Source organism: Streptomyces sp. NPDC051677 (genome assembly GCF_044453465.1).
In the GTDB taxonomy this organism is placed as follows: Bacteria; Actinomycetota; Actinomycetes; order Streptomycetales; family Streptomycetaceae; genus Streptomyces.
In genome coordinates, this window is the sequence record NZ_JBITCT010000001.1 from 572,758 (window position 1) to 630,428 (window position 57,671).

A 57,671-nucleotide genomic window follows, 5' to 3' on the forward strand; every position below is an offset into this window, starting at 1 on the left:
CGGACACGCTCTCCGGGGTCAGTTTGCGCAGACTGACCGTCGAGACGAGATAGCCCTCGGCGCGTGCCGCCTCCTCGAGCGCGAACAGCGTGCTGGCCGGCCCGTAGAGGGTGGTGTCGGAGGCGACCACGCCCAGCGTCCGGGTGCGCCGGGTCGCCAGGGCCCGTGCGGAGGAGTTGCGGCGATAGCCCATCTCCTCGATCGCACGCAGCACCCGGGCCCGCGTCTCGTCCCGCACGTTGGGGTGGTCCCCCAGCACGCGGGACACGGTCTGGTGGGACACACCGGCCTGGCGTGCCACGTCCGCCATGGTGGGCGGCCGAAGCTGAGTGTGTGTCACGGCCGCACCTCCTTGGCGCCGGTCTGCCGGTAAGTCCTGTGCTGGGGCTGCTGGTCGGTCCCGCGCCGCCGACGTCACGCCGGGGTTCCGGTGAGTCCAACGGCACGGGGAATGAAGGCGAGTTGGGACACTAGGGGCACACCGCTCGTAACTCCCGTGTTCGCGTCGGACGCTGACTGGTGAATGCGGAGGTCATTGTGAGCGCTAACAATTCACGGCGGTCAAGAGGGTTGCACCGGAAGGTCGTCACGGTTCCATAACGTACATGACAACAATCATGCATCTACCCTGGTCAGAGGCCTGTAGGCCCGATCCGGGCATCCACGCCGAGCAGCGCCCCGACGACGGCCCACACGACGGCGCCGCTCGCGACCTCGGTCCACCTCCCAGGCGATGTGCGCGACCCCAGGACATCAACCCGTTCCTGGACATCCCCCCCACCGTCCTGGACATCCCCCCCCCCACCGTCCTGGACATCGCCCACGCCGTCCTGGACGAACGTCCAACGGGGCCGGCATTCCCCCGACGGCTCACCTGCCGGAGTCCGACGCAAGCGAACGGGAGCGGGCGCGGGGCGACCCGGCCGGCGGGAGCCGACGCGAGGCGAACCGCCCGGCGGGAGCGGACGCGAAGCGGCCCGCCGGGCAGGAGCCGACGCGAAGCGGCCCGCCGGGCAGGAGCCGACGCGAGGCGGCCCGCCCGGCAGGAGCCGACGCGAGGCGGCCCGCCCGGCAGGAGCCGACGCGAGGCGGCCCGCCCGGCAGGAGCCGACGCGAGGCGAACCGCCCGGCAGGAGCCGACGCGAAGCGAACCGCCCGGCAGGAGCCGACGCGAAGCGGCCCGGGCGGGGGGAGCGGGTGTGGGGCGAGGTGGTCGGTGGGAGCGGGCGGGGCGGTGCAGTGGGGTGCTAGGAGCACCACCACAGGAAGCGGGTGCAGGTCTCGGTCGGGGACGGCTGCGGGGTCGTGGTCGGGGCGGCGGTCGGGGTGGGGTCCGAGCCGGAGCCCGGGTCCGACGGGGACGTCGGCCTGGAGGAGGCCGGGAGGGTGGCCGACTGGGCTTCCTTGCCCGGGGATTGCGTGGCCTTGCCGTCCTTCGCGGACTCCGACGCCGACGGGGAGGCGGAGGAGCTCGGGGACGAGGAGGCCGTGGCCGAGCCCGGGGCCGTCCTGTCGTCCAGCGGCTGCGCGGACGCGCTCGGCTCCGCCGCTTCCCGCGCCTCCCCGTCGACCTCGGACGACTCGCCCCCGGCCGCCTCGGGGTTGTGGGGCGAGGAGAACCCCGGTGCGTCCACGCCGAGTTCGGCCAGACTCAGGCCGCCCGCCGCCAGGACGAAGCCGGCGGTGATCAGCACCACGCGCTTACGGCGCCGGCGGTGGGCCGAGGCCTTGCGGTCGCGACGGCTCGCGTCCGATGCGGCGGCCTCGCCTTCGGGGCCCCGCCGGCCACCCCGGCCCTGCCCGCGGCGGCGCGCGGCGCGCCCCTGGGGCTCGCCGCCGTCGGCTTCGCGATCGTCATGATCGTCGCGATCGTCCGGGCCGCCGGGCGCCTCGTGCGCCTCGTGCGCCGACGCGTCCACCGCGTACGGCTCGGGCTCCGGCTCCTGCGGGTACGGTTCCGGCGCATACGGCTCCGGTTCGTACGCGGTGGGCGGATACGCGCGTAGCTGCTGAACAGGTGCGCCGCACCCCGGGCAGGCGAGGGCGCCGTTGAGGTGCCTTCGGCACGGGTGGCAGTAGTCCATGACGCGGGAAGACTAAGTTCCCGGACGGTCACGTTCCCAGGCTCGGCTGTGAAAGTTGTGTGGGAAACCGGCCATACCGGCGCGGCGACTTGAGTGACCTGTCACACACCGTCGACCCTTCGACTTTCGCAAGGGCCTCGAAAGTGTCGAAACCGTTACTCGTTCGACCCATTGACACCCCCCTCACGCGAAACTTACTGTCTGCCCAGCATTTCGAACATGTGACGAAATCTCGAACAGCCGAAGGGTAACTTCCGTGCGCATCACCGGAATCAGCACTCACGTGGTAGGGACGCCCTGGCGCAACCTGACCTACGTCCTGGTGCACACCGACGAGGGCATCACGGGTGTCGGCGAGACCCGCATGCTGGGCCACACCGACGCGCTGATCGGCTACCTGAAGGAGGCCGAGGCCAACCACATTCTCGGCTCCGACCCGTTCGCTGTCGAGGACCTCACCCGCCGGATGAAGTACGGCGACTACGGGCGCGCCGGCGAGATCGTGATGTCCGGCATCGCCGTCGTCGAGATGGCCTGCTGGGACATCAAGGGCAAGGCCCTCGGGGTGCCGGTCTGGCAGCTGCTCGGCGGCAAGGTCACCGACAAGGTCAAGGCGTACGCCAACGGCTGGTACACCACCGAGCGGACGCCGGAGGCGTACCACAAGGCCGCCCAGGGGGTCATGGAGCGCGGTTACAAGGCGCTGAAGATCGACCCCTTCGGCACCGGCCACTTCGAGCTTGACCACCAGCAGACCCTGTACGCCGTCTCCCTCATCGAGGCCGTGCGCGACGCCATCGGGCCGGACGCCGAGCTGATGCTGGAGATGCACGGCCGCTTCTCCCCCGCGACCGCCGTCCGGCTCGCGAACGAGCTCGCGCCCTTCAAGCCCGCCTGGCTGGAGGAGCCCTGCCCGCCGGAGAACCTGAAGGCGCTGGAGAAGGTCGCCGCCAAGGTCGACATCCCCGTCGCCACCGGTGAGCGCATCCACGACCGGATCGAGTTCCGCGAGCTCTTCGAGAGCCAGGCCGTGGACATCATCCAGCCGGACGTCGGCCACATCGGCGGCATCTGGGAGACGCGCAAGCTCGCGGCGACCGCCGAGACGCACTACATGCTCGTCGCCCCGCACAACGTCGGCGGCCCGGTCCTGACCGCGGCCTCCCTCCAGGTCGGGTTCACCTCCCCGAACTTCAAGATCCTTGAGCACTTCAACGACTTCGCGGACGCGGAGATCAAGAAGGTCGTCAAGGGCGCGCCCGAGGTGATCGACGGTTACTTCCACCTCTCCGACAAGCCCGGCCTCGGCGTCGAGCTGGACGTGGACGCCGCCGCCGAGTTCCCGCAGCAGCAGGCCCGCTTCGACCTGTGGGCCGAGGGCTGGGAGCAGCGCAAGCCCAAGGCCGGCAAGTGAGCACCGCCGTCGTCGTCGAGGCGCCGGGCGAGCACCGGCTCGTCCCGCACGAGCCCCGGCAGCCGGAGCCCGGCGAGGCGCTGGTGCGGGTGCACGCCACCGGCATCTGCGGCAGCGACCGCGAGGTGTACCAGGGCAACCGGCCCGAGGGATACGTCCGCTACCCGCTGACCCCCGGCCACGAGTGGTCCGGGACGGTCGAGGCGGTCGGCGCCGGGGTCCCGTCGTCGCTCGTCGGCCGCAAGGTGGTGGGCGAGGGCTTCCGCAACTGCCAGGTCTGCGACCGCTGCCACGCGGGCGAGACGACGCTGTGCACGGACGGGTACGAGGAGACGGGCTTCACCCAGCCCGGGGCGATGGCCGCCACCCTCACCCTGCCGGCCCGCCTGCTGCACGTGCTCCCCGAGGACGCCGACCTCACGGCCGCCGCCCTCCTGGAGCCCGCCGCCTGCATCGCGGCCGCCGCGATCAAGGCCCGTGCGCTGCCCGGCGAGAAGGTGGCCGTGGTCGGCACCGGCACCCTGGGCATGTTCGCCGTCCAGTTCCTGAAGGCGGGCTCGCCGGCCGAGCTGCTGGTGGTGGGCACCCGGAACGACCGGGAGACGCTTTCCCGGCAGTTCGGGGCGACCGACTTCCGCACCCGGGACCAGGAGCTCCCCGACGACTTCGACGTCGTCATCGAGACCGCGGGTTCGGCCTCCGCCGCCCGCACGGCCGCCTCGCTGCTGCGGCGCGGCGGACGTCTGGTCCTCACGGGGATCCCGGCGCCGGGCGCCGACGGGCTCGACCCGACGGACCTGGTGGTACGCCAGCTGGAGGTGCACACCGTCTTCGGGGCGCCGCCGGACGCCTGGTCGCACACCGTGCGGGTGTTCGGGGCCGGTCTGCTGGATCCGCTGCCGCTGGTCACCCACGAGCTGCCGCTCGCCGCGTTCTCCGAGGCCATCGAGCTGGTGGGATCCGGCGATCCGAAGGTGGGCAAGGTGCTGCTCCGGCCTTAGGCCACCCCTAGCCGTACGCCGGTACGGGGGCGACCTGACGGCCCCCGTACCGGCGTACATCCCAACCCCGCACCCCGCACGCCTTGAGCCGCGAACCTCGTCCGAAATATCGAACACGAAGGACAGCTTGTGACGACCGACGCCTCCGCCACGGCCCCCCGTCGACCCGGTGAGCAGGCGCTCACCACGCTCGGCCTGGGCGCGCCCGCGCCCGACCCCGCCGACGCCTCCGCCCACACCTTCCCGGGCGGCGGCCGCTGGCGCACCGAGGTCCCCTCGTGCGAGGGTCCCGAAGCGCTGGCCGTCATCCTCAAGGAAGCCTCCCGCCTCGACGTGCCGATCCACCGGATCAGCCAGGGCAGCGGCGTGTGGATGCTCTCCGACGCCGAGATCACCGAGATGGTCGAGGCCACCGGCGAGCGTGACATCGAGCTCTGCCTGTTCACGGGCCCGCGTGGCACCTGGGACATCGGCGGCTCCATCCGCACCGACTCGCGCGGCGGGGGCCTCAGAGCCCGCGGGCACGACGCCGTCGCCGGGTGCGTCGAAGACGCCGTCCGGGCCACGGAGCTGGGCGTCAAGTGCCTTCTCGTCGCCGACGAGGGCGTGCTGTGGACGCTGCACCGCGCCCGCCAGGCCGGCATCATCCCGGCCGACACCACGCTGAAGGTGTCGGCGCTCATCGGCCCCGTCAACCCGGCCTCGTACGCGGTGTACGAGCGGCTCGGCGGCGACTCGATCAACGTGCCCAGCGACCTGACGCTGGATCACCTCACCGAGATCCGCCGGGTGTCCGGCGCCCCCATGGACATGTACATCGAGGCCCCCGACGATCTCGGCGGTTACATCCGGATGTACGAGGTCGCCGAGCTGATCCGGCGCGGCGCACCGCTCTACCTGAAGTTCGGCCTGTCCAAGGCCCCGGGGATCTACCCGTACGGCCACCACATGCGGGATCTGACGCTCTCCACCGCCCGGGAACGGGTGCGGCGCGGACGGCTCGCCCTCGACCTGCTCGCCCGGCACGGAGCTGACGCAGACATGGCGCCTCTCGGCTCGCGTCTGCCCGGCGAACTGAACAGGTTCGACGCCCGGTCATAACGTTCCGGAAACCTCGCTTCACAGAAGCCACCACAGGCACCCAGAATCCCACACATCTTCTTCTTCTCGGTCTTCCCGGCGTCAGCGCCGGGAGCGCCCTCGGCACCGCGAGACCGATCCCCTGCACACACATCAAGGATGATGATCATGCGTAACCGCAGAGCCGCCCTCGCCGCCATAGCCGGAGCCGCCTCCCTCGCCCTGACCCTGTCCGCCTGCGGCCAGTCCGGTGAGGGCGGCAGCGACGAGAAGCCGGCCGACAGCAAGGGCGGGACGATCGGCATCTCGATGCCGACCAAGTCCTCCGAGCGCTGGATCACCGACGGCGCCAACGTCGAGAAGGACCTGAAGGCCAAGGGCTACAAGACCAAGCTGGTCTTCGGCGAGGACGACCCCGACCAGCAGGTCTCCCAGATCGAGAACCTGATCACCCAGGGCGTCAAGGCGCTGATCGTCGCCGCCATCGACAACAAGTCCCTGAACAACGTCCTCCAGCAGGCCGCCGACGCCAAGATCCCGGTCATCTCCTACGACCGTCTGATCCTCGGCACGAAGAACGTCGACTACTACGCGTCCTTCGACAACGAGAAGGTCGGCAAGCTCCAGGGCCAGTACATCGTCGACAAGCTGGGTCTGGCGAGCGGCAAGGGTCCGTTCAACATCGAGCTCTTCGCCGGCTCCAACGACGACAACAACACCAAGTACTTCTTCAACGGCGCGATGAGCGTGCTCCAGCCGTACATCGACAGCAAGAAGCTCGTGGTCAAGTCCGGCCAGACCAAGCTCACCCAGGTCACCACCCTGCGCTGGGACGGCGCCACCGCCCAGAAGCGCATGGAGGACAACCTCACCTCGGCGTACACCAAGGGCCGGGTCGACGCGGTGCTCTCGCCCTACGACGGCATCTCCATCGGCATCATCGCCGCCCTGAAGTCGGACGGCTACGGCACCGCGGCCAAGCCGCTGCCGGTCATCACCGGCCAGGACGCCGAGCTCGCCTCGGTGAAGTCGATCATCGCGGGCCAGCAGTCGATGACCGTCTACAAGGACCTGCGCAAGCTCGCCCAGGTCGCCACGGACATGGTCGACGCCTCCCTCAACGGCAAGAAGCCCGAGATCAACGACACCAAGTCGTACGACAACGGCACCAAGGTCGTCCCCGCCTACCTGCTGCAGCCGGTCGGCGTCGACAAGACCAACTACGAGAAGGAACTCATCCAGGGCGGCTACTACACGGCGGACCAGCTCAAGTAAGTCGACCCTTAAGGATTGGAAGGCACGACCATGGCGGGACCCGTCCTGGAAATGCGCTCGATCGTCAAGACCTTTCCCGGCGTCAAAGCGCTGTCGGACGTCACACTGACCGTTCGTCAGGGCGAGGTCCACGCCATCTGCGGTGAGAACGGCGCCGGGAAGTCCACCTTGATGAAGGTGCTCTCCGGCGTCCATCCGCACGGAACCTACGACGGCGACATCCTCTTCGAGGGGGAGGTCGTCCAGTTCAAGGACATCCGGGCGAGCGAGCAGCACGGCATCGTTATCATCCACCAGGAACTGGCGCTGTCGCCGTACCTCTCCCTGGCGGAGAACATCTTCCTCGGCAACGAGCACGCCAAGGGCGGGTTCATCGACTGGCGGGAGACCCTGCGGCACGCCACGGAGCTGCTGCGCCGGGTCGGTCTCAGCGACCACCCGGAGACCCGCGTCGCCGACATCGGCGTGGGCAAGCAGCAGCTCGTGGAGATCGCCAAGGCCCTCTCGAAGAAGGTCAAGCTCCTCATCCTGGATGAGCCCACCGCGGCCCTGAACGACGAGGACAGCGGCAAACTCCTGGATCTCATCCTGGAGTTGAAGAAGCAGGGCATCACCTCGATCATCATCTCCCACAAGCTCAACGAGATCCGCAAGGTCGCGGACTCGGTGACGATCATCCGCGACGGGCACACCATCGAGACGCTCGACGTGAAGGCGGCGGAGACGACCGAGGACCGGATCATCAGCGGCATGGTCGGCCGCGACCTCGACCACCGCTTCCCCGAGCGCACCCCGCACGAGGCGGAGAAGGACGCGGCCCCGGCCCTGGAGATCCGCGACTGGACCGTGCACCACCCGATCGACCAGCAGCGCAAGGTGGTCGACGACGTGTCGATCCAGGTGCGCCGCGGGGAGATCGTCGGCATCGCCGGCCTCATGGGCGCCGGCCGCACCGAGCTCGCCATGAGCGTCTTCGGACGCACCTACGGCCGGCACGCGGGCGGAACGGTCCTCAAGGACGGCAAGGAGATCCGCACGAAGACGGTCGCCGAGGCGATCGACCACGGGATCGCGTACGTCACCGAGGACCGCAAGCACTACGGCCTGAACCTCATCGACACGATCAACCGCAACATCTCGCTGACCGCCCTGAAAAAGGTCGCCAAGCGGGGCGTGGTCGACGAGCAGGAGGAGCGGCAGGTCGCCGAGGGCTACCGCAAGTCCATGAACATCAAGGCGCCGACCGTCTTCGAGCCGGTGGGCAAGCTGTCCGGCGGCAACCAGCAGAAGGTCGTCCTCAGCAAGTGGATCTTCGCCGGTCCCGACGTGCTGATCCTGGACGAGCCGACGCGCGGTATCGACGTCGGCGCCAAGTTCGAGATCTACACGGTGATCGACCAGCTGGCCGCCCAGGGCAAGGCGGTCGTCTTCATCTCCTCCGAGCTGCCCGAACTGCTCGGCATGTGCGACCGCATCTACACCATGGCCGCCGGGCGGCTCACGGGCGAGTTCCCGCGGGCCGAGGCCACGCAGGAAGTGCTGATGCGCCAGATGACGAAGGACAAAGAGGTAACGCGATGAGCACGGACGTGACCAAGAGCCCGGCGGCCGCGCCGCCGGAGAAGAGCGGAGGCTCAGCCTCCGGCGGCGGGCTGCTGCAGCTGGTGCTGAACGGCCTGCGCAGCAACATGCGCCAGTACGGCATGCTGATCGCGCTCGGCCTGCTCGTGATCCTCTTCCAGGTGTGGACCGGCGGCGACCTGCTGCTGCCGCGCAACGTCTCCAACCTGGTCCTGCAGAACAGCTACATCCTGATCCTCGCGATCGGCATGATGCTGGTGATCATCGCGGGTCACATCGACCTGTCGGTCGGTTCGGTGACGGCGTTCACCGGCGCCTTCGCGGCCGTACTGACCGTGCAACACGGTGTGGCGTGGCCGCTCGCGCTGGTGCTGTGCCTGGCGATCGGCGCGGCCGCCGGCGCGGCACAGGGCTTCCTGATCGCCTATCTCGGCATACCCTCCTTCATCGTCACCCTCGCGGGCATGCTGATCTTCCGTGGTCTGACGGAGATGTTCCTGAAGGGCCAGACGCTCGGCCCGTTCCCGGACGGTCTGCAGAAGATGGGCAACGGCTTCCTCCCGGAGGTCGGCCCGGACACCAACTACCACAACCTCACGCTGCTGCTGGGCTTCGTCCTGCTGGCGTTCGTGGTCCTCCAGGAGGTCCGCGACCGCAAGCGTCAGCAGGAGTTCTCCCTGGACGTGGCGCCCACGAACCTCTTCCTGCTGAAGCTCGTCGCCATCTCCGCCGCAGTTCTCGCCGTCACGATGCTGCTCGCCAGCTACAAGGGCGCGCCGATCATCCTGATCATCCTCGGCGCGCTGGTCGTCGGCTACGGCTACGTCATGCGCAACGCCGTCTTCGGCCGGCACATCTACGCGATCGGCGGCAACCTCCCGGCGGCGAAGCTGTCGGGCGTCAAGGACAAGAAGGTCACCTTCCTCGTCTTCCTGAACATGGGCGTGCTCGCGGCCCTGGCGGGTCTGGTGGTCGCCGCGCGTCTGAACGCGGCCTCGCCGAAGGCGGGCCTCAGCTTCGAACTCGAGGCGATCGCCTCGTCGTTCATCGGCGGCGCGTCCATGAGCGGCGGTGTGGGCACCGTCCTCGGCGCGATCATCGGTGGTCTCGTCCTCGGTGTGCTGAACAACGGCATGAACCTGCTCAGCGTCGGCACCGACTGGCAGCAGGTCATCAAGGGCCTGGCCCTGCTCGCGGCCGTCGGGTTCGACGTCTGGAACAAGCGCAAGTCCGGCTCGTAGGTTTCGTAGATCCGGATCGGGCCCCGCCGGAAGGCGGGGCCCTTCGCATGAGCATGAGGGAGGCGGAAACCCCGTGAAGACGCTCTTCGGCAAGCTCGCCGACGGCACGGAGATCCACAGCTGGACGCTGGAGAACGGCGGGACACGACTGAAGGTCCTCTCCTACGGCGGGATCGTGCAGTCCCTGGAGGTCCCGGACGCGGGCGGCCGGTACGCGAACATCTCGCTCGGCTTCGACACCGTCGAGGAGTACGTCGCGAACTCCCCGTACTTCGGCGCGCTGATCGGCCGCTACGGCAACCGCATCGGCGAGGGCCGGTTCACCCTCGACGGCGAGGCCCACCAGATCGACGTCAACGACGGCGCCAACAGCCTGCACGGCGGCGCCGACGGCTACGACCGGCACGTGTGGGACGTCGAGCCGTTCACCGAGGGCTCCGACGTCGGCCTGCACCTGCACCGCACCAGCGTCGACGGCGAGATGGGCTACCCGGGCACGCTCACGGCGAAGGTGACGTACACCCTCACCGAGCGCGGCGAGTGGCGCATCGACTACGAGGCCACCACGGACAGGGCCACCGTCGTCAACCTCACCAGCCACGTCTACTGGAACCTGGCCGGCGAGGGCAGCGGCGCCATCGAGGACCACGAGCTCACGATCGCCGCCTCCCGCTACACGCCCACCGACGCGGGCCTGATCCCCACGGGCGAACTCGCCGAGGTCGCGGGCACCCCCTTCGACTTCCGCGAGGCGAAGACGATCGGCCGCGACCTGCGGGCCGGCCACGTCCAGCAGCTCCGCGCCAAGGGCTACGACCACAACTGGGTCCTGGACAAGGGCGTCACCGCCGAGCCGGAGCACGTGGCCACCCTGCGCGACCCGCGCTCCGGCCGCACCCTGAAGATCGCCACCGACCAGCCGGGACTGCAGTTCTACTCGGGCAACTTCCTCGACGGCACCCTCACCGGCGCCGGCGGCGCCACCTACCGCCAGGGCGACGCCCTCTGCCTGGAGACCCAGCACTTCCCGGACTCGCCCAACCAGCCGTCGTTCCCCTCCACGGTGCTGCGGCCCGGGCAGACATACCGGACGACGACGATCCACACGTTTGAAACCTGATCCGCCTTCACAGGTGACCCACAACTTCTTACCGATTTCCCAACGGTTGAACGGTGTCACCCCAGTCTCCGTATCTACGGGTGGCCCGCGCTCCCCCGCGCGGGCCACCCAATGACGACGGGCCCGGTCGTCCCCGCCGGGCCCGCCCCATACGGAGGTTCCATGGCCGACAACGTCTCCTCGTTGTTCCGCAACACCGCGGCGCACAGCCCGTCGATGGCGGCGCTGACTCGCGAGGGCGGCGAGGGTGTCGGTCCGGTGGACTTCTGCATCCCGTGCAATCCGTACTTCCCGACGCCGGCCATGTTCGACGAGATGGCCGCCCGGCTGCGCGACATCATCACGTACTACCCCAGCAGCGCCGACACGATCACCGCCGAGCTGTGCAGTCTGCTCCAGCTTCCGCCGCAGGCCGTGGCGATGGGCAACGGCTCGACCGAGCTCATCACCTGGATCGACCACCTGCTGGTCCGTGAGTCCCTCGCCGTCCCCGTCCCCACCTTCGGCCGCTGGACCGACCAGCCCATGGAGACCGGCAAGCGGGTCGACATGTTCCCGCTCCAGGAGTCCAGCGGCTTCGCCCTGGACCTGGCCCAGTACGCCGAGTTCATCCGCGCCCGCGGCACCCGTGTCGCCGTGATCTGCAACCCGAACAACCCCGACGGCGGCTTCCTGCACAAGCACGCGATCGTGCAGTTCATGGACGCGATGGCCGACCTGGACCTGATCGTCATCGACGAGTCGTTCCTGGAGTTCGCGGACGCGGAGGCCGAGCCGAGCGTCGTCCAGGAGGCCATGCTCCGGCCGAACGTGATCGTGCTGCGCAGCCTCGGCAAGAACTTCGGTCTGCACGGCATCCGCTTCGGCTACCTGGTCGCCAACCCGGCGCTCGCGGGCAAGGTCCGCTCGATGCTCCCGAAGTGGAACCTCAACTCCTTCGCGGAACACGTGGTGTTCATCCTCAAGAACCACGGCGCCGAGTACGCGCAGAGCCTGATGCAGGTCCGCCGCGACCGCCTCGACATGGCGAGCCAGCTCAGCGCGCTGCCGGGCCTGACGGTCTACCCCTCCCAGGGGAACTTCCTCTTCGTGCGGCTTCCCGTCGGCGCCGAGGGCACCGTGGTCCGCGACCGGCTGCTCGCCGAGCATCGCATCCTGGTCCGCGAGTGCGGAAACAAGATCGGCTCCTCCAGCCGCTTCCTGAGGCTCGTGGTGCGCCCCCAGGTGGACGTGCGTCGCCTGGTGTCCGGCCTGGAACAGGTGCTCTACGGGACCAGGAGGGGAGCCCCCGTGCCCGAGCTGAGCGCCGGCGCCGGCTACAGCTCGGGCACGGCGGCAGTGGACCGGCTGGTCACCAACGGAGCGGGCATGCAGGGCCTTGCCGCTCAGGCCATGGGCATGCCGGCGCCGGGGCTGGTCGCGGCCGCGGCCGCGGCTGCCCCGGCGATGACCGCCCCGGCGGCGGCGCAGCCGTCTCCGTCCGACGGGGCGGGAATGCCGATGCCGGCGGCCGCCCAGGTCTTCCCCCAGTCGGTACCGGCCCCGGCCCCGGTTCCCGCCCCGGCCCCCGCCCCCGTTCCGCAGCCGGCCCCGCCGATGGCCCCGGCTGCGGCGATGACGCCTGCCGCGATGGCCCCCGCAATGTCGCCTGCGGCCATGGCACCCGCGATGGCGCCCGCGGCCATGGCACCGGCCATGGCGCCCGCCGCCATGACGCCTGCGGCCATGGCGCCCGCGATGGCGCCGGCGGCCATGGCACCCGCGATGGCACCCGCCGCCCCGCCGATGGGGCCCACCCCCACCGGCGTTCCGGCCCGCGGCGGCCTCACCGCCGCCCAGGTCCGCGGCACCAACGGCCTCTCCCCCGCGGCGGCCACCGGCTGGCCCAACGCCCAGAGCTGGCCGAACGCGGCGGGCATGGGACAGGCCGGCTGAGCGGCGGGCCGGGGTCGGGTCAGTAGGCGACGGGCCAGCCGGTGTTCCAGTTCAACAGGTTGACGCCCAGCTTGGGCGTGCCGTTGTCGTTCCCGTCGTAGTAGTGGTAGACGATCAGGTCGCCGTCGGTGTCGTGCATGATCGACTGGCCGCCGGGGCCGATGTAGCGCCCATGCGACTCCAGCACCGGGGTGCCGCCGTTGTTGGTCATCGCGACGCCGTTCTTGTCGTAGTACGGCCCGGTGACGCTCGTGGCGCGGCCGACCTTGACCTTGTAGGTGGAGCTGGTGCCGGCGCAGCAGGTGTCGTACGAGGCGAAGAGGTAGTAGTACCCGTTCCGCTTGACGATGTACGGCGCCTCGACGGCCTTGGTCCCGGTGGGGCGGGCGGCGATCGAGCGCCGGGCGGTGTCGGAGGCGAGCTGTTTGCCGGTCGCCGGGTCGATGCGGATCATCTTGATGCCCGTCCACCAACTCCCGAAGGACAGCCACCACTTGCCGTCGTCGTCGACGAAGAGGTTCGGGTCGATGGCGTTGTAGTCGCTGGAGGCGGTGGAGGTGTAGACGGCGCCGTAGTCGGTCCAGGAGCCGGGCAGGCCCGTCGACGAACCGGCCAGTCCGATCGCGGACTTGTTGGAGCCGAAGGTCGAAACGGCGTAGTACATCAGGTACTTGCCGCCCTGGTACGAGATGTCGGGCGCCCAGGCCTCCGTCGCGCCGTACGACGACCACCAGCCCGGCTTCGTGGCGAAGGCGTCGCCGCCCGCGCTGAAGGCGATGCGGTCGGTGGAGGTGCGGTAGGCGAGGCCGCCGCCGGTGGCGTAGAGGAGGTAGCGGCCGCCGGAGGTGCGGATCATGGTCGGGTCGTGCACGACCGTGGACCCGGTGACCGTGCCGGGGTTGGGGTAGGCGGAGGCGGCGGTGGGGGTCAGGGCGAGCAGAATCGCGGCCGGAACGGCAAGCAAAGCGGCCCTGCGTGAGGTACGGCTCATGCGGACGCTCCTTCAGTGGGGGCCCACCGTTCGTGATATCGAACAGCAGTCGCGTCGTCGGACCGGACCGTAGAATCGAACCCCTTGCGCGTCAACGGTCCGCGCAGCCACTCGAAAGTCTTCGAGAACCGGTCGGCTCCCCGAGGGAGTCCCCCGGGGAGCCGTCGTACCGCCTTCGGGTCAGCCGATCTCCGGCGTCTCCCGGATGACGGGATCGTCCAGGACTCCCTGCAGGAACCGCCTCACCGAGAGCTCGTCCCAGTACTCGAACAGCGTCCCCGCACAGCCGTCGCGGGCATCGTCGCCGAATGACTCCCAGTCTCCAGCACATGGAAAGGAGTACTCGCCTGACGTGGTCCCGCCCGCACAGCCAGGTACCCGAACCTGTCGACGAAGGAACTGCCCATGTCGCCTGCCACCTGCCACCTGCCACCTGAGAACGTGAAACCGAGGCCCCGGCCGACAGGCTGTCAACCGGTGCCTCGGTCCTCCGCTATTCGCTCCGGGCCCGCACGAAGGTGTCGGTGGCCTCACGCAGGGCCGCCTTCAGCTTCTCGTACTCTTCCCGGACCTGTGCCAGCTTGCCGCCCGCGGCGTGATGGGCCCCTTCGAACTCCAGCCAGGCCTGGTGGGCGAGCCGTAGCGCCTCGCTCGTCCCCCGGCTGATCTCGAACTGCTGCCGCAGAGTCAGCGGCGGCTCATGGCGGCCCATCCAGAGTTCGAGCCGGGCGTCTGCGGCCAGGTATTCCGCGACGATCTCGACGACGTCGTTACCGACGATGTTGCTGCCGATCACCTGTACGCCGAGGTTGAGACTCGCCGAGGCAGTCGGGGTGCGCAGTCCCTCGGGCGCCTCCCAGACCGGCGGCTGATCCCTCAACCAGTCCCAGCCGTCATCCGCCACTGTCAAAGCCTCCTTTGCCGATGACTGGTGTTCAGGAGCCAGCCTGAGATGTTCGCCGAGGTCTCCTGTGGAACTGTGAAGCCTCCGGCTTCCAGGATTCTCTTGCAGTACGTCACGCAGTTGTTCCTCTCCCGGTTGTGGGGACCAAGGTTCACGCCCTCCATGGCGTACTGCGCCTGCTGCGCCCTGCGAGCGTTGGGCAACGGAATCCTGATGACGATGGTCCCAGGGGCATGGTCCCGTGTCCGCTCGCCAGGAATGGACGGTTCGCCCTCGCGCGAGCCCGCTTCGGTGTGTATCGTCCTGCCGTTGTGGGTCACCGCGATCGACGCGTGGCCCTGCTGGTCGTCCAGGTAGACGTCCGCGTACCCAGCATCACCGCAGTTGTGCGCCAGGACCGGCGTCGCCCCCACGAGCACGTAGTACGTGTGGACATCCGTGACGGTCAGGTTGTGGACCGTCGCCTTCTTCGCCGTCCATGCCTCGACCGCGCCGATCTGGATCCAGGTGCCCGAGGACGTCTGGAGCCACTGGCCCGGCTTCAGTTCACCGGCGTCGACCCATTCCCGCAGGGACGGCACCCAGAACGGGTGACCGGCCGTCGCGGTGACCGTCGTCGTCCTGGCATCGGCGGTCGAGCCGTCGTGGACCGTCAAGGTGATGCGGACCAGGTGCTTGGCGCCCTTGCCGACGATCGTCGCCGTGGCCGTCCGGACGGTGGTCTCACCCGTCCTCGGGTCGGTGGCGACGACCTTGTCGCCGGCCTTGACCTTCTCGATCGGCTTCGCCGAGCCGTCGGCCATCAGGACCTTCGTGCCGGGGACGAAGCTGTTGACCTCGCAGGCCTGAGCCTGGACCTCTTCCTTGGCGCTCTCCTTGGCCTCCTCCCGGACCTCCTTCGCGACCTTCTTCACCGCCCGCTTCACCTGTGACGGCTTGGGACGCGGCTTCGGCTGCGAGCGGGGTTTGGCGCGCGGCTTCGGACGGGCCGCCGCCTTGCGGGCCGCGGCCCGGCGGGCCGCCGCCTTCTTCGCCGCCGCACGCGCCGCGCGGGCGCGGGCCTGGGCCGCCGCCTTGCGGGCCGCCGCCCGCTTGGCCGCCGCGCGGGCCGCCGCCTTCTTCGCCGCGGCTCGCTTCGCCGCGGCCGCCTTGCGGGCCGCCTCCCGCTTCGCCTTCGCCGCCGCGCGCTTCGCGGCCTCCAGGGCGCGCTTGCGGGCCAGCGCCGCCGCCCGACGGGCCGCCGCCTGGGCCGCCTTGCGGGCCGCGATGATCGCCGCGCGGCGGGCTGCCGCACGGATCGCCGCCTGGATGGCGATGCGGGCCGCGATACCGGCCAGGACCACGACCGGGAAGAACTCGCCCGAGGGGTCGGAGAACGTGGCCGGGGCGTTGTTGCTGTAGGCGTACGGGTTCATCGTGGCTGGCTGGCCGTAGTCGACCATGGGGTCGACCTGGATGAACCGGCCCGTCGCCGGGTCGTAGTCACGGGCTCCGAGGCGGGTCAGGCCCGTGTCCTTGTCGACCGTGCCGCCGACGAAGCCGCGCTGTCCGGGCCAGGTGCTGGGCTGCTGCCCACGCTCCTCACCGAACGGCATCGACTTGCGGCGGGTGACGCCCATCGCCGGGTCGACCATGTCCACGACCGTGTGGGACGTGCCGTGGTGGTCGGCCAGCATCAGCTGACGGGCGCCGCCGGTCGCGCGGACCGTCACCGAGCCGTCCGGATGCCCGTAGAACCGCTCCGCCTTCGCGCTCGAGTTGGCCGCGTCGACCGTCAGCTCCGCATCCGGCAGGTACAGCGTGCGGCTGCCGTCCGCGCCGGTGCGGATGAGGCGTTCGCCGTTCGCGCCGTACAGATACAACGTGGCCTTGGTGCCGCCGCCCTCGACCGGCGCGGTCACCTTGCGCAGCTGGCCCTCGACGTCGTATTCGAGGGTCTGGTTGGTGCCGCCGTTCTGACGTCCGACGGTGTTGCCGGCCTTGTCGTAGGCGAAGGTGTTGAGGCGCTCGCCCTGCGGGCCGACCGACTTGATCTCCGCCAGCGCGTTGGGGCCGCCGACGCCCGTCTTGCCGTACACGTACGAGCGGGTGACGTCCTTCGTGGTGTCGCCCGTCGCGTCGTGCTCGACGAGCGTCTTGCGGTTGCCCGCCTCGTCGTACTGGTACGACTGCCAGTAGGCCTCGGGGCCGCCGACCGTGTCCTTGGCCGGGGCCGCCGCACACTCCTCCGTCTTCGCCGTCCACGCCGAGGTCATCTGGCGCAGCTGGTCGTAGACGAAGCACTGGGTGTCCGTCCTGCCCGAGTCCGGGGAGGCGCTGCCGGGCACGTCGGTGATCCTGGTGACGTTGCCGGCCTGGTCGTAGCCGAACCGGGTCTCGCTGATGCGGCCCGGGGCGAGGGAACGGTCGAAGGTCGCCGTCTGCAGACGACGGGTGAACTCGTCGTAGACGTAGGAGCCGTAGACCTTCTTGCCCGCCGGTCCGGCGTCGGTGCGCAGGACCTCGCCGAACGCCGAGTAGTCGACGCCCGCCAGGTAGGCCGAGGCGCCGGCGATGGAAATGGGCAGGCCGTCGGAGTTGTAGCGGAAGACGACCCGCTCGGTGGTAAGGCCGCCCAGGCCGGGAACCTCCACCCAGGCGAGGTTGCCGGTCGGGGTGTAGGAGTAGGTGTACTCGTAGGAGCCGGCGAGACCGGTCTCCTCCGTCGGGATCACCGTCCTGGACGACTTCACCCGGTAGGCGTTGTCGTAGGCGGTGACCTCCTCCCGGTACTCACGGCCGTTCTCGTAGCGGACCGCCGCCGTCGGAAGGCCCTTGACGAGGCTGTCGTACGTCCACTCCAGGCGCTTGGGGCCGGTGTCGCTGCCCTCGCGCAGGGCGGTCGGACGGCCGCCGTCGTCGTACGTGGTGACCAGGGTCCGCTGGAACGGGTCGACGGTCGCGATCACGTTGTCCGCGTTGTCGTACCGCATCTCGGTGCGTCCGCCGTCGGGGTCGACGACCGCGGTCTGGCGGCCCCGTTTGTCGTACTCGAAGGAGGTTGCGGCGCCGCCGGGGGCGGTCACCTTCTCCAGGTTGTCGAGGGCGTCATACTGGTAGAGGGTGTCCCGCCACTTCGTGCGTGCGCTGTCGGTGTACTCGCGCAGTTTCTCGACGCGCCCCTCGGCGTCCTCGAAGACGGCTGTGACGGTGTCGCCGCCGGGCGGGATCGTCGTGGAGACGTCACCGTCGCGTTCGGTCGTGGTGCGCAGCTTCTCCGTGCCGTGGTAGTAGGTGATGTCGGCGGTGGGCTGGCCCAGGCCGTCGAAGAGGGTGCGGTTCTGGGAGGGGACCTCGTTGTCGCCGACCTGGAGGAGCTTCGCCTCGGGCTCGGCGGTGTTGTAGTACCCCTCGTTCTCCTTCCACTTGCGGCCGGCGCTGTCGTAGAAGGTGTCGTTGACGATGCGGCCCGTGCCGACGGCCTCGTCCTGTGTCTGCCGCTCGCGCATCAGACCGTCGAGGATCTCGTAGGAGACCGCGTACTCGCCGTTGTCCTTCAGGGTGCGCGCCGTGGTGATCGTCGGCCCGTCGCGGCGCACGGCGTAGTCGTACGTGGCCGTCGGGGTCTGGGTCGCCGGGTCGCGGTCGATCTCCCAGACCTTCAGGAGCCTGCCCAGCGGGTCGTACTGCATGGTGGCCGTCTTGCCGTTGGCGTCCGTCTCGGTGAGCGGCAGGCCGCGCACGTCGTCGAAGACCGTGGTCTCGGTGTGCAGCAGCGGGTCGGTGGAGACCTGCTTCGTCGGACGGGCCACGGTCGAGGGCGTGTACTCGACCCATGTCTTGCGGTTGTCCGCGTCCCAGGTCGCGGTCTCGCGGCCGTGGATGTCGTACTCGGTGCGGTCGATGGTGACGTAGCCGTCGCCCTTGCCGTTCAGTTCCTGGACCTCGGTGGGCAGCCCCTTGGTGGGGGCGGCGCCGAAGGCCAGGTTGTCGTAGAACGTGCGGGTGTCCTCGACGATTTCGCCGCCGGTGGTGCCGCACGCGCCGAGCACGGTCTTCTCGCGGGACTCCGGCTCGATCAGGTACGCGATGGTGTTGCGGGCGTAGCCGACGGTGGAGCAGCGGATCTTGCCGCCCGGGGTCTTCTCCTCGACCTCGTACGGCAGGCCGTAGCTGTCGTACTTGGTGGTCTCGGTGGAGGTCCGCCAGGTGTCGCCCTTGACGCGTTCGCGGGTGCGGACGCTCTCCGGGCGGGTCATCCACGCTTCCAGGGGTGTGGTTCCGGCGCGGGTACGGGTGGCCGTCTTCACCGCCCAGGGGGTGGTGACGGTCGCCGAGTCGACGGGGCCGCCGTCGGACTCGTAGGCGATCTGCTCCAGCAACTGGCCCTGGTACTGCGGGAGATCGGCGTATGTCTTGCCCTCGCTGTCGGTGACGTCCGAACTGCGGGTCCCGGAGGGCAGTTTGTCGCCGTGCAGGCCGCGGTAGTAGCGGTGCTCGGTGAGCTGCTTGACGTCGTCGCCGGCGCCCTGGCGGGTGCGGACGCGTTCGTAGCCGCGGTACTGCGACCAGGTGCGGTGCTTGTTCTCGGTGAACTCGCTGTCGTCGTAGGCCCATCCGGCGCCGCCGATGAACTCGTAGCTGGTCACCTTGGCGGGGCTGTCGGTGACCAGGTCCTCCTCGCGGACCTCGGTGACGACGTACTTGTGGAACCAGTCCTTCACCGGGTTGAGGGCGCCCTTGGGCGTCCAGTACTGCGGGAAGCAGCGCATGGTGTTGGACTCGGGGGACGCCGGCATCCGCTTGGGCTCCAGGGCCTGGCAGTCGCGGGCCGAGTAGGTGACGCCGATGCGGCCGCCGGTCTCGGTGTCGATGGCGTGCACCCGGTAGCGGGAGAAGGGCGGCAGGCCCTCCACCTTGTCGACGCGGTTGTCGAGCTGGATGCCGGCGAAGGTGACCTTCGGCATCGCGGCGGTCGCGCCGGCGCCGTGGCCGGTGCGGGCGATGGCGTCCAGCCACAGGGCCGGGGAGGTGCCGTCGCCGGTGGCCGGGTAGGACTGCTCCAGCGCCCAGGAGTCGACGGTCTTCAGGGCGCTGCCGGAGAGCACGCTGGTGGTGATCTTCGTCAGGCGCTTGGTGGTCCAGAACGTCGGGGAGTACTTGTCGGTGCACTTGGCGCCCGACGCGCACTCCTGGTCCAGCGGCACGTCCGGCCAGTTCTTGGCGTTGGCGGCGGTGCGTTTGGCCTCGGCGCAGTCGAACGTCGCGGTGGGGATGCAGCGTTCGGCGGTGGTGAAGGCGACCCGGCCGGCCGGCTGGACGCCGAACAGCTTGTCGGAGCGCAGGCCGTAGTCGATGCGGGCGAGCTGCGCGGAGCGGGTGTAGGAGATCTGCTGGTCGGCCTTCATGTTCTGGCCGTAGAAGTTGGTCTCCTTGGTCCACCACAGGGTCATGGCGTCACCGAGCGGGTCGACCACGTAGTCCAGGTTCCAGCGGTAGGCCTGGGCGCAGTCGGAGTCCAGATACGCGGTGGCGTGGCAGGGCTCGCCGGGGTGGTTGCCGAACACCGGGACCGTGAGGGCGGAGTTCGTGACCGTGCCGTCGGGGGCGTTCGGCAGCTTGTTCAGGCCGAAGTGGTACTGGGTGCCGTCGGTGGTGGTCAGGACCCAGTGCTCGCCGTCCTTGGCGCCGTTGGCCGCGCCGGTCTTGCGCTGGAGGCGGGAGCCGTCGTCGTCGGCGGGACGCCAGTCGTCGGTGCCGTCCTTCTTGACGAGTTCGGTGGTGTTGCCGCCCAGGGACATCACGACGTGGTCGGAGCCCCAGCACAGGTCGCCGCTGTCACCGGAGTTGTTGGGCTTCTGCTCGACGCCCTTGTCGTCCTTGATCGGATCCTTGTCGTCCGAGCAGGAGCGGAAGCGGCGCTCGATGTAGCCGGGCTCGTAGTCCCAGCCCTCGGCGATCCACGAGGACTGCGCGTTGGTGGAGGCGGTGCGGCCGTCCACGGCCTGGGAGGAGTAGGAGAGCTCGACCTCGGGCTGCGGGCCGCCGGGGACCTCGGGCGCCTCGATCGGGTAGCTCCACGAGAAGCCGCCGGAGGAGGAGCCCGCCATCCAGGAGCCGGACGGCGACAGCGAGGTCGCCGCATGACTGCCGCCGGGCCCGGAGGCCTCTGCGGCGGCGGCGAACACGGCGGGCGCGGCGCTCGCGGCGGCCAGGGCGGCGCGGCCCGAAACGGTGTGCGCGGACGCGTCGTTGGCGCCGGGCAGCGCGCTGCGGGTACGGCAGCGCTCCAGCTCGGGCGTGGTCAGCGCACAGTCCGGAAGCCGGTAGAGGCGGAGCCGGGAACCCCAGTCTCCGCCGTAGGTGTCCTTGAACGAGGCGTAGTCCAGCTCCAGTTCGACCGCGCCGGACGCGGCGGGACCGAGGCCGTTCGTCGCGGGAGCCGCCGTGAACAACAGCCCCTGCACGCCGGCCTTACGGGCGGCGGTCGCGTCCTTGACCTGGACCTGGACGGCGCTGCCGGGGTCGGCGGCACGGGCGGTCCTGGTCGTCTTGGCTGCTGCGACCTGACGGACCTTCAGCGGGCCGGTCTGTACGGCGGTTGCTCCCGGCTTCGTGCCCGTTGCCGTACCCGTTGTCGTACCCGGCTCGGCACCGGTGGTCAGTGGCGGCTTCTTCGGGAGCTTGTCGTTCCGGCCCGTCACCAGGGTCGTGAAGGTGCGGGCGGGGACGGTCCCCGCGGCGGGCTTGAAGGCGCCCGTGGCCTCGTCGCGCGTCGCGGGCCGCTTCTTGCTGAAGTCCCGGCCCGGGACGGACGGATCGCGCTTGACGTCGGAGATCCGGGTGCTCCCTGCGGCGGCGCTCGCGTCGTCGGGTATCAGCCCGATGAACAGCACGAGCCCCACGAACAGGGACGTGGATCTGGTCCAGTGACCGAAGTAGCGCAGTTGTCTTATCAAGTGGTCCACAAAAGGACCTCCCCCTCACTCTGTGTGACCGAGTGTTGAACGGTCAGACAGTAAGCGCTGTCGATCACCCTGACAAGCAATGCACAGGCAATGCGACAATCCCCACTTTCGCCATTGCTTGGCAAAGAACTCGCCATGTCGCGTGTACTGTTCGGCGACGCGGCCCCCGGTCGGGGGCACGCACGGCAACGAACTCCGGGGGGATTCGCCCATGCCTGCACCATCCCGAAGACCACGCCGGCACCGGCGGTCAGCGCGCGCCGCGCTGGTCGCGGCGCTCGTCGGCGGGACGCTCGGCCTGACTCCGCTGACCTCACCCGCACCGGTGTCGGCCGCGACCGCCGCCGCCGACCCCGAGCAGGACGCCCTCCGGCAGGCCGCCGAGACCGGTGAGCCGGTGGAGCTGGCAGCCGAGCGCACCGAGACCAGCGAGACGCACGCACTGCCCAACGGCAACCTCCGCCACACCCAGCACACTTTGCCCGTCCGCGTGAAACGCGAGGGCGCCTGGACGCCGGTGGACACCGCGCTCGCCGAGACGGCCGGCCGGATCCAGCCGAAGGCGACGCCCGGCCGGGTCACGTTCTCGGCGGGCGGCGACAACCGTCTCGTGACCCTCTCCGACCGCGGCGGCGAACTGTCCCTGACCTGGCCGAAGGCCCTTCCCGAGCCGGTGCTCGACGGCCCCACGGCGACCTACCGGGAGGTCTTCCCGGGCGTCGACCTGGCCGTGAAGGCGAGCGTGGACGGGTTCAGTCAGGCGCTGATCGTGAAGACCCCCGAGGCGGCCGACCGCCCGGAGCTGGCGCAGATCGGCTTCGGTCTGCGCACCGAGGGCCTGGACCTGCGCGAGGACGCGGAGACGGGCACGCTCACCGCGGTCAACGCGGCCGGCCAGACGGTGTTCGCGTCCTCCACGGCCCGGATGTGGGACTCGTCGGGGACGACGGAACAGGCCCCGGCGCTCAAGAGCCTGCGCTCGACCGCATCCTCGACCGCGACCGCCGTCGCAACGGCACCTACGGCCGGCCCCGTCTCCGACCCCTCCCCGCTCACCCCAGGCACCAAGAGCAGCGAGGTCGGCGTCGAAGTCGCCGAGGACCGCATCACCCTGACGCCGGATCAGAAGCTGCTCGACGCCCCGGACACCGAGTTCCCGGTCTACATCGACCCGCGGATGACCGGCACCCGCGAGGCCTGGACCATCGCCTACAAGCCCCATCCGACGAGCAGTTACTGGAACGGCACGGGCTGGGACGGCGGTACGACGAGCGAGGCGCGCGTCGGCTACGAGTCGTCCACGGGCGGCACGGCCCGCTCCTTCTTCCGCGTGGGCTCCAAGTTCCTGGCGGGCGTGAAGGTGATCGACGCGCAGTTCCAGATCACCGAGACGCACTCCTGGTCCTGCACGCCCAAGCCGGTCGAGCTGTATCTGACGGGCTCGATCAGCTCGTCGACCACCTGGAACAAGCAGCCTTCCTGGTCGACGCGCCAGGACAGCCGTAGCGTCGCGCACGGCAACGAGACGTTCGGCTGCCCGAACGCGGCGGTCGACTTCGACGCGAAGGACGCGGCCGTCAAGGCCGCGGCGAGCAAGTGGGCGAACATCACCTTCGGTCTGCGGGCCCCGCAGAGCGCGGAGGACAACAAGGACGAGTACAGCTGGAAGAAGTTCAAGCCGGACGCCAAGCTGATCGTCGAGTTCAACCGGCTGCCGAAGGCCCCGTGGGCGCTGGACACCATCCCCAGCACCAAGGTGAGCGCCACCGAGTGCGGCAACGGCTCCTCGTACGTGACGGTCGGCAACACGGACGTGACGCTGACCGCGCAGGCCTGGGACCCGGACGGCGGGGCGGTGAACGTCCAGTTCCACCTCTGGGCCACCGGCAAGCACGACGCGTCGCCCGGGATCATCTTCGACAAGCGGGTGAAGGTCACCGTGAAGTCGACGGACTCCAAGGGCGCGCAGGCGCGGGTCGTCGTGCCGAAGGCGCTGCTCGACCAGCACAAGGGCGCGAGCGGCGGGCAGTTCTCGTGGAAGGCGCAGGCCGAGGACACCTCGGACGCGGGCTTCGCCTCCGACTGGACGCCGACGGCGGGCGCGGCCGGCTGCCGCTTCGGCTTCGACCCGACCGCGCCGACGGTGATGCCGACGGTCGACTCCAAGGACGATCTGTACCCGGAGACGACGCCCGAGATCGAGCCGGTCGAGGGCGCGCTGGCGCGCACCGAGGGCGTGTTCGAGTTCGGCGCCAACGGCGTGTCGGACACCGCCGAGTACCTGTACGGCCTGGACCGCACCCCGCCGAGCAGTTCGGCGAAGCCGACGACGAAGGGCGGCCCGGCGCAGGCGAAGATCACCCCGCTCACCCCGGGGCCGCACACGCTGTACGTGCGCTCCCTGGACGCGGCGAAGAACCCCGGCCCGATCTACCCGTACCGCTTCTACGTCAAGAGCCCGGGGGTGACGGACAAGCCCGGTGACGTCAACGGGGACGGCATGCCGGACCTGTTCGCCGTGGACGGCTCGAACAACCTGCGGCTGTACGGCGGGACGGGCAACGGCAAGGTGGACACGATGGTCCCGCTGTCCTCCGGCGGCGGCTGGAACGGGGCGCTGCTGACGCACCGGGGCGACTGGTCCCTGGACTTCTACGAGGATCTGGTGGCCCGGCGCTCCGACGGCAAGCTGTGGCTCTATCCCAACAACGGGCAGGGCGAGTTCACCGAGGACACCAAGCAGGAGGTGTACGTCTTCCCGGACCCGGAGACGGACGTGGCGACCGACCCGGCGACGATCAAGCAGATCGTCTCGGTCGGCGACATCACGCCCGACAGCGAGATGCAGAACCCGGACTTCGTCGCGGTGATCGGCGACCAGTTGTGGTTCCTGCCCGGCCAGGCGACCGGCACGGTCGACTCCGGCTATCTGATCGGGAACTCGGGCTGGAGCGGGATGCAGCTGGCCTCCCCGGGCGATGTGGACGGCGACGGCTTCACCGACCTGATCGGCCGCAACACGGCGAACGGCGAGGTGTGGCTGTACCACGGGCGCAGCCCGGGCGACGCGGACGGCGACGGGGTCTCCGACGGCGGCACCGACCCGGCGTCGCTGGGCGCGGGCTCCAACCGGACGGCGTACGCGACGGGTTGGACGACGGCGGCCCGGCCGCTGATCACCGCCTCGGGCGACTCAGGCGGCGACGGGATCTCCGACCTGTGGACCACGACGTCCAACACGTCGGCGGGCCTGGAGTTCGTGCCGGGCCGCGCGAGCGGGCTGGTGGGCACTCCGGTGGCGGTCGGCACGACGGGCTGGCAGGCGATCAATCGGCTGTCCTGACGGCCGCCCGCCGGGAGGAGAGGCCCGCTGGGAGGAGGGGTACGACGACGGTGGTGCCGGGTGCGGACTCCTGAGCCCGCCGGCACCGGGCAGTTCGACGTTCTCCGGCTACGCCGGAACACTGAAGCCAGGCGTCGAGAGCCGTCCCCTCCGTATGACCCGCACCATCTGACTGGACGTCACATACTCGTGGTGGCGTCCAGTCGGCGTTCGGCCAACCACTTTCGGACAGGCGGGTTTTACGACGTCCACCCGGTGGCCGATGCTCGTCCTCCCGGCGAAGCGGCCCTGCCAGGCGGCCTCTCACCAGGCCCCGCCGCATTGCCGAAACGTGCCGTCAATCCGGCCCGACCACCCGGCCCGATCCGGTACGAACTCCCATCCGACGGCAACGCCCGGTGCTGCTGTGAGGCGAAATGGCCTGCGGGGCCCCACTGTTGTGGCCAGAACCAGCCATTCCCCGAAGCGACCTTCAGACCCCACCATAAGACGCATGAATAGCGACACATCCACGCGGGAACTGTCAGTGCCGAGTGTGTTGTGCCCGTTTCCGGTCACATACGACGAGTCGGCTGCTCGCAAGGCGGACGACGACATCGTTGCCTGGGCCCTCAGCCTCGATCTTTTCCCGGGGCAGCGGAACGAGCTGAACGGCTACCGGTTCGGTACGTTCGCCGCGCTGACGCACCCTGACGCGGTCGACCACGATCACCTGATGCTCGCGGCCCGCAACATGACCGCCCTGTTCGCCGCGGACGACCACTACTGCGACGAGGGCGTCGAAGGCGTCCGCCTCGCCATGAGCGCCTCCCGGCTCGCGGGGGCGCTGACCGCGCTGGAGAACGGCCCCCGCCTGCCCGACTGCCCCTCCGTCGAGGCCTTCGTCGCCAGCGACCCGGTGACGCGGGCACTGCGCGAGACCGCCGAACACGTCACCCGCCTGGGCACGCCGGCGCAAGTGGGCCGACTGCGCCACGAGACCATCGCCACGTTCCTCGCGATGTCGGCCGAAAACTCCTGGCGCATCGCCGGGCACGTGCCCGAACCCGCCGAGTACCTGGCGCATCGCAAGTACAACGGCGGCATGGCGTGCCTGGTGCTCATCGACGTCGTCGGCGGCTACGAGCTGTCCGTCCGCGACTGGGAGACGCCCGGCGTCCGCGACCTGTCCCTCGCCGCCTCACTCATGATCATGCTGGTCAACGACCTGTATTCGGTCGCCAAGGAGAGCGCCGACATCGGCAGCCACAGCCTGCCCACCGTGCTGTCGGCCCGCCACGGCTGGTCCATCGAACGCAGCATGTGTGCGACCGCCGACCTCCACGACGATCTCATGCGCGACTATCTGCGCCGCGAGGCCGAGGTCAAGCGGGACGCCTCGCCCGAACTCGCCCGCTACCTCACCGGCCTGCGGCACTGGATGCGCGGCAACCTCGAATGGCACACCCTCACCGGACGCCACAACAACCGCGCGGGACGCCCCACCCCCAAGACGGGCCCGCTGGGCCCCACCCACGACCGGCTCACCGCCGACGCCCGCTCCTCGGCCGCCGCGGCCGGCGTCTGCCCCCACTGCGGCGACCGCCACGACCCCGCCACCGCGGTCGCCTGAACCGACTGGGAGACGGCGGTTCACGGGGCCTTCCGCGCCAGGGCAAGCCAGTTCGGCACGTCGACCTCGACGCGCACGGTCTTGCCCGGCGCCGGCTCCCGGTCCACCACTTCCCAGCGCGCGGCGAGCGCGTCGACGAGAAGCAGTCCGCGGCCGGTCTCGTCGAGCGGCCGCGGCTCGGTTACGGCACCGGGTCCCGGCGGACGCGGCCCACTGCGCGTGTCGCTCACCTCGACCCGAACGCTCCCCGGCGGAAAGGACAGCCGCAGCTCGAAGTCCCGTCCGGGCACCCGCCCATGGGTGACGGCGTTGGCGGCCAGCTCGGCGACGATCACCGCGACGGTGTCGGAGACGTCGGTGCCGTGCGGGATGCCCCAGGCATGCAACTGGTGCAGCGCGAGACGCCTTGCCAGGCGGGCACCGCGGGGAGTGGCACTGAGGCGCTGACTGAACACACGTACGGTGAAGAGGGGTTGGGGCGCGGCATGTGGTGCTGTCATGGGGCCAATGTGGCGGGCGCGCAGACCGAATCTCCAGGAGGCTTTCGCGTACAGCGCGTGAGCGTACGCGGTGACGGACTGGACAGTACCGGTGACCGACCGTGACCATGGGTTCGGGAGGTGACCATGGTGGTCGACGGTGAGCCCGAGTCGTCGGACAGTATGCGAACGTTCGGGGCGGTGGTCCAGGCGTTGCGCGTACATCACGGGCTGAGCAGGGATGAGTTCGGCAGCAGGGTGGGCTTCTCCAAACACACGGTGGCCTCGGTGGAGCTGGGCCGCCGCATGCCGGACGAGGACTTCGTCGAGGCGGCGGAGGGGGCGTTGGGGAACACCGGCGCGTTGAGGAGGGCCTCGGGGTTCCTGGAGCGCCAGCCGGGATTGGCGGCCTGGTTCCGCCGGTGGGCCCTGCTGGAGAGGACGGCGATCACCCTCTACACGTACGAATGCCGGATGATTCCGGGGCTGTTGCAGACGGAGGGGTACCTGCGGGCCTTGTCCGCCGATCAGCTTCCGCCAATGGACGACGCGCAGATCGAGGAACTGTGGGCCGCCCGGGCCGATCGACAACGGCTGCTGCATGAGCGGCCCAACACCGCGTTCAGCTTCATCCTCGAAGAGCACCTGTTCCTGCGGCGCACCGGCGGGGCGGAGGTCACGCGGGACCTCATCGACCACGTGCTGACGATCGCTAAGTTGAGGAACGTCGAGGTGCAAGTGATGCCGCTGGTGAAGGAGTCGCACGCCGGGCTACAGGGCCCCATTCGCCTGGCAGAGACCCCCAAGCACAAGTGGTTCGGGTACAACGAGGGCCAGGAAAGCGGCCAGCTCATCACCGACCCGAAAGTGCTCAGCGTGCTCCAGGCGCGGTATGCCAGGATGCGTTCACAGGCTCTCACCCTCGAAGACTCCGTGAGCCTGTTGCAACGGATGCGAGGAAACCTATGAGCACCTCCGAACCGGCCTGGTTCAAGAGCAGCTACAGCAGCGCGTCCGGGGACGACTGCGTCGAGGTCGCTGCCTGCCCCGCCCAAGTCCACGTCCGTGACTCCAAGGACAAGGGCGGTCCCAGCCTCACCCTCTCCCCCGCCGCGTGGGCCGACTTCGTGGCCCACGCGGCGGGGTGAGGCCCGGGAGGGCCGGACTACTTACCGGGGCACTCCTTCCACGCCATGTGGTAGATCGTGCTGAGGTCGCCGTCGGTCGAGTCCATCGTCATGAAGCTGACCTTGCTCGACGGCGACGTCCCCGCGTTGACCCGGAGCTCGGTGTTGATGTTGAAGTTGCGCTGAACTCCGCAGGGGGCCCAGACCAGTTGGGCCCAGTCGGTCGTGTCGGTCGCCTGCCAGTTGTCGCTGTACGCGCCGTTGAAGTTGTGGTTCTTGAACACCGTCTGCGACGAGCCCTGGAAGTAGTACGAGGCCCGCTGCACGGCGTTCGCGCCGGGCTGGAGTGAGGCGTACCCGCGGTAGTCCGCCTTGGCGATCGCGTACGTGAAGCCCGACGGCACGTGCACGATCAGGTTGAGCTGGCAGTTCTTGCGGAACGACGTGGGGTTGGAGCCGCCGCCGACCTGGGCGAGGTAGTCGCTGTAGGTCACCGTGAAGGCGGTGTTGTCCTCGGAGACGGCGACGGCCGCGGTGCCGGCGGGACAGCCGGAGCCGTTCACCGTGGCGACGTCGATGACGATCTTGTCCGGGGGCGGGTTGTCGAAGACGGGGGACGTGTTGTGCGCGGGTATCGCCGCGGTGACGAGTGCGGCGACTGCGCCGCCCAGGAGCAGCCCACTTGCCATGGTGATTCTCCTTGGTTCAACGGAACATCTGTGGAGTTCCTGTGAAGAACTGGGGGGGCGATGGCATCGTAGGGAGGCCCTAGGGGCGCGCCCAGGTCGAACTCCGGCCATTCACCCCGTCCGGTTCACACCACCCGCCCGTTCGACAGGACGGGCCGGGCCGGGCTACGGGTTCTCCCAGGCCGCCGGTTCCGCCGCGAGGTCCTTCACCAGGGCCGGCAGTGCGTCCGCGGCGATGTCGGCGATCGTGACGCCCTCCAGGATCCGCCGCACGTTCGCCCGTAGCGCGATCCACAGGGGCAGCAGGGGCTGCGCGGACCCCGTGTAGGTCAGGCCCGTCGGACGTTCGCCGCGTACGGAGACGATCGGGCCGTCCACCGCCCTGATGACGTCCGCGACCGTGATCGCCGCCGGATCGCGGGCCAGCCGGTAGCCGCCGCCCCCGCCGCGCCGGCTGTCGACGATCCCGCCGCGCCGCAGGTCGCCGAGGATCCCCTCCAGGAACTTGTGCGGGATGTCCTGCTCGGCGGCGATCGACTCCGCCTTCACCGGGTCGCCCCCGCCCTGCCGTACGGCGAGCTCCAGTACCGCCCGTACCGCGTAGTCCGCCCGTGCCGAGATCCTCATGGCCCCATTGTGGAGCCCGCCTGCGAGGTCGGGCGTCAGGCGATCTCGTCGTAGTCCGTCGGCACGTGCTCGTCGGCCCCGGGACGGCCCGCCCCGGCCCGTTTCTCCCGCGCCCGCAGCGCCGCCCACAGCAGGGCCCAGACGGGGACCAGGTACCAGGGCAGGGGCCAGGCCGTGCGCCACCAGCCGGCTCCCGGCTTGACGACGGCTTCGACGGCGGCGGACGCCATGGCTGCGGCCAAGGTCCAGCACAGGAGCCTGCCCGCCCACCGCGCCGCCAGGCCCGGACGGTTCATGACGCCAGTGTGCAGCCAACCGACTAATGATCGGAAGTGACTGCACACTCGCCGCACAAGCCCTACGCCAGCCTGATCACGTTCCAGGACAGCGGTTCCAGCGTCGCCGTCAGCGTGCCGTCGGCCGTCAGCGCCGTGCCCTCGGCCGCGTGCGGGGCGACCCGCTCGGGGTCGGCGAGGGTGTTGCGGGCGTCCGGGTCGGCGTCCGCGAGCACGCTGTGCTCGACGACGTTCGTCAGTCCGAGGCCGCTCAGGGCGACTTCGAGGGGCAGGGCCTCGGTCTGGCTGCGGTTGACCGCGAAGACGGTGACCGTGCCATCCTCGGCGCGGACCGCGGTGGCGTGCAGCAGGTCGGTCTCGCCGTACTTCTTCGTCTCGTGCGTCGGCGAGTCCACCCGTACGTCGAGGACCGTGCCCCGGCCGTACTTCGACGCCTGCGCGAACGGGAAGAACGTCGTCTGCCGCCACGCCGGGCCGCCCGGCTCGGTCATGATCGGCGCGATGACGTTGACGAGCTGGGCGAGACAGGCGACGGTGACCCGGTCGGCGTGCCGGAGCAGCGCGATGAGGAGCGAGCCGAAGACGACGGCGTCGGTGACGCTGTAGTTGTCCTCCAGGAGGCGGGGGGCCTCCGCCCAGTCCCGCGCGCCGGAGTTCTCGATCGCGTGCCACTCCGAGATGTACCAGACGTTCCACTCGTCGAAGGAGAGGTTGATCTTCTTCTTCGACTTCAGCTTCGCGCCGATGTGGTCGGCGGTGGCGACCACGTTATCGATGAAGGACTCCATGTCGACGGCGGAGGCCAGGAAGGAGTCGAGGTCGCCGTCTTCGGGCTGGTAGTAGGCGTGCAGGGAGATGTGGTCGACGAGGTCGTACGTCTCCTCCAGGACCGTCGCCTCCCACGCGGCGAAGGTCGGCATGGACTGGCTGGAGGAGCCGCAGGCGACGAGTTCGACGCCCGGGTCGATCTGGCGCATCGCGCGGGCGGTCTCGGCGGCGATCCGGCCGTACTCCTGGGCGGTCTTGTGGCCGGTCTGCCAGGGGCCGTCCATCTCGTTGCCGAGGCACCACAGCTTGATGCCGAAGGCGTCCTTGTCGCCGTGGGAGACACGGAGGTCGGAGAGGGCGGTGCCCTCGGGGTGGTTGGCGTACTCCTGGAGTTCGAGCGCCTCGGCGACGCCCCGGGTGCCGAGGTTGAGGGCCATCATGGGCTCGGCCTGGGGGCCGATCTTCTTCAGGAAGTCGATGTACTCGGAGAGGCCGAAGCGGTTCGACTCCGTCGAGCGCCAGGCGAGATCCAGTCGCCGGGGGCGGTTCTCGGCGGGGCCGACCGAGTCTTCCCACTTGTAGCCCGAGACGAAGTTGCCGCCGGGGTAGCGGATGGCGGTGACGCCGAGTTCGCGGACGAGGTCCAGGACGTCCTGGCGGAGGCCTGCCGCGTCCGCGGTGGGATGGTCCGGTTCGAAGATGCCGGTGTAGACGCAGCGGCCCAGGTGTTCGACGAAGCTGCCGAAGAGGCGGGGGTTGACTGTGCCGATGGTGAAGGCGGGGTCGAGGGTGAAGCGGGCGGTTCGCAAGGTGCGCCTTTCGAGGTGGGGTGCGATGTTTCGTTGGCGGGTGCGGGTGCGTGGGGGCTGGTCGCGCAGTTCCCCGCGCCCCTAAAAGACCTTTGGCCAGCCCGCCTTTGTCCAGCTCAGGTGGTTGAGCCCTAGCTTGGGCGTCCCTGCGTCCTCTGCGTCGTAATAGTGGTACGCCAGCCAGTCCTGGCCTCGGTCGCGGAAGACCGACTCGCCGCCCGTGCCCACGTAGCGGCCGTGGCCTGCCAGTAGGAGGTCGCCGCCGCCCTCCAGCATCGGGGTGCCCTTGCTGTCGACGTACGGGCCCTTGATCGTCGTAGCTCTTCCGACCCTGATCTTGTACGTCGAGTTCACGCCCGCGCAACAGGCGTCGTACGACGCGAAGAGGTAGTAGTAGCGGCCGTGCTTGACGATGTACGGGCCCTCGACCGCGTACGGGGCGTCCGGGCGGGTCGCCAGGTGGGTGACCGTCGCGCCGAGGACCGCCTTGCCCGTCTTCGGGTTCAGTTCGACCATGCGGATGCCCGTCCAGTACGAGCCGAACGTCATCCACAGCCTGCCGTCCGCGCGGACGACGGCCGGGTCGATCGCGTTCCAGGTGTCGGTGGTCTCGGAGGTGAAGGCCTTGCCGTGGTCGGTCCAGGTGCCGGGGAGGCCGGAGCGGGAGGTCGCCACGCCGATCGCGGAGTGGTTCGTGCCCCAGGAGGAGACCGCGTAGTAGAGCCAGTAGCGGCCGTCGCGATAGGAGATGTCCGGCGCCCATGGGTCGCCGGTGTCGTTGTACTCGTACCACCAACTCGGCGGCTGGGCGAAGGCGTTGCCCGCGTCGTCCCACTGGACGCGGTCCTTGGAGAGGCGGGCGCCGATGACTCCGCCGGTCGAATAGGCCACGTATCCGCCGGACTTGAGGTGGATGACGGTGGGGTCGTGGATGATCTGCTGACCGGTGATGGGCTGCGGATCGGGATAACTCTCGGCCGCCTGCGCCGTGTTGGGGAGGACGGCCAGGAGGACCGCCACCAGGGCCGTCAGCGCTCTGTGTGCTCTCACTGTCCCGCCAATCCCGTGTGGGCGACGCCCGCCACGATCTGCCTCTGGAAGAAGACGAAGACGACGATCAGCGGCAGGCCCGCCATGAGGCCGCCGGCCATGAGCTGGGCCCACTGGATGCCGTAGGAGTTCATGACGGTCGCGATGCCGTTCGGCATGGTCATCAGGTCTGGGTTGTTGGTCACCATGTACGGCCACAGGAAGTTGTTCCAGGAGGCGATGAAGGTGAAGATGCCGACCGCGGCGAGGGAGGGGCGGGAGAGGGGGAGCACGATGGTGAAGAAGACCCGCCAGCGGCCGGCGCCGTCGATGAACGCCGCCTCCTCCAGCTCTCGCGGGATGCCCTGGAAGAACTTGTAGAGGATGTAGACCATCGCGGCGGGCGCGCACTGCGGAAGGATCATGCCCCAGTAGGTGTCGACCATCCCCATCTGCTGGACGGTGCTGAAGAGGGGCACGCCGAGGACGGCCGGGGAGATCATCAGGCCCGTCATCATGACGCCCATCAGGACGGACTTGCCCCTGAACTCGGTGCGGGCGAAACCGTATCCGGCGAGGGCGGCGACGGTGACCACGACGGCCGTCACCAGGATCGACACCACGAGGGAGTTGACGAACCAGTTCGTGATGTTGCCGGTCTTCCAGAGGGCCTTCCAGGCCTGGACCGTCCACGCCTTCGGCAGCCAGTGCGGCGGGATCTCGGCCGCCTCGGTCTCGGACTTGAGCGAGGTGAACAGGGCGGCGGCGATCGGCGCCACGAAGACGGCGGAGACGGCGACGCCGAGCAGCGTGAGGACGATCTGGCTGGGCGTCCAGGGCTTGCGGGACTTGACCTTCGGGGTGTTCGCGGCGGTGGTCATCGGCCGACCTCCTCACGGTTGCGCAGCAGTGCCATCCGCACGAGGGCGACGGCCGCGATGATCACGAAGAAGATGATGGACATCGCGGAGGCGTAGCCCACGCGGTAGCTGGTGAAGCCCTGTTCGAGGGTGTACTGGACGAAGGAGCGGGTGCTGAGCTCGGGTCCGGGGCTGAAGTCCATCATCACGACGGCCTGGTCGAAGAGCTGGAGCGAGGCGAGGACCTGGAGCGCGATCACCAGGCCGGTGATGTGGCGCAGCATCGGCAGGGTGATGTGGACCATCCGGTGCCAGGCGTTCGCGCCGTCCAGCTTGGCGGCCTCGTAGAGGTGGTCGGGGATGCCCTGGAGCGCGGCGAGGTAGAGCAGGAAGCTGAAGCCGACCGTCCACCACAGCGTCTGGATGACGATGGCGAGCATCGCGTACGACTTGTCGGTCAGCCAGGGCGTGGTGAGCCCGAAGGTCTCGTTGAACAGGCCGATTCCCTGGGTGAACAGCCACTGCCACATGTTGGCGGCGACCGTCGACGGCAGCAGGAACGGTGCGAAGAAGCACAGCCGCCACAGCCACTTGCCGCGCTCGATGTGGTGGGCGAGCATCGCGAGCAGGAAGGCCAGGACCGTGATGCACGGCACGACGAGCAGCGTGAAGTACGCGCTGTGGCCGAGCGCGTCCCACATCGCCTGGTCGTTCAGGGCGTCGCGGTAGTTGTCGAGGCCGACGAAGCTCGCGCCGTCGCCGGAGATGTTGGCGTCGGTGAAGCTGAGGTAGACGCCGCGCAGCAGCGGCCAGATCACGAACAACGCGAAGAGCGCCAGGAACGGGGCGACGAACCAGCCCCCGTGCTGGAAGCCCTGCTTGCGGCGGAGGGTCGCGGTGGCGGCGGCGGTCTTCGCCCGCGCCGGTGCGACGACGGTCTGGGCACTGGTCGTCATGCGAGCGCACCTCCCTGCGCGGCGGTCTTGCCGTCCATCGGGTTCTTCGCGGCGAGGAGCTTGGTGAGATGGGACTTCATCCGCTGTGCGACCGTGGCCGGCTTCGCGGAGCCCATGGTCGAGGAGACGACGAGGGGGCCGAGGTCCTGGGCGAGGACGCCGGTGGAGCCCGCGAACCACACCTTCGGCTCGGTGGCCTGGTGGTCCATGGCGGCGACGTACTCGTTCTGCGGGGTGAGCTTCTTGTAGGCGGCCGTGGACAGCGTCGGCGTGTACGCGGGGATGTGGCCGCCGGCCGCCCACTGCAGGGCGTGCGTGGCGACGTACGCGGCCAGCTCGTGCGCGGCCTCGTTCGTGGCGCCGCCGCGGCCTGCCTGGTGCGGCAGGACGAAGGCGTGCGACTCGGCGTGGGTCGCCTGCTTGCCGAAGACGGGCGGCAGCGGGGTGGCGCCGTAGTCCAGCTTCGCGCCGGAGAACACCGGCACCGACCAGTTGCCCTCCCAGGTGAAGGGGGCGCCGTTGATGAACTGCTCGCCGGTCGGCGCGCCCGGGATGACGTATCCGTCGGTGACGTGCTTGCGGAGGAACTCCAGGACCTGGGTGGCCTGGTCGACGTCGAAGAGGGCCTCGGTGTTGTCGTCGCTGAACCAGCGGCCGCCGAGCTGGGTGTAGAAGGCGACGAAGAACCACCACTGGAAGTTCTGGTCGTTGGTCCACAGACCGATGGTCTGCAGGCCCTTCTTCTGGACCTGCTTGGCCTTCTTGAGGGCGTCGAACCACTCGTCGGTGGAGGTGACGGGGATCATCCGGCCGTCGTCGCCGAGCAGGTCGGCCTTCTTCAGGACGTCCTTGCGGTAGAAGCAGAGCTGTACGTGGATGTCGAGCGGCAGGGCGTAGAGCTCGCCGTCGATGACTCCGCGGTTCCACAGCGCCGGGTTGTAGTCCTCCTTGCGTACGCCGTACTTGGCGAGGAGGGCCTCGTCCCAGGGGTCCAGGAGCCGTCCCGGGGAGAATCCCGCGACCCGGCCCATGTGCATGACGCCGAGCTCCGGTGCGCGGTCGCCCGCGGCCGCCATGGCGAGCTTGGTGTAGAAGGGGTTGCCCCACTGGAGGGTGGAGTCCTTCACGTCGATGTCGGGGTGTTCGCCGCGGAAGGCGTCCAGCATCGCGATCATGTTGGCGCCGTCGCCGCCGCTGAAGAGGTTCCAGTACCGCACCCGGGTGTGCGCGTCGGAGGCGAGCGCGTCGGCGCCGGTGCCGAGGGCGGCGAAGCCGAGGCTGCCCGCCACCGCCAACCCGCCTGCTGCGGCGAGAAGTTGCCTGCGATTCAGGCCAGGTTGTCCCATACCGTGCCCCCTGTCGTTCGCGTGGTTCGACGTGATGTTCGACTGGTGTTCGACGTGGCATTCGATGCGGTACTCAATGCGGTACTCAATGCGGTTCGACATTTCGAATCATGCTCGTAACTTCGAACGGACCGTAAGATCGAAGCGCTTGCGCGTCAATGCTTTCGACAGGACTTCTGATAGCGCTTTCTATCCGTGACCCTCACGGACTTCTCGTGACGCGGACACAACCAGCCGCGTAGGCTCGAACAGGCTGCCGCAGGGCGGTCGAGAAGGGGGAGCGGATGGACATCGCGGGCGCGCGCGGAAGGGCGGCCCGGGTCGCCTCGGCGCTGCGGCGCGTGCGGACGGGACCGGCGATGCGCGAGCTGACCGCCGAGCTCTCCGCCGCGGTGCGGGCGCGCCCCTGCAGACCGTCCGGGGTGCGGGACGTGTGCCGGGCGCTGTGCGAGGAGATGTCCGCGCGGCGTGGCGGGCGGCTCGTCGAGGTGCGGTTCGAGCGGTTTCCCGACGAGATCGAGGTGACCGGGCTGTGGGTGGAGTTCCAGGACTTCGACCTGGTCATCGTCGAGGAGCGGGCCGAGGCGGTACAGCAACTCGTCATTCTCGGCCATGAGTTGTGGCACATGCACGCGGGGCACCGACACCACCACCACGGCGTCGGCACGGCGGCGGCGGACGCCCTGGCCCGACGGTCGGGCCGGTCGGACCAGCCGGGCCGGTCCGACGAGCCGGGCCGGTCGGACCGGCGGGACGGGGTGAACGAGGTGAACCGGTCCGAGCGCTCCGAGAGACCTGAAGGGTCCGAGGGGCCCGAGCAGTCCGAGAGGCCCGAACTGTCCGAGAGGCCCGAACTGTCCGAGAGGCCCGAGCAGCCCGAGAGGCCCGAGCAGCCCGAGAGGCCCGAGCAGCCCGAGAGGCCCGAGCAGTCCGAGAGGCCCGAGCAGTCCGAGAGGCCCGAGGGGCCCGAGCGGTTCGAGCCGTTCGAGCGGTTCGAGCCGTTCGAGCGGGCCGGCTGGGGTTCCGTTGCGCTGGCCGTTGCCGCTCGTAGCGGCTCCCGAGTCGACGACGAGGCCGAGGCCGACGAGTTCGGTCACCGGCTCGCGGCCCGCTTCCGGCGCTACCTGACCGACTCCGGGCCGGCCGCGGAGACGGCCGCGGTCCAGCGGACCCTGGGCTATCGCGGACGGAGGGGTTCGGCGCGGTGAGCCACGGGCTGTACATCTCGTTCTGGCTGCCCACCGTGGTCCTGGGCACCGCCCTCGCCATCAAGCTGCCCAGCATCCTCAAACTCTGGCGGGACCCGCTGCTGCGGGCCGTCGGCGGGCTGCTGGTCTTCGCCTGCGCGGTGTTCGTGTTCGCGGCCCCGAAGACCATCGCCTGGACCAACCGGGTCACCGGCGTGCCGAACATCGCGGCGCCCTGGGTGTACTCCCTGATCACGGCGCTGTCCGCGTCCTGGCTGCTGCTGGTCATCGCCTGGCGCAACAACCTCACCGAGCGCGGGGCGCAGACGCGGCGCGCGACCCGGTGGGTGGTGTCCGTGTACGCGGGGGTGGTGGTCGCGCTGTGGGTGCTCTTCGCGCTCGCCGACGTCCCCGTGGAGCGGATCCGGGACCTGGACACCTACTACGCCACCACGCCGTTCATGCGCGAGGAGATCCTGCTCTACCTGCTCGCGCACACGGTGGCCTGCTCGATCACGGCCCGGCTGGTCTGGAACTGGAGCCGCACCGACGGCCTGGACGCCTGGCTGCGCTGGGGACTGCGCTTCCTGGGCGCCGGCTATGTGACGAACCTGCTGTTCAGCGCGGCCAAGTTGACGGCCGTCGTGGCCCGTTGGACCGGGCACGACCTGGACTGGCTGAACACCGGCATCGCCCCGGCGGCAGCCTGTATCGCCGCGACCCTGGTCGCGGTCGGCTTTATCGTGCCGCACGCCGGCCAGTACCTTCAGGAACGGTGGCGCGTCCGGCGCCGGCACCGGTGCCTGCGGCCGCTGTCCCGGCTGATGCGGACCGTCACCGGCGGTCGCGAGCCCTTCGACCTGCGCGCCACCCCGGAGCTGCGGCTGATCCGCCGCGAGACGTTCATCCGCGACGCGCTCCTCCAACTGTCCCGGCACCTCGACGACGACCTGCGCGCCCGCTCCTATGACGCCGCCGTCGCCCTCGGCTTCGAGCGCGGCCGCTCCCAGGCGCTGGCCGCCGCCGTGACCCTGCTGGACGCCGTCGAGACGAGGCAGCAGCGGCGAGACCGTCCGGCCACGGACGCGGAACGCCCGCCGGCAGCGACTCCCGCCTCCGGCCCCGCTGGCTCCTCCGACCCGGACACCACCTACCTCCTGCGGGAGATCCAGGCCGTGTCCCAGGCCCTTCGCCACCCCGTAGACCTCCAGGCGGTCCGCGCCCGCGCGGCTGCCCCGGCAGAGAGCATGTCCACGCATGAGTGAACCCTCCAGCCCCGCCAGAACAGCCGTAGTCCTGGGGGGATCCCATGCGGGCATGCTCACGGCACGCGCCCTGACCGGCCTCGCCGACCGGGTCGTCGTCATCGAGCGCGACGCGCTGCCCGACGGCCCCGCCCCGCGCAAGGGCCTGCCCCAGGCCCGTCACGCCCACATGCTGTGGTCCGGCGGGGTGCGGGCGGTGGCGGACCTGCTGCCGGGCATCACCGAGGCGCTCCACGACGTCGGCGCGCGCCGGGCCCCGGTGACGACGGACATGGTCGTGCTGGGCCCGCGGGGCTGGTTCCGCCGCTGGCCCGAGTCCCACCACGTGATCCTGGCCGGCCGCGACCTCCTGGACGCCACGATCCGCACCCAGGTCCTGACCGACCCCAGGGTCGAACTCCTCACCGACACCGAGGTGTTGGGCCTGGTGGGCGACGCGAGAGCGGTCACGGGCGTACGCGTGCGGGCGCGGGGAGCGACGGGGACGGCCGCGGCCGCGGGCGCGGGCGGGGAAGCGGGAGCCGGGGCCGGGGTGGCGGTCGAGGTGGGGGCGGAGTGGGTGATATCGGCCGGGTTGGTCGTTGACGCCACTGGGCGGGGGTCTCGGGCCGGGGGATGGCTGGCGGGGTTGGGGCTGGGGGAGGTGGAGCGGCGGGAGGTGGATTCCGGTCTGGCGTATGCGAGCCGGCTGTATCTCGCGCCCGAGCAGGCGCGTTCCGGGTTTCCCATCGTCAACGTGCAGCCCGATCCGCGGGACGGCGCTCCGGGGCGGGCCGGGTTTCTGCTGCCCGTCGAGGACGGCCGCTGGATCGTCACGCTCAACGGCACCCGGGGCGCCGAGCCCTCCACCGAGAACGACGACTTCGTCCGCTTCGCCCGTGAGGAACTGCGCCACCCGGTCATCGGGGAGCTGCTCGAACAGGCCGAGCCGCTGTCCGACGTGGCGTACACCCGGGCCACGGTCAACCGCCGGCACTTCTACGAGCGGGTGCCGGACTGGCCGGAGAACTTCGCCGTCCTCGGCGACGCCCTCGCCGCGTACAACCCGCTCTACGGTCACGGCCTCGCCGTCGCCGCCCAGAGCGCGGTGATCCTCCGGGACGTCGTCCGGCGGCACGGGTGGGGTGCGCCCGGGCTGTCCCGTCGTATCCAGAAGGCGGTGGCCGGGCCCGCGGGCACCGCCTGGGACCTCGCCGTCGGCCAGGACGTGTTCTACCCCGGCGCGACGGAGAACGGGCCCACCCTCCGCGACCGGCTCGTGGCGGCGTATGTCGGCCGGCTGATGCACACCGCCACCGGCAACGGGCGCATCGCCCGCCGGGTGACGGACGTGACCTCGCTGGAGCGCGGGCCGGAGGTGCTGTTGGGTCCGTCGGTGCTGGCGGCGGCCGCGGTGGGGCCGTTGAAGCCGGCGCTGACCGGGCCGCCGTTGACGGGCGACGAGTTGAAGCGGGCGGGGTTGCAGTAGCCGCCAGCCGCTGCCCCCCTCCCCGGCCACAGCGGCCGCCCAGCCTCGGCGGTCCGCGGCCGCGTCAGCCCGCGAACGCCGGCTGGGCGAGCCCCTTCCCCGCCCCCGGCACCACCAGCAGCGAGCCCGCCACCGGGTGCGGGGCGTCCAGGCCCACGCGGGCGGTGGTGATGTACAGGTCGGTGAGGTCGGCGCCGCCGAACGCGCAGGCCGTGATCCTCGGGGTGGGCAGGGTGATCACGCGGTCCAGTTCGCCCGCCGGGGTGTAGCGGCGTACCGCTCCCCCGTCCCACAGCGCCACCCACACACAGCCGTCGGCGTCGACGGTGAGGCCGTCGGGGAAGCCGGCGCCCTCCTCGATCTCGACGAGAGGACGACGGTCGGAGAGCCGCCCGTCCGCCGCGTACGCGAAGACGTCGACCCGGCGCGTCGGCGAGTCGACGTAGTACATCAGCGTGCCGTCCGGGCTCCAGCCCGTCCCGTTGCTCACCGCCACGTCGTCGAGGACGACGTCCGCCGTGCCGTCGCCGGTGAGCCGGGACAGGGTGCCGCCGCCGGGCGCCTCGTCGTAGCGCATGGTGCCGGCCCAGAGGGAGCCGTCGGGGGCGACGGCGGCGTCGTTGGCGCGACGCCCTGCGACCGGCTCGTGGTGCAGCCAGCGGAAGTTGTCGTCGGGGTCGAGCAGGCCCACGCCGTCCCGGAGGTTCAGGACCAGGCCGCCGCCCGCGCGGGGCTTGGCCGCGCCCACGTGCTGGTCGGTGACCCGGACCGTACGCCCGCCCGTCACGGGGTCGTAGGCGTGCAGGCGGGCGCCCAGGATGTCGAGCCAGAGCAGGCGGCCGGTGGCCGGGTCCCAGGTCGGGCCCTCGCCGAGGGTCGCCTCGGCCCGCACGGCCACTTCGTACGACGTCGTCATGCCACGCTCCGGTAGCCGAGGAGTTCGGACAGTTCCGCGGCGCCCTTCGCGGCGAGCTGCTCCAGCTCGACCCGGCGCTCGTCGCTCCAGCGGATCATGGGGACGGAGATGGAGAGGGCGGCGACGACCTGCCCGGTGCGGTCGCGGACCGGTGCGGCGACGCAGCTGACGTCCGGGTTGGACTCGCGGCTCTCGACCGCTACGCCCCGCTCCCGGATCTCCGCCAGGGCCTGCCGCAGGGCGCCGGGCTCGGTGATGCTGTTCGGGGTCATCCGGACGAGGTCGGCGTCGTCGGGGATGCGCGCGCTGAGCTCCGGCTCGGAGAGCGAGGCCAGCAGCATCTTGCCGACGGAGGTGCAGTGGGCGGGGAGACGGCGGCCCGCGGCCGAGACCATCCGGACCGCGTGGGTGGAGTCGACCTTGGCGATGTAGATGACGTCGGCGCCCTCGAGGATCGCGACGTGGACCGTCTCGTCACACGTTTCGGCGACGGTCCGCGCGACCTGCTGACCCTCGGCGGCGAGGTCGAGCTGCTCGGCGTAGCGGCTGCCGAGCTGGTACGGGCGGACGCCGAGACGGTACCGTCCGGGCTGTCCGGGCACGGGGACGATGTAGGACCGCGCGGAGAGCGTGGTCACGAGTTCGTGCACGGTGGTGCGCGGAAGCTGGAGCTTGCGCACTATGTCGGGGGCGGAGAGCGAACCGTCCCCGTCGAGGAAGAGCTCGAGAATGTCGAGAGCTCGGGTCACGGCAGGTACGAGGCGTCCCACGACCGGCCCCCTCCCTTAGTAGTCGTTCTCAGTGCCTGTGTTCGAGATTTCAACAGGCGATCGGCATGACGAACACAGGCTGTCATAAGCCTTTGCGCCGGGCAATGGTCGTGAAACGCGCGGGTGCGCCAGGATGGTGCCATGCCGACTCAGAAACGCCTCGCCGGCTCCTTCACGCCTCTCGACTTCCAGCTGGTTCTGCTGCGCCGCATGGCGGACCACAACCCGGATCTGGTGGACAACGCCCGTCATTCACTCGGCGTCTCCCTGTCCCAGATGCGAGAGGCCAGCAAGCGTTGGCAGGCATTGGCCCACTCCCCGCACGCCCGGGGCTCGCTCTCCCGTTACCGCGCGGCCCTCGGCGAACCCGAGTCCCGCACGGCCCGCCGCGTCGGCGACGCCGACTGCGAAGTCTGGGTGTGGCCGGTGTCCTTCTGGCCCGACCTGCGCTTCGAGCTGCTCCTCACGCCGAACGGCGGCGTCTGGAACGAGTGGCTGGTGCGCGCCCCGGGAGCCGAGCCACCGCCTCTGAACACCCTCGACGATCTCACCTCCTGGTCCTGCACCGTGGACGAGGTCGCGGCCGCCTTCGCCCCCGCCCGCCCCCTGGAGGGCACGGCCCCGACCCGCTGCGGACTGGCCTTCACGGCGCCCGACGCGCTGGGGACGCCCCGGGAGGTCGTCGCCGAGTTCACCTGGGGACTGCTGCAACGGACGGCGATCAGGGAGTAGCCACCGTCCGCAGGCGCCGGCCGCGCGGGCGGTGTCCGCAGGCGCCGGCCGCGCGGGCGGTGTCCGCAGGCGCCGGCCGCGCGGGCGGTATCCGCAGGCGCCGGCCGTCGCAGGTGGTATCCGCAGGCGCCGGCCGTCGCAGGCGGCGGCCGTCGCAGGCGGCGGCCGTCGCAGGCGGCGGCCGTCGCAGGTGGCGGCGGTCGTCCTCAGCGGGGGCCGGCCGCCGCCGCCACGATTGCCGCCGCGACGGCCGGCGCCGACTCCGGGTGCAGGAACAGGAAGAGGTTCGGCTCGACCAGTTCCAGCTCCATCACGCAGGGCTGCCCGTCGTCGCCGTCCACGAGGTCGACCCGGGCGTAGAGCAGCTCGGGCGCGTCCGGCACGGCGGCCAGGGCGCGCTCGGCGACGGCGATCTCGGCCGGGGTCGGGGTCCAGGGCTCCAGGCCGGGGTGGGCGACCTTCTGCGCGTCGTAGGCGGTGCCGGGGGCCAGGACCGCCCGCTTGCGGCTGGCGTGCAGCAGCCGTCCGCCGAAGAACTGCAGGGCCCGCTCACCGCCGTCGTCGATGCCGCGCACATACGGCTGCACCATCGCCGTCAGCCCCTCGTCGTGCATCCGCGCGAGCTGCCGCAGGGCCGTCTCGTGCTGGTCAGGCGTGTAGCGGGCGGCATAGCGGGCGCCGGCCCCGGAGGTGGGCTTGACGACGTACTCATGGTCGGCGGGCAGGTCGGCCGGGTCGTCGGGCGCGAGGTAGCGCGTCGGGACGGTCGGCACTCCGGCCGCCGCGAGCTCCCCCAGATACCGCTTGTCGGCGTTCCAGCGCACCACGGCGGCCGGGTTGGCCAGCCGGGTGACGTCGGCGACCTTCTGCGCCCAGGCCGTGAACTCGTCCGCGCGCCAGCTGTAGTCCCAGGTCGAACGGATGACGACGAGATCGTAGGAGGCCCAGTCGACGTCCGGGTCGTCCCAGAAGACCCCGTCCGCCTCGGCCCCGGCCCGCTCCAGCGCCGCCCGCACCACGGGCAGATCGCGGTCCCTGCTCGGCTCGGGCCGGGGGTCATAGGTGACGAGTGCGATACGGGCCACGACGGACTCCACCCTTCGTACGACAGTCCGATCGCCTGAAGGCTAACAACGGTCCGCGATCACGACGAAGGCTCGGCGAACGCGGGACAATCTCAAGAACCGTCCGTGACAATGGATGTGCGCAGAGCCGCAGTTGAACTGGAAGGGGTAACGGGGACACCGTGGACGGACTGGTGGAGTTCAAGACCGACGACGGCGCCGTGATCGCCGTCGAGGCGGTCACGGAGAGGCGGCCCGGTTCCCGCCTGGTGGCCCGGGGCGACGGCACGGTCCAGGCGGCCCGCACCTTCGAGGGCGCGTTGGACGGTGTGCGCGCCGCCGCCGAGTCGGCGCTGCGCGTCTTCCGGGACGGCACGCTACGGCCGGACGGCGTGGAGATCGAGTTCGGGGTGAAACTGTCGGCGGAGACGGGCGCGATCATCGCCAAGGGCACGGCCGAGGGCCACCTCGTCGTACGACTGACCTGGTCGCCCTCCTCCCCCTCATGAAGAGCGCCGAGTGGCACGCCCGGATCGAGAGGGCCGGCGAGGTGGTGGGCGCGGGTTTCCTCGTCACCCCGCGCAGGGTGCTGACCTGCGCCCACGTCGTGCACGAGGCCGCCGCGGACGCCCTGACGGTGACCTTCACCGAGCGCCCCGGCTCCTTGGCCGTACCGGCCCGGGTGATCGCCGACGGCGGCTGGGGCGGCGGCTCGACCGACCTCGGCGACCTGGCCGTCCTGGAGCTGGCCCACGACGTGCCGATCGCGCCCGCCGCGCTCGCGCCGGTGGACGCGGCCCACGCACAGCGGCCCGACCGGCCCCGCAAGCTCCTCGTCTACGGCTTCCCGGTCGGCTTCGACGAGGGCACCCTCGCCGAATACCGCATCACCGCCGCCCAGTTGCTCAACCGCGAGTGGATCCAGCTGGAGGCGTGGCAGCCCGGCGGGCAGCCCCTCGCGCCGGGGTTCAGCGGCGCCGCCGTCACCCTCGTCGAGACCGGCGAGGTCGTCGGCATGGTCACCGCGGCCGCCGGCGACCGGGGCGTGCACAACGGGCGGATGATGCCCACCGAGGTCATGGCCCGCTACTGGCCCGCCCTGGAGGGTCTGGTCCCCACCTCCGACCACCGCACCGCCGACCGCGCCCGGCTGCGCGGACTCGTCGAGCGCGCCGTCCGCGCGGGCCTGGACGGCGACCCCGGGCGGCGCGTGCAGCTGTACGAGGCGTCCCGCGGCCCGCTGGACCCGGACGCGCCCGAGGAGGGCTTCGACTCCCTGTGGTCGGCGGCCCTGTTCGTGCTGTGCGAGGTCGACGGCGACGACGCGGCCGCCGCCGTCGCCCGCTTCACCGCCCACGTGGAGTCCATGTTCCGGACCCCGGTCGAGACCCCCGCCGAGACCCCCGCCGAGACCCCTTTCGAGACGGCCGCGGCACCGGAGTGGTCGCCCATCCTCGTCGACCTCCAGCACAGCGGCGCGGGCGACGGACACGTCCGCGTCGAGGTGTCCGCGTACAGCGGGGGCCGCCGGCATCCGGTCGGCTCCGACACCGTCCCGCAGGCCGGGCTGCGCGCCTATGTGCAGGACCGGATCGAGGCCGCCTTCCGGTATCTGACCCCCGGCTGCGACGAGCTGATCACGTTCGCGCTGCCCCGCGACTGGATCGACCTGCCCGTCGACCGCTGGGCGAGCACCCCCGACGACGACACCCCGCTCGGCTGTGTGTACCCGCTGGTCGTCACCGACCAGGCACGCCGCCGGGCGGGCGTCCGGCACCAGCTGACCCGGGTGTGGAACCGGCTCGACTCCCTGCCCGGCGCGCGCGTGCACCGCGTCGAGTGCGGCAACCCCGAGGAGCCGCGCCGGCTGCGGATGCGGCTGCGTCAGGACGACGCCTGTCTCGCCGGCTTCGCCACCGCCCCGGCCGCGCCCCGCACCCGCCCCCACTTCGAATCCTCGCTCAACGCGCCCGCCCCGATCGTCGTCTGGTCCCGCGAGGGCTGCGCCACCGGCCCGGACGAGCCCTGCGCCGGCGGGGACGGCTGCGCGGGCAAGACCTTCCTGGACGAGCTCGACACCTGCCTGTCCGGCGTCCCGCCCGCCGAACTCCCGCGCCGCGTCCTGGCGTTGCGGGAGGAGGCCGACGCGGAGGACGGCCACTGGGCGCACGACATCCAACTGCTGTGGGACGACCCGCGCGTCTTCACCGACCCGCACGGCGAAGCGCCCGCCCACGCCCACTCCCCGGTGGCCTGAGCCACCCGCCCCCACGGCCCCCCACTGAGTCACATCGAGTACCGCCGAGTTTCGGAGAACCATGCCGCACTGGTCCGTCTACACCGGGAACAGCGACCCCCACGACGGCATCGACCGGCTGCCCGAGCCGCCGCCCTGGCGCGCGTTCGACGGCGAGCCCGTCGTACCGCCGCCCCGGGACGCCGACGACGAGGCGGCCGTCTCCCCCGACCGCGTCCACCGCGCCCGTTCCTACGTCGCCACCCCGGAGAGCGTCCAGCTCGTCAACGCGGCCCTGGTGCTGCGCCGCCCCCTGCTGGTCACCGGCCCGCCCGGCACCGGCAAGTCCTCGCTGGCGTACGCGGTGGCGCGTGAGCTGGGGCTCGGTCCGGTGCTGCGCTGGAACATCACCAGCCGCTCCACCCTGGCCGACGGCCTCTACCAGTACGACCCGCTGTCCCGGCTGTACGCGGCCCGACAGGCGGCCTGGCGCGAACGGACCGGCCGCTCCGGCGCCGAGGAGCCGGTCGAGCTGTCCGGCGCCGAGGGCGTCGAGGACCACCTGCGCCTCGGCCCCCTCGGCACCGCCCTGCTCCCCTACGACCGTCCCCGCGCCCTCCTGGTCGACGAGATCGACAAGAGCGACCTCGATCTGCCCAACGACCTGCTGAACGTCCTGGAGGAGGGCCAGTACGAGATCCCCGAGCTGCTGCGCGCGGCCCGCCGCTCCACCGAGGACGCCACCGCCGAGGTCCTGGCCGACGGCTCGGACGCCCCGGTCGCCGTCACCCGCGGCCGGGTCCGCTGCCGCGCCTTCCCGTTCGTCGTCCTGACCAGCAACGGCGAGCGCGAGTTCCCGCCCGCCTTCCTGCGCCGCTGCGTCCGGCTGAAGCTGCGCCGGCCCGACCGCGCACAGCTCACCGAGATCGTCCGGGCCCACCTCGACACCCCGCCCGGCGAGGCGGAACACCTCATCAACCGCTTCCTGACCCGTGCGGCCGACGGCGAACTCGCCACCGACCAGCTGCTGAACGCCCTCTACCTCACCGGCGTCGCCGGCCTCGACGCGGACTCCCGCGACGCCCTGGCGGAACAGCTGATGCCCTACCTGAGCACGACGGCGGACGGCGATGGCTTCTGAGAACCCGCCGAGGTCACAGACGCCGAGGGCGGAGCCGCCGAGGGAGGAGCCGCCGAGGGGTGACGAGACGGGGCCCCCGTCCGCCCTGGACCGACTGAGCGCACTGCTGACGGCCGCGTCGGGCACCGCGCCCACGCCCCGCGAGCTGGCCGAACTGCTGTGGCTGGCACGGGAGTCGGGCCGCCCGGAGCCGGAGGTCTGCGGGGACCCGACCGGCGTCGAGGCCGCGCCCCCGTCGACGCCCCCGGCTCCCGACGCGCCCTCGCCCGCCGACCGCGAGAACCAGCCGGCAGCGCCTTCGCCCCTCCCTGCATCCCAGCCCCCGTCCCCCACCGACCGCATCCCCCTGCACCTCCCCGCCCCGCAACCGCACCCGGACCCCGCACCCCCCTCCCCCGCCACCGCCTCCCCCGCCTCCACGGCCGCGAGCAGGCCCGTCCTCGCGCCCGCCCCGCCGATGCTCCCGCACCCCCTCGCCCTCCAGCGGGCCCTGCGCCCGCTGAAGCGGACGGTGCCGGCGGCGCGCGCCCGGCTCCTCGACGAGCGGGCGACGGCCGACCGCATCGCCCGGCTGGGCGCCCACCCCGACGTGTGGCTGCCCGTCCTGCGCCCCGCGCGCGACCGCTGGCTGCGCCTCAGCCTCGTCCACGACACGGGCCCGACGATGCCGGTCTGGCGGCCCCTCATCCGTGAACTGCACACCGTCCTGGCCCAGTCGGGCGTCTTCCGCACGGTCACCCTGCACCCGGCGACGCCCGACGGCCGGGCCCTGCACGTCCCCGCCCCGGCGGACGGCCGGACGGTCACGCTCGTCGTCAGCGACTGCATGGGCCCGCAGTGGCGCCCCGGCCCGGCGGGCGAACTCTGGTACGGCGTCCTGCGGCACTGGGCGACGCGGATGCCGCTGGCCGTCGTCCAGCCGCTGCCCGAGCGCCTGTGGCCGACGACGGCGCTGCCGGCCGAGCCGGGGCTGCTCTCCTCCCCCACCACGGCGGCCCCGCTCTCCGCCCTCACGTTCCGCCCCTACGACCCCGAGGCGGAACCGCCGCCGGCCGCGTCACTCCCTCTGCCCGTCCTGGAACCGGGCGCCCCCTGGCTGGCCAACTGGGCGGCGCTGGTGGCGGGCCCCGGCGGCGCCCACACCCCGGGCGCGGCTGCCTGGCTCCCCCCGGCCCCGACCCCGGCCCCTCCCCTCGCCGCCGGACCTCAGGCCCCCGACCCGGCCGAGCTCCCCGCCCAGGACCTGGTCCTGCGCTTCCGCGCCACCGCCTCCCCGGAGGCGTTCCGGCTGGCCGGTCACCTGGCCCTCGCGGTGCCCTCCGTGCCGGTGATGCGCCTGGTCCAACGCGCCGTGAACCGCGACCCGCGCCCCCAGCACCTGGCCGAGGTCATCCTCAGCGGCATGCTCACCACCGCCCCCGGACCGCCCGGCTCCTACGACTTCCGTCCCGGCGTACGCGACCTCCTGCTACGCACCCTGCCCCGCTCGACCCGCGGTCGCACCCGCGAACTCCTGGCACACATCGGCGGCCTGATCGACGAACAGGCGGGCCACACGGCGGGCGACTTCCGTGCGCAGACATCCGCCCCCGAGCCCGACGGCGCCGACACCGACACGGTCACGGGCCCGGCGTTCGCGACGGTGAGCGAGGAGACGGTACGGCGGCTGGGCGGGGCCTCGGCGGGCGCCGGACTGCTCGCGGGGCGCTACCGCCTGGGCGACAACGTGACGTCGGAGTTCAGCGACTGGCAGCTGGCAACGGACATGCAGGACGACGGCGCCACGGTACTGGTGCGCAGGTACCCCCGCGCGCCCCAGTGGCTCCTGAGCGAATTCGCCGGCATCGCGCAGGGCCTCGGCCGAATCCGCCACCCCGGCGTGGCGGCGATCAAAGACCACGGACTGGAGGACGGCGTTCCGTACCTGGTGCGCGAGTACGTCGAAGGCCGGAACCTGAGCCATCACATCAGGCAGACGCGGCACGGCCTGCCCCCGGCCGAGCTCATCGCTCTCGTCCCCGCGCTGGCCGCGACGGTGACCGCCCTGCACGAGCTGGGGCGGCCGATCGGCGATCTGAACGCGTCACAGGTGATCGTCTCGCCCCGCGGGCCGGTGCTGACCTGTCTCGACCCCTTGCGCTTCGGGTCGGGCAGCCGTGCGGAGGATCTGCACGCTCTGGGGCGCATCGTGCACGCGATGCAGCACGGGAGCAGCCGCTCGGACGCGCCGCGGCTCACGCTCCCCGAACCGGCGCCGTCCCCGGCGGACGAGCTCGCCGAGACGTTGCACTCCGCCGTCACCGACCTGGCGTCCGACGATCAGGACGTCCAACTGCGGGGGGTCGAAAGGCTCCTGCGCCTGACATTCCTCGAAGCCCCCCTCCAGGAGGGCCGGCGCCCAGACGAACAGCACGTCCCGCCCGCCCGCACCCGGCAGACCGACCAGCTCACCACGCCCGGCGCCGATTCGGTCCTCCGCTTCGAGACCGACGCCGACCTCGACGCCCGCCCCGAATCCCGCATCACCCTCGAACTGGCCGTCCACGAGGTCCTCACCCGTGGCGACCTCACCCCCCAGCAGTACGAGATCCACGTCCGCCAGAACGGCTACGTCGTCCAGGTCCACCCCGACGCCTACCTGCTCCCCGTCCTCGCCGCCGCCCTCCGCTGGCTCCCCGGGCCCCTCGCCGACCTGGCCGAAGCGCCGCGCCTGCGCGTGACGTTCCAGCATGGCCCTCAGTCCCCCACGTCCGCGTCCGACGTCACCGCGCCCGTCCTCCTCACCGTCCACCCCGCCCTCTACGACGACTTCGCGCAGAGTTCCGCCGCCTCCGGGCCGCACCGTTTCCGGCCGTTGTACGGCGACGTCCCGGACGGGCCGCCGCTCGCCTGGTACTGCCCGCTGCCCGCGCCGCGCGCCGAGGACGAGGAGCGGGATCTGGTGCGGGGGCCGCTGCTCACCCGTGATCTGCGGCAGTTGGGGATACCCGCCCCCGGCCGCACCGCGATCGTGCACACGCGTCCCGACGGCCCCCTCGCCCTCCTCAACCCCGTCGACCCGTACGGCGGACGCCCGTCCGGCCCGACGACGTACTACGAGGTCGATCTCAGCCCGCAGCGCGCCGTCCACCGGGTCTCCCTGCCCAGCTCCGGCAAGGGCGAGTTCAGGGCGGCCGTGGAGCTGTCCTGGCGGGTGGCGGACCCGGTGGCGTTCGTGCGGGCGGAGGCCGCCGACGTGTCCGGGCGGCTGCTGGCGCATCTGCTGGAGGCGGGGTCGCGGATCACCCGTCACCACTCCCTCCGCCGGGCGGCCGGGGCGCAGCGGGCGGTCAACGCCCAGCTCGGCCGGTGGCCGGTGCCGGGGCTGGCGGTGACGTGTGCGGTGACGCTGGCGCCGGACTACGCGCCGCCCCCGCAGGCGCCTCGGCCGGCCGCCTCCGCGGCGCGCCCGCCGGCGGAGCTGCTCGCCGACGCCGAGACGGTCCTGTTCGGCTTCGACGGCCCGCTGACCCGCCTGTTCACGGCCCCCACCGCCCGCGCGGCCGCCCTCGACCTGCTCTCCCTCGTCGCCGAGCACCGCGACCCCGAGGACGCCCTGGCGGGTCGTCCGCCGGGCGACCCGGACGCAGCGGGTCGGGAGCTGTTCGTGCACCCGCTGGACGTGCTGCGCACCTTCGCCCACGACCGCCTCGGCCCGCTCCTGCGCGACCGTCTCGACGAGCTGGAGCTGAGGGCCGTACCGGACGCGCCGACGACGCACCACTCCGTCGTCCTCGTGCGCACCCTGCACGGCGCCGGCCGCCGGGTCGCAGTGGTCACGGACGTGTGCGAGCAGGCCGTGCGCCGCTCCCTGGAGACCTACCGGCTGCCCTTGGCCGGCGTTCACGGCCGCGACGACGACCTGCGGCGCCTCATGCCGGACCCGCACTGTCTGCTGCGCGCCCTGCGCACGCTCGGCACGCCCGCCGCCACCGGCGTCCTGATCGGCTCCACGCTCGCCGAGCTCGCCGCCGCCAAGACCGTGGGCCTGCGCTTCATCGGTCTCGCCCGCAACCCCACCGCCGAACAGGCCCTGATCGAGGCGGGCTGCGACGCGACGGTCTCCTCGCTCACCCCCGTCCTGGAGGCGGCCCGCACGGTGTAGGGGGACGCGGCAGGGCCGTGACCGACAAGGACGTGACCCGTTCGGCCGCGCCCCACCCGGCCCACCTGAAAAGGCGGCCCCTTCCGCCCGCCCGCACGATGCGAAGGAGGCCGACCGACCGGCGGCCGCCACGGTCTGTGCTCTCGGGAGGACCCGCCATGACCGCCAGTCTGGAGCAGCTGCGCCGCTGCCACTTCGCCGTCGACCTGGGAGCGGCACGGACGCGGGTGTACGTGAAGGGGGCCGGGCTCGTCGTCGACCAGCCGTCCGCCGCCGCCGTGAACACCCGCACCGGCGCGCTGATCGCGGTCGGCGAGTTCGCCGAGAAGATGACGGGGCGCACGCCGCACTACATCCGCGTCGTGCGGCCGGTCTCCGGCGGCACGGTCGTCGACATCGAGATGGCGCAGCGCATGCTGCGTCACCTCCTCGGCGACAAGATCCGCCGGCAGCTGCGGCGCAAGCCGTTCCTGCGGGCCGCCGCCTGCACCCCGCACGACGCCGACCCGCTCGCCCAGCGCGCCGCGATCGAGACGCTGGTCGGGCTCGGCGCGCGGCGCGTGGAACTCGTCGACACGCTCATCGCCGCCGCCGTCGGCTGCGGGCTCCCCGTCGAACGCCCCGAGGCCACCATGATCATGGTGTGCGGGGCGGCCGCGACCCAGGTCGCCGTGCTCTCGCTCGGCTCGATCGTGACCGCCGAACGCATCCCGGTCGGCGGCGAGGCAGTGGACCACGCGATCGTCCAACACCTGCGCCACGAGCACGAGTTGATGCTGCCCAGCCAGTCCGTACGGCCCCTGCAGCTCGCCCTCTCCGGCAACGGCCTCACCCCGCACGGGCCGTCCTCCACCGAGATCCACGGGCGGGACGTCGCCACGGGCCTCGCGCGTTCCGTGCGGGTCGACACCGCCGCCGTCCGGGACGCCATCGAGACGCCGCTGACCGCCGTGCTCGACGGCATCGGCCGGGTGCTGCGCGAGTGCCCGCCCGACCTGGTGGCCGACCTCGCCGACCGCGGGATCATGATGGTCGGCGGCTCCGCCCTGCTGCCGGGCTTCGACCAGATGCTGCGCCAGGCCACCGGCATGCCGGTGCACATCGCCGAACGGCCCGACATCTGCGCCGCACAGGGTCTGGGCGCGATGCTGGAGGGGAGGATCGAGCCGCTGACGCTGGAGCCGATCGCCACCGCCTGAGCGCAGGCGGCGACAACCGCAGGGGGCGACCACAAGCGGACGACCACAGACGGACGACCACAGGCGGGCAACCACAGGCGGCAGCAAACGTTACGCGCGTGAAACCTTGACGATCACCCGGCCGGGTGCCACGATTCCGGCGCCGCCATGTTTACGCAAACATCAGCCATTGCGGGGCTCCGATGTTTACGCAAACATCAGAGCCGAAAGGGCACGTCCATGCGCCAGTCCCCCGCCAGAGCCTCCCTCTCCCCCCGCCTGCGCGCCACTCTCGTCGCGGTCGCCGTGGCCGCGGTCAGCGGCAGCACCCTCGCCGCCACGCCGGCCTCCGCCACCGCTCGCCCGGCTGCCGACACCACCCAGTTCAAGGGTGTGAACTGGGCCGACCCCCGCGACAACTTCGCCGACGACCTGCTCCAGCTGTCCGGTCTGTCCACGACCGACACCTACCAGCAGACCTACGCCAAGGCGACCCGGATCATCGCGGCGTTCCGCGCGAACCTCGGCGCCAACACGGTCCGGCTGCCGATCAACCCGTACACGGTCAACGGCGCGTACTGGAAGTCCTACCGCGGAGTCATCGACGCGGCCTCCGACCAGGGCTTCAAGGTCATCGTCTCCTACTGGGAGGGCACGGGTGACCGCAAGGACGGCTTCATCGACGACGAGGCCACGTACTGGCCGATGTGGGACACCGTCGTCAAGGCGTACAAGAACGACAGCCGCGTCTACTTCGAGCCGATGAACGAGCCGCACGGCTACACGGACACCGCGTGGGCCGACATCGCGGCGAAGTGGCTGTCGACGTACTCGAAGGTCCCGCGCAACCGGGTGTTCGTCAGCGGCGCCGGCTACAACGACCACGTGACCACGGTCTGCGCCGACCCGCGCCTCAAGGGCACCTACCTCTCCCTGCACCACTACGGGTTCTGGAAGGACTACGCGACCTACGACCAGTGGGTGGCCGACCTGAAGGTGCGCATCGGCGACTGCGCGAACCGGACCGTCGCGGACGAGTTCGGCTCCCCGATGACGACCGGGCTGAACTACAACGTGAAGACCCCGGACAACAACTTCATCAACTACCTCCAGGCCGTCACGGACACCTTCCGCGAGCTGAAGATGGGCTCCGTGTACTGGCCGGGCCTGCGCACCGACGACACGTACTCCCTGCAGAAGCTCACCGGCCCCGCATCCCGCCCCTGGCTGGCCACCACCAACCAGTCCGGCGCGGACCGCCTCGCATGGGGCTGGGGCCGGGGGAAGCCGGTCAAGGGGTGACGTCTCTCGAACGCTGAGGTGTGAGGGCTCACGGCCCACCTGCGCACTGGGCCTGCCGACCTGACGGTCGGCAGGCCCAGCCCGTTCGGCATTCGGCAGGCGCCGGCGAACTCGGCGCTGCGGCCCGGGGATCACGTCGGCAGACGCGGTGCGGGCCGCCCACGACGGGACTCTTGGTGCGGCCGTGGCCCGAAGCGGCCGCCATGGGGATGCCGGTCAGTACGGTGCCCGCGCCAGCACCTGGACGAGGACCGGGGCAGTCACGGCCGCCATGTAGACGAAGAGGCCGGTGATCGACCGAGAGTCACGAGAGGTCCCTCGTCGGCGGCCGCCGATGGCACGGGCAGCGGCAGCGGGGCACGAGCACCACGTTCGTGGAGTGCGGCAGGGGGACGTCCCTGAGCCGGCGGCACCAAGCGTGTACGTCCTCGTAGCCGGGCTTGCGCCCCAGCATGCACTCGGCGGACAGGGCTTCGGGGTCGGTCGTCGCAGTCGCCGCCGTCACGGGTGGTCGCCGCCGATCTTCTCGTGATGGTCGCACAGGGCGTTCAGCACGCGGGCCAGACGGCGGGCGTGACCGATGTCCCCGCCGAGTCTCGTGTCCGGCCCGGCGCGGAGCTTCCCGCGTGCCTCCCCGACGCAGGCCAGTGCGCAGTACCGAGGGACGCTCTCCTTGCCCAGCTTCCCGGCGGCCTGCTCGACCACGGGGATCAGCAGCTCCAGGTGCCCGCGCAGGGTCCGCGTCAGCGTGACCATCTCGTCGGCGGGCAGGGAGAGCGCTTCCGGGGCGGCATCCGGGTTCAGCACGATCTCCACGGTTTCGCGCATCACTGCGAGGTCCACGGGCGGTGCTGTGTGGCCGACCTCGCGAGGCACGACGACCGTGGTGCGCGGCGGCGTGACCGGGCCCTCATGGGTGACGTTGTACACCCTGATCGTCATCTTGGCGTCCCGTGTGTTCTCCACAGGCGGGGCGGTACCGTTCGTCATGTCGACGCTCCTTCTCAGGTTTGGGCGTTGGCCATGCCCCCGGACCGGTCGCTCGGTCGCGGGGGTCCCGTCGCTCTCCTACGGTTCCAAGGACGGGAGTTGGAGTCGCGGGCGTCGCTGTCCAACTTCTCTGGACACGCGACAGCCTTCCGACCAGGGGTAATCCGCGCCTTTGGACTCCTGATTGGGCGGGGAAGGCACCGGTTTCCGGTTGTCGCTCACCCGGATGAGCGACGACACCATTACGGTGAGTCCACAACGCCGTACAAGGAGTTGCCGATGAACGCCCCCGTCAAGCCCGGTTCAAAGGCGGATCGGGACGCCCTCCGACAGGACGTGACTGCCGCTGGTGGCACAGTCGCGGACATCGCCGTCGAGATGCGCAGCCGATACCGGATGCGCCCGCGAGAAGCCTGGCGGCACGCGCATGGGTGGACCCTTCAGGAGGTAGCCGACCACATCACCCGGGCGAGCGACCAGCGCCCCGGGGAGGCCGTGGCCGCCGACGCCTCGCTCGTGGGCAAGTGGGAGAAGTGGCCGGGACCTTCGTCCCGTCGGCCGAGCTTGCCGGTCCTGTTCGCCATGGCCACAGCCTTCGGATGCCGCGTCCCAGATCTCCTCGACCTCGACGACCGGCGATGCCTGCCAGAGGCGGACCTTCGCGTCATCAGCAACCAGCCGACGGTCACGGAACAGACCGCCCTCCTGGTCGCGCCGCAACCCCTTGCTGCGGCACCCGAACCCGCCGCATCCGAGGTCGTACGCCTCGCCGCCGACGAGTCCGCGACCTGGGCGCAATGGGTGGAGGCCTCGAACGTCGGCGACATCGCGCTCGAACAGTTCATGGCCGAGACGCGGACGCTGGCCTCCGACTACCTGACGTCCGATCCAGTCGCTCTCTTCATACGAACCCGGAGACTGCGCGACCGCGTGTTCACGCTGCTCGAAGGCCACCAATACCCGCGCCAGTCGACCGACCTGTACGTTGCCGCCGGTTACCTGTGCGGACTGCTCGCGTGGATGTCCTCCGACTTGGGGCAGCTTCGGGACGCCGACACGCAGGGGCGTACGGCATGGCTCTGCGCAGAACTCGCGGGCCACAACGAATTGCGGGCCTGGGTACTGTCGACTCGCTCCAAAGTGGCGTTCTGGGACGGCCGTCTGCGGGAGGCAGTCAACTTCGCCCGGCGCGGTGGCACGTACCGCACGACCGGCAGCGCGGCGGTGCTCCTCGCTTGCCAGGAGGCCGACGCGTGGTCCGAGTTGGGTGCCGAGCGCGAGGCGCTGGCGGCACTCGGTCGCGCAGGCGATGCACGAGGTTCCGCGACCGGTGAGGACGAAATCGGTGGCATCTTCGCCTGCCAGCCCGCTCGGCAGGAGAACTACGCGGCAGCCGTCCGTATGAGGATCGGCCATGTTGCCGATGCCTTGCGAGCCGCCGACAACGCTCTCGGTCTGTTGGCGGTCCAGCCGGTCCGGGCGTACGGCACCAAGGCTCAGGTCCACATCATCCAGGCTGCGGCGCACCTCGCCACTGGTGAGGCAGAGGGCGCTCTCGAAGCCCTCATGCCCGTGCTCACACTCCCGCCGGACCATCGCCTCGCGCCGGTTACGCGCCGCTTGCAGGAGCTCTCCACGAGCATCGGCCAGCCATACGCTGGCGGGACCGCGGCGATCGGGCTGCGCGCGGCCATCGAAGAGTTCTGCTTGGACTCGGCCCCACGCAACCTTGCGCTCTCGCCAGGAGGGGGCTCTACCTGATTTGATCGCAAGCTATGACGACTCGTCCCGAGACCATGCGGAATCACTGGTGGTGGCGGCCAGGTTGGAGTGTGGGCCGCCGCTTCTACACCTGGCATCTCACCTTCGAGGGCCAGAACGACGTCCACCGGCTCGCCGCCGAGTACCGGGCAGCGCTCGCGCCTCTCGGAGACGTCCTCACCCCCATCCCTGACCGATGGCTGCACCTGACCATGCAGGGCATCGGATTCGTCGGCGAGGCCAAGGAGCAGGACGTCCACGCCATCCTGGATGCGGCCCAGGACAGGCTCGCCGCCGTCCCAGCATTCGATCTCCAGATCGGTCCGGCCGTCCCGGACCCCGAAGCGATCCTGCTGCACGTCCACCCCGACGGCCCCGTTCGTGACGTCCGCAACGCCATCCGCGACGCGATCGGCAACGTTCTCGGCGAGGTACCGGAGAAGGCGGACGGCTTTACCCCACACGTCTCCGTCGCCTACAGCGCAAGTGACGGTCCGGCCCAACCGGTCACGGGCGTCTTCGACCGTCTCGAGGTCCGGCCGGCACACGCCCGCATCACCTCGGCAGAGCTGATCGTCCTGCATCGCGACAACCAGATGTACGAGTGGGAGGCCTTCGCGACCGTTCCACTCGGCTGAGGACTGACCCACAATCGACTGCCACCGGACCTTCCAACTCGGCCGGGAGGCAGTGGGCGTGCCCGCTGCCGAGGTGCTGGTCGACGTCGAGGACGGCGTGGCCGCACCTCCGTGGGTGCGTGCCGGCATGCCTGCCTGGGTCAGCCTTCGGCGATCGCGACGAGTTCGGAGAGACCGTCGATCCGCCAGTCCGCCGCCGCCACGACCTCCGGGTCATCGGCCCACAGGTGACCCCACGGCCCGCGCCGAAGGTGTGCGACGCGCAGCCCCGCCGCCTTCGCCGGGAAGACGTCGTTGGCTGGGTGATCACCCACGTACAGAGTCCGGTCCGCTGGAGCGTTCGCGACCTCCAGCACCCGTTCGAAGAACTCCGGCTGAGGCTTGGCGACTCCCCAGTCCCCGGACGTCACGATCACGTCCGCCGGAAGGTCCAGGCCCCGTAGCAACTCACCGGCGCACGCGGTCTGATTGCCTGCGATGACGACGCGCACTCCAGCGCTGCGGAGTGCCGCGAGGGACGGCCTGACGTCGTCGTAGAGATCGCCTTCGTCGAGATATTCGCCGCGTCCGGCCGCTTCACGTGCACGGTATTCGGCCCTGACGTCGATGCCTGGCCGCGCAAGCCGCAGAGCGTCGGCGTTGTCCCGACCCGCTGCGACGACGGCCCCTACGAGAGCGGAAAGGGTGTGTCGGGGGATGGCCAGCCAGTCGGCCCAGGAGCCCCAGTATCGATCGTCCCGCGTGATCGTCTCGCCGACGTCGAACACCATGGTTTCCATCCTTTGATCTTCGCAGGGAATCCCGGCGTTTACGCCGGGAGGGAATACGATCCCTGGCCCGGAGGCGCGGAGCGCCGGAGTTCTCTGCGCTTCTGTGGTGACGGTCAGTCGGGTCGCTTCTGGTTCTCGATGTAGTCCTTGACGATCTGGATTGGCGCGCCGCCGCAGGAACCGGCGAAGTACGAGGGGGCCCACAGGTGGCCGTGCATGATCGCCCGGTTCGTCGTGCCCGTGTACTCCTGCCGCAGGTAGCGGGAGCTGACGCCCTTCAAGCTGTTGACCAGCTTGGACAGGGCGACCTTCGGCGGGTAGTGCACCAACAGGTGTACGTGGTCGGCCTCGCCGTTGAACTCCCGAAGCTCTGCCTCGAAGCCCGCGCATACGTCGCGCATGACCTCTTCGCAGCGGGTCAGCATGTCGTCGGTGAAGACGCCGCGCCGGTATTTGGTGACGAAGACCAGATGTGCGTGGAGGTTGTAGATGACGTGACGGCCTCGTCGGATATCGGGGTTTGGTTCCCAGCGTGGTGACATAGACCAAGCGTAGTATGATCAAGCGAACTCGACCGGAAGGGGGTGGGCCGGAT

General features: G+C 70.8%; 44 protein-coding genes and 2 pseudogenes (2 of these 46 only partly in view). 26 read left to right on the top strand and 20 right to left on the bottom strand.

Translation table 11 applies throughout. The features are described from left to right. Both ACIBAF_RS02525 and ACIBAF_RS02530 read right to left on the bottom strand, forming a co-directional pair. Window positions 1–340 carry the 5' portion of a LacI family DNA-binding transcriptional regulator gene (locus ACIBAF_RS02525; RefSeq protein ID WP_399461222.1) on the bottom strand. 707 nt of this gene lie to the left of the window's left edge, so 340 of the gene's 1,047 nt are visible here — the first part of the coding sequence; it begins with the start codon at window positions 338–340; its stop codon lies beyond the left edge, outside the window. Window positions 341–1,247: 907 nt separating this feature from the next. Beyond that, window positions 1,248–2,084, bottom strand: a complete 837-nt coding sequence (locus tag ACIBAF_RS02530) for a hypothetical protein (protein WP_399461223.1) — start codon at window positions 2,082–2,084, stop codon at window positions 1,248–1,250. Between the two features lie 256 nt (window positions 2,085–2,340). Here ACIBAF_RS02530 and ACIBAF_RS02535 point away from each other — a divergent pair, with 256 nt between their 5' ends. From ACIBAF_RS02535 to ACIBAF_RS02570, 8 genes are all read left to right on the top strand, one after another. Beyond that, window positions 2,341–3,498, top strand: coding sequence for a mandelate racemase/muconate lactonizing enzyme family protein (locus ACIBAF_RS02535; RefSeq protein WP_399461224.1), 1,158 nt, complete (start codon window positions 2,341–2,343; stop codon window positions 3,496–3,498). Further along, window positions 3,495–4,499, top strand: a complete 1,005-nt coding sequence (locus ACIBAF_RS02540) for a zinc-binding dehydrogenase (protein WP_399461225.1) — start codon at window positions 3,495–3,497, stop codon at window positions 4,497–4,499. Before ACIBAF_RS02535 ends, ACIBAF_RS02540 begins: the two co-directional genes overlap by 4 nt. 129 nt (window positions 4,500–4,628) lie before the next feature. Next, window positions 4,629–5,600, top strand: coding sequence for a hypothetical protein (locus tag ACIBAF_RS02545; RefSeq protein ID WP_399461226.1), 972 nt, complete (start codon window positions 4,629–4,631; stop codon window positions 5,598–5,600). 147 nt (window positions 5,601–5,747) lie between these two features. Next, window positions 5,748–6,854: a multiple monosaccharide ABC transporter substrate-binding protein gene (gene chvE, locus ACIBAF_RS02550; protein WP_399461227.1), complete on the top strand. Its 1,107-nt coding sequence runs from the start codon at window positions 5,748–5,750 to the stop codon at window positions 6,852–6,854. A gap of 30 nt (window positions 6,855–6,884) precedes the next feature. Continuing rightward, entirely contained in the window at window positions 6,885–8,435 is a 1,551-nt protein-coding gene (mmsA, locus tag ACIBAF_RS02555; RefSeq protein WP_399461228.1) for a multiple monosaccharide ABC transporter ATP-binding protein, read from the top strand. Beyond that, window positions 8,432–9,676 carry a multiple monosaccharide ABC transporter permease gene (mmsB, locus tag ACIBAF_RS02560; protein WP_399461229.1) on the top strand — a complete coding sequence of 415 codons (1,245 nt, stop codon included), beginning with the start codon at window positions 8,432–8,434 and terminating at the stop codon, window positions 9,674–9,676. Before mmsA ends, mmsB begins: the two co-directional genes overlap by 4 nt. Window positions 9,677–9,749: 73 nt before the next feature. Continuing rightward, a complete protein-coding gene (locus tag ACIBAF_RS02565; RefSeq protein WP_399461230.1) occupies window positions 9,750–10,796 on the top strand; it encodes an aldose epimerase family protein in 1,047 nt (348 codons plus the stop codon). 162 nt (window positions 10,797–10,958) lie between these two features. Further along, window positions 10,959–12,731 carry a pyridoxal phosphate-dependent aminotransferase gene (locus ACIBAF_RS02570; protein ID WP_399461231.1) on the top strand — a complete coding sequence of 591 codons (1,773 nt, stop codon included), beginning with the start codon at window positions 10,959–10,961 and terminating at the stop codon, window positions 12,729–12,731. A gap of 19 nt (window positions 12,732–12,750) precedes the next feature. Here ACIBAF_RS02570 and ACIBAF_RS02575 read toward each other — a convergent pair whose 3' ends face one another. The 3 genes from ACIBAF_RS02575 to ACIBAF_RS02585 all read right to left on the bottom strand — a co-directional run bounded on the left by ACIBAF_RS02575 (window position 12,751) and on the right by ACIBAF_RS02585 (window position 21,573). After that, on the bottom strand, window positions 12,751–13,722 hold the full coding sequence (locus tag ACIBAF_RS02575; protein ID WP_399461232.1) for an arabinan endo-1,5-alpha-L-arabinosidase: 972 nt from the start codon (window positions 13,720–13,722) through the stop codon (window positions 12,751–12,753). Window positions 13,723–14,215: 493 nt separating this feature from the next. Beyond that, window positions 14,216–14,626 carry a hypothetical protein gene (locus ACIBAF_RS02580; RefSeq protein ID WP_399461233.1) on the bottom strand — a complete coding sequence of 137 codons (411 nt, stop codon included), beginning with the start codon at window positions 14,624–14,626 and terminating at the stop codon, window positions 14,216–14,218. A 2-nt stretch (window positions 14,627–14,628) separates the two neighbouring features. Continuing rightward, on the bottom strand, window positions 14,629–21,573 hold the full coding sequence (locus tag ACIBAF_RS02585) for a polymorphic toxin-type HINT domain-containing protein (RefSeq protein WP_399461234.1): 6,945 nt from the start codon (window positions 21,571–21,573) through the stop codon (window positions 14,629–14,631). Between the two features lie 211 nt (window positions 21,574–21,784). Between ACIBAF_RS02585 and ACIBAF_RS02590 the strand changes: the two genes are divergently transcribed. Continuing rightward, a complete protein-coding gene (locus ACIBAF_RS02590; RefSeq protein WP_399461235.1) occupies window positions 21,785–24,916 on the top strand; it encodes a DNRLRE domain-containing protein in 3,132 nt (1,043 codons plus the stop codon). A gap of 493 nt (window positions 24,917–25,409) precedes the next feature. Further along, window positions 25,410–26,528 (top strand): terpene synthase, encoded by a 1,119-nt coding sequence (locus tag ACIBAF_RS02595; protein WP_399461236.1) that lies wholly within the window; start codon window positions 25,410–25,412, stop codon window positions 26,526–26,528. Window positions 26,529–26,548: 20 nt separating this feature from the next. Here the strand turns inward: ACIBAF_RS02595 and ACIBAF_RS02600 are convergent, their stop codons facing one another. Beyond that, on the bottom strand, window positions 26,549–27,028 hold the full coding sequence (locus ACIBAF_RS02600; RefSeq protein WP_399461237.1) for an ATP-binding protein: 480 nt from the start codon (window positions 27,026–27,028) through the stop codon (window positions 26,549–26,551). Window positions 27,029–27,154: 126 nt separating this feature from the next. Here ACIBAF_RS02600 and ACIBAF_RS02605 point away from each other — a divergent pair, with 126 nt between their 5' ends. Beyond that, window positions 27,155–27,976 (top strand): helix-turn-helix domain-containing protein, encoded by an 822-nt coding sequence (locus ACIBAF_RS02605; RefSeq protein ID WP_399461238.1) that lies wholly within the window; start codon window positions 27,155–27,157, stop codon window positions 27,974–27,976. Then, window positions 27,973–28,155 (top strand): DUF397 domain-containing protein, encoded by a 183-nt coding sequence (locus tag ACIBAF_RS02610; protein WP_399461239.1) that lies wholly within the window; start codon window positions 27,973–27,975, stop codon window positions 28,153–28,155. Before ACIBAF_RS02605 ends, ACIBAF_RS02610 begins: the two co-directional genes overlap by 4 nt. A gap of 17 nt (window positions 28,156–28,172) precedes the next feature. Here the strand turns inward: ACIBAF_RS02610 and ACIBAF_RS02615 are convergent, their stop codons facing one another. From ACIBAF_RS02615 to ACIBAF_RS02650, 8 genes are all read right to left on the bottom strand, one after another. Then, a complete protein-coding gene (locus ACIBAF_RS02615) occupies window positions 28,173–28,823 on the bottom strand; it encodes a DUF4360 domain-containing protein (RefSeq protein ID WP_399461240.1) in 651 nt (216 codons plus the stop codon). Window positions 28,824–28,988: 165 nt separating this feature from the next. Next, complete coding sequence (locus ACIBAF_RS02620) at window positions 28,989–29,450, bottom strand: RrF2 family transcriptional regulator (protein ID WP_399461241.1); 462 nt, start codon at window positions 29,448–29,450, stop codon at window positions 28,989–28,991. Window positions 29,451–29,485: 35 nt separating this feature from the next. Further along, the gene (locus ACIBAF_RS02625; RefSeq protein WP_399461242.1) at window positions 29,486–29,746 is read right to left on the bottom strand and encodes a hypothetical protein; all 261 of its coding nucleotides are present in this window, start codon (window positions 29,744–29,746) and stop codon (window positions 29,486–29,488) included. A 62-nt stretch (window positions 29,747–29,808) separates the two neighbouring features. Next, window positions 29,809–31,323 carry an alpha-N-arabinofuranosidase gene (locus ACIBAF_RS02630; RefSeq protein WP_399461243.1) on the bottom strand — a complete coding sequence of 505 codons (1,515 nt, stop codon included), beginning with the start codon at window positions 31,321–31,323 and terminating at the stop codon, window positions 29,809–29,811. A gap of 81 nt (window positions 31,324–31,404) precedes the next feature. Continuing rightward, window positions 31,405–32,373: an arabinan endo-1,5-alpha-L-arabinosidase gene (locus ACIBAF_RS02635; protein ID WP_399461244.1), complete on the bottom strand. Its 969-nt coding sequence runs from the start codon at window positions 32,371–32,373 to the stop codon at window positions 31,405–31,407. After that, complete coding sequence (locus ACIBAF_RS02640; RefSeq protein WP_399461245.1) at window positions 32,370–33,233, bottom strand: carbohydrate ABC transporter permease; 864 nt, start codon at window positions 33,231–33,233, stop codon at window positions 32,370–32,372. Before ACIBAF_RS02640 ends, ACIBAF_RS02635 begins: the two co-directional genes overlap by 4 nt. Continuing rightward, the gene (locus ACIBAF_RS02645; RefSeq protein ID WP_399461246.1) at window positions 33,230–34,168 is read right to left on the bottom strand and encodes a carbohydrate ABC transporter permease; all 939 of its coding nucleotides are present in this window, start codon (window positions 34,166–34,168) and stop codon (window positions 33,230–33,232) included. Before ACIBAF_RS02645 ends, ACIBAF_RS02640 begins: the two co-directional genes overlap by 4 nt. Further along, window positions 34,165–35,514, bottom strand: coding sequence for an extracellular solute-binding protein (locus ACIBAF_RS02650; protein ID WP_399461247.1), 1,350 nt, complete (start codon window positions 35,512–35,514; stop codon window positions 34,165–34,167). Before ACIBAF_RS02650 ends, ACIBAF_RS02645 begins: the two co-directional genes overlap by 4 nt. A gap of 284 nt (window positions 35,515–35,798) precedes the next feature. On the opposite strand from ACIBAF_RS02650, the pseudogene ACIBAF_RS02655 reads away from it, so the two are divergent. The 4 genes and pseudogenes from ACIBAF_RS02655 to ACIBAF_RS02670 all read left to right on the top strand — a co-directional run. Continuing rightward, window positions 35,799–36,203 (top strand): annotated as a pseudogene (locus tag ACIBAF_RS02655) (toxin-antitoxin system, toxin component family protein); the annotation flags it as partial. 315 nt (window positions 36,204–36,518) lie between these two features. Then, a pseudogene (locus ACIBAF_RS02660) lies at window positions 36,519–36,722 on the top strand (toxin-antitoxin system, toxin component family protein); the annotation flags it as partial. After that, on the top strand, window positions 36,719–37,966 hold the full coding sequence (locus tag ACIBAF_RS02665; protein ID WP_399461248.1) for an MAB_1171c family putative transporter: 1,248 nt from the start codon (window positions 36,719–36,721) through the stop codon (window positions 37,964–37,966). The pseudogene ACIBAF_RS02660 and the gene ACIBAF_RS02665, both read left to right, overlap by 4 nt. A gap of 52 nt (window positions 37,967–38,018) precedes the next feature. Then, window positions 38,019–39,434, top strand: a complete 1,416-nt coding sequence (locus ACIBAF_RS02670; RefSeq protein WP_399461249.1) for a pyridine nucleotide-disulfide oxidoreductase — start codon at window positions 38,019–38,021, stop codon at window positions 39,432–39,434. Window positions 39,435–39,498: 64 nt separating this feature from the next. Here the strand turns inward: ACIBAF_RS02670 and ACIBAF_RS02675 are convergent, their stop codons facing one another. Continuing rightward, window positions 39,499–40,350, bottom strand: a complete 852-nt coding sequence (locus tag ACIBAF_RS02675) for an SMP-30/gluconolactonase/LRE family protein (protein ID WP_399461250.1) — start codon at window positions 40,348–40,350, stop codon at window positions 39,499–39,501. Then, complete coding sequence (locus ACIBAF_RS02680; RefSeq protein ID WP_399461251.1) at window positions 40,347–41,120, bottom strand: IclR family transcriptional regulator; 774 nt, start codon at window positions 41,118–41,120, stop codon at window positions 40,347–40,349. Before ACIBAF_RS02680 ends, ACIBAF_RS02675 begins: the two co-directional genes overlap by 4 nt. A 141-nt stretch (window positions 41,121–41,261) precedes the next feature. Between ACIBAF_RS02680 and ACIBAF_RS02685 the strand changes: the two genes are divergently transcribed. Next, window positions 41,262–41,852, top strand: a complete 591-nt coding sequence (locus ACIBAF_RS02685; RefSeq protein ID WP_399461252.1) for a hypothetical protein — start codon at window positions 41,262–41,264, stop codon at window positions 41,850–41,852. Between the two features lie 206 nt (window positions 41,853–42,058). On the opposite strand, the gene ACIBAF_RS02690 is transcribed toward ACIBAF_RS02685, so the two are convergent. Next, entirely contained in the window at window positions 42,059–42,937 is an 879-nt protein-coding gene (locus ACIBAF_RS02690) for a RimK family alpha-L-glutamate ligase (protein WP_399461254.1), read from the bottom strand. A 161-nt stretch (window positions 42,938–43,098) separates the two neighbouring features. On the opposite strand from ACIBAF_RS02690, the gene ACIBAF_RS02695 reads away from it, so the two are divergent. The 6 genes from ACIBAF_RS02695 (at window position 43,099) to ACIBAF_RS02720 (ending at window position 52,917) form a co-directional block, all read left to right on the top strand. Further along, a complete protein-coding gene (locus ACIBAF_RS02695; protein WP_399461256.1) occupies window positions 43,099–43,425 on the top strand; it encodes a CU044_2847 family protein in 327 nt (108 codons plus the stop codon). Further along, window positions 43,422–45,173 (top strand): trypsin-like peptidase domain-containing protein, encoded by a 1,752-nt coding sequence (locus ACIBAF_RS02700; protein WP_399461257.1) that lies wholly within the window; start codon window positions 43,422–43,424, stop codon window positions 45,171–45,173. The genes ACIBAF_RS02695 and ACIBAF_RS02700 overlap by 4 nt, the downstream gene beginning before the upstream one ends. Window positions 45,174–45,234: 61 nt before the next feature. Next, window positions 45,235–46,293 carry an AAA family ATPase gene (locus ACIBAF_RS02705; protein WP_399461258.1) on the top strand — a complete coding sequence of 353 codons (1,059 nt, stop codon included), beginning with the start codon at window positions 45,235–45,237 and terminating at the stop codon, window positions 46,291–46,293. Then, entirely contained in the window at window positions 46,283–50,437 is a 4,155-nt protein-coding gene (locus tag ACIBAF_RS02710; protein ID WP_399461260.1) for an SAV_2336 N-terminal domain-related protein, read from the top strand. The genes ACIBAF_RS02705 and ACIBAF_RS02710 overlap by 11 nt, the downstream gene beginning before the upstream one ends. A 158-nt stretch (window positions 50,438–50,595) precedes the next feature. Further along, window positions 50,596–51,636: a rod shape-determining protein gene (locus ACIBAF_RS02715; protein WP_399461261.1), complete on the top strand. Its 1,041-nt coding sequence runs from the start codon at window positions 50,596–50,598 to the stop codon at window positions 51,634–51,636. A gap of 219 nt (window positions 51,637–51,855) precedes the next feature. After that, window positions 51,856–52,917 (top strand): glycoside hydrolase family 5 protein, encoded by a 1,062-nt coding sequence (locus tag ACIBAF_RS02720; RefSeq protein ID WP_399461262.1) that lies wholly within the window; start codon window positions 51,856–51,858, stop codon window positions 52,915–52,917. Window positions 52,918–53,418: 501 nt separating this feature from the next. Here the strand turns inward: ACIBAF_RS02720 and ACIBAF_RS02725 are convergent. Next, window positions 53,419–53,907: a DUF6415 family natural product biosynthesis protein gene (locus tag ACIBAF_RS02725; protein WP_399461263.1), complete on the bottom strand. Its 489-nt coding sequence runs from the start codon at window positions 53,905–53,907 to the stop codon at window positions 53,419–53,421. Window positions 53,908–54,186: 279 nt separating this feature from the next. Here ACIBAF_RS02725 and ACIBAF_RS02730 point away from each other — a divergent pair, with 279 nt between their 5' ends. Both ACIBAF_RS02730 and ACIBAF_RS02735 read left to right on the top strand, forming a co-directional pair. Next, window positions 54,187–55,668: a helix-turn-helix transcriptional regulator gene (locus ACIBAF_RS02730; protein WP_399461264.1), complete on the top strand. Its 1,482-nt coding sequence runs from the start codon at window positions 54,187–54,189 to the stop codon at window positions 55,666–55,668. Between the two features lie 14 nt (window positions 55,669–55,682). After that, window positions 55,683–56,306 carry a 2'-5' RNA ligase family protein gene (locus tag ACIBAF_RS02735; RefSeq protein ID WP_399461265.1) on the top strand — a complete coding sequence of 208 codons (624 nt, stop codon included), beginning with the start codon at window positions 55,683–55,685 and terminating at the stop codon, window positions 56,304–56,306. A gap of 140 nt (window positions 56,307–56,446) precedes the next feature. Here the strand turns inward: ACIBAF_RS02735 and ACIBAF_RS02740 are convergent, their stop codons facing one another. Beyond that, window positions 56,447–57,085: an HAD family hydrolase gene (locus tag ACIBAF_RS02740; protein WP_399461266.1), complete on the bottom strand. Its 639-nt coding sequence runs from the start codon at window positions 57,083–57,085 to the stop codon at window positions 56,447–56,449. A gap of 104 nt (window positions 57,086–57,189) precedes the next feature. After that, a complete protein-coding gene (gene tnpA / locus ACIBAF_RS02745) occupies window positions 57,190–57,618 on the bottom strand; it encodes an IS200/IS605 family transposase (protein ID WP_399461267.1) in 429 nt (142 codons plus the stop codon). A gap of 51 nt (window positions 57,619–57,669) precedes the next feature. Between tnpA and ACIBAF_RS02750 the strand changes: the two genes are divergently transcribed. Further along, window positions 57,670–57,671: a 2-nt sliver of an RNA-guided endonuclease InsQ/TnpB family protein gene (locus tag ACIBAF_RS02750; protein ID WP_399461268.1), read on the top strand. The gene runs 1,213 nt beyond the window's last position; only 2 of the gene's 1,215 nt are visible here; its start codon straddles the right edge of the window (only 2 of its three bases are visible, at window positions 57,670–57,671); its stop codon lies off the right edge, out of view.

Bases quoted from the DNA above. Each gene is read 5' to 3' on its own strand.
- ACIBAF_RS02530 (WP_399461223.1), bottom strand. From the start codon at position 2,084: ATGGACTACTGCCACCCGTGCCGAAGGCACCTCAACGGCGCCCTCGCC.
- chvE (WP_399461227.1), top strand. From the start codon at position 5,748: ATGCGTAACCGCAGAGCCGCCCTCGCCGCCATAGCCGGAGCCGCCTCC.
- mmsA (WP_399461228.1), top strand. From the start codon at position 6,885: ATGGCGGGACCCGTCCTGGAAATGCGCTCGATCGTCAAGACCTTTCCC.
- mmsB (WP_399461229.1), top strand. From the start codon at position 8,432: ATGAGCACGGACGTGACCAAGAGCCCGGCGGCCGCGCCGCCGGAGAAG.
- ACIBAF_RS02570 (WP_399461231.1), top strand. From the start codon at position 10,959: ATGGCCGACAACGTCTCCTCGTTGTTCCGCAACACCGCGGCGCACAGC.
- ACIBAF_RS02575 (WP_399461232.1), bottom strand. From the start codon at position 13,722: ATGAGCCGTACCTCACGCAGGGCCGCTTTGCTTGCCGTTCCGGCCGCG.
- ACIBAF_RS02590 (WP_399461235.1), top strand. From the start codon at position 21,785: ATGCCTGCACCATCCCGAAGACCACGCCGGCACCGGCGGTCAGCGCGC.
- ACIBAF_RS02595 (WP_399461236.1), top strand. From the start codon at position 25,410: ATGAATAGCGACACATCCACGCGGGAACTGTCAGTGCCGAGTGTGTTG.
- ACIBAF_RS02600 (WP_399461237.1), bottom strand. From the start codon at position 27,028: ATGACAGCACCACATGCCGCGCCCCAACCCCTCTTCACCGTACGTGTG.
- ACIBAF_RS02605 (WP_399461238.1), top strand. From the start codon at position 27,155: ATGGTGGTCGACGGTGAGCCCGAGTCGTCGGACAGTATGCGAACGTTC.
- ACIBAF_RS02610 (WP_399461239.1), top strand. From the start codon at position 27,973: ATGAGCACCTCCGAACCGGCCTGGTTCAAGAGCAGCTACAGCAGCGCG.
- ACIBAF_RS02615 (WP_399461240.1), bottom strand. From the start codon at position 28,823: ATGGCAAGTGGGCTGCTCCTGGGCGGCGCAGTCGCCGCACTCGTCACC.
- ACIBAF_RS02620 (WP_399461241.1), bottom strand. From the start codon at position 29,450: ATGAGGATCTCGGCACGGGCGGACTACGCGGTACGGGCGGTACTGGAG.
- ACIBAF_RS02625 (WP_399461242.1), bottom strand. From the start codon at position 29,746: ATGAACCGTCCGGGCCTGGCGGCGCGGTGGGCGGGCAGGCTCCTGTGC.
- ACIBAF_RS02640 (WP_399461245.1), bottom strand. From the start codon at position 33,233: ATGACCACCGCCGCGAACACCCCGAAGGTCAAGTCCCGCAAGCCCTGG.
- ACIBAF_RS02645 (WP_399461246.1), bottom strand. From the start codon at position 34,168: ATGACGACCAGTGCCCAGACCGTCGTCGCACCGGCGCGGGCGAAGACC.
- ACIBAF_RS02650 (WP_399461247.1), bottom strand. From the start codon at position 35,514: ATGGGACAACCTGGCCTGAATCGCAGGCAACTTCTCGCCGCAGCAGGC.
- ACIBAF_RS02670 (WP_399461249.1), top strand. From the start codon at position 38,019: ATGCTCACGGCACGCGCCCTGACCGGCCTCGCCGACCGGGTCGTCGTC.
- ACIBAF_RS02675 (WP_399461250.1), bottom strand. From the start codon at position 40,350: ATGACGACGTCGTACGAAGTGGCCGTGCGGGCCGAGGCGACCCTCGGC.
- ACIBAF_RS02685 (WP_399461252.1), top strand. From the start codon at position 41,262: ATGCCGACTCAGAAACGCCTCGCCGGCTCCTTCACGCCTCTCGACTTC.
- ACIBAF_RS02700 (WP_399461257.1), top strand. From the start codon at position 43,422: ATGAAGAGCGCCGAGTGGCACGCCCGGATCGAGAGGGCCGGCGAGGTG.
- ACIBAF_RS02705 (WP_399461258.1), top strand. From the start codon at position 45,235: ATGCCGCACTGGTCCGTCTACACCGGGAACAGCGACCCCCACGACGGC.
- ACIBAF_RS02710 (WP_399461260.1), top strand. From the start codon at position 46,283: ATGGCTTCTGAGAACCCGCCGAGGTCACAGACGCCGAGGGCGGAGCCG.
- ACIBAF_RS02715 (WP_399461261.1), top strand. From the start codon at position 50,596: ATGACCGCCAGTCTGGAGCAGCTGCGCCGCTGCCACTTCGCCGTCGAC.
- ACIBAF_RS02720 (WP_399461262.1), top strand. From the start codon at position 51,856: ATGCGCCAGTCCCCCGCCAGAGCCTCCCTCTCCCCCCGCCTGCGCGCC.
- ACIBAF_RS02725 (WP_399461263.1), bottom strand. From the start codon at position 53,907: ATGACGAACGGTACCGCCCCGCCTGTGGAGAACACACGGGACGCCAAG.
- ACIBAF_RS02730 (WP_399461264.1), top strand. From the start codon at position 54,187: ATGAACGCCCCCGTCAAGCCCGGTTCAAAGGCGGATCGGGACGCCCTC.
- ACIBAF_RS02735 (WP_399461265.1), top strand. From the start codon at position 55,683: ATGACGACTCGTCCCGAGACCATGCGGAATCACTGGTGGTGGCGGCCA.
- ACIBAF_RS02740 (WP_399461266.1), bottom strand. From the start codon at position 57,085: ATGGAAACCATGGTGTTCGACGTCGGCGAGACGATCACGCGGGACGAT.
- tnpA (WP_399461267.1), bottom strand. From the start codon at position 57,618: ATGTCACCACGCTGGGAACCAAACCCCGATATCCGACGAGGCCGTCAC.